This window comes from Marichromatium gracile (assembly GCF_004343155.1).
Lineage (GTDB): Bacteria > Pseudomonadota > Gammaproteobacteria > Chromatiales > Chromatiaceae > Marichromatium > Marichromatium gracile.
In genome coordinates this window covers 110,978-168,648 of record NZ_SMDC01000004.1, presented here as the reverse complement: position 1 = coordinate 168,648, position 57,671 = coordinate 110,978, and the positions used below count along the sequence as shown (strand labels likewise).

Genomic DNA, 57,671 nt, shown 5'->3' with positions numbered 1-57,671 from the left:
CCGCATGCGCGGGGAACACGGGGTGCGGGGTGCACCCCTGGTGGTTTATGGCGGTTCATCCCCGCATGCGCGGGGAACACATGAGTCGCAAACGCCTGTGCAACAAAGCATCGCGGTTCATCCCCGCATGCGCGGGGAACACTGTGTGTCTCTCGCTCCAGGTCTGCCAGCCTGCGGTTCATCCCCGCATGCGCGGGGAACACATCGTCAATGACGGTAGTCTGAAAGCCCATTACGGTTCATCCCCGCATGCGCGGGGAACACCTTGTGGGTTGTGCCTCGCCGGGTCAGCGAGGCGGTTCATCCCCGCATGCGCGGGGAACACCGGTGCTCGGCTATCAGCAGATCAGCCGCAATCGGTTCATCCCCGCATGCGCGGGGAACACACCGGCACACGCAACACCCCGACCGCACCGAACGGTTCATCCCCGCATGCGCGGGGAACACACGAGGCCAAGACGCGCCGCCGCCTGGCCGAGCGGTTCATCCCCGCATGCGCGGGGAACACCACACGACCGGGCCACGCCTCAGCCATTTTTTCGGTTCATCCCCGCATGCGCGGGGAACACCGGTGCTCGGCTATCAGCAGATCAGCCGCAATCGGTTCATCCCCGCATGCGCGGGGAACACACCGGCACACGCAACACCCCGACCGCACCGAACGGTTCATCCCCGCATGCGCGGGGAACACAGCCTGCGCGAGATTGCAGGGCGGCACGGCATCGGTTCATCCCCGCATGCGCGGGGAACACGCGTGCGCGAGCGGCGCGTGTGCGTGTGCGCGCGGTTCATCCCCGCATGCGCGGGGAACACGGCTGATCGAGAAGATCCCGGCTGATCGACAACGGTTCATCCCCGCATGCGCGGGGAACACTCGGAATGTGGTGTTGGTCATTGGTGGTGCTCCGGTTCATCCCCGCATGCGCGGGGAACACCACGCGGAAACAGGCCGCATGCTCGGGCGAGACGGTTCATCCCCGCATGCGCGGGGAACACAGCCTTCATGCTGAAATCGGGCCAAAGGATGTCGGTTCATCCCCGCATGCGCGGGGAACACTCATCGTAGTTCGCCAAGAATCGCTTGTACGACGGTTCATCCCCGCATGCGCGGGGAACACCTATGTCTACCCTATTCGATCGCCTTTCGCTGCGGTTCATCCCCGCATGCGCGGGGAACACCTGCCGACGCGAAGCCCGGTGAAGCGCTCGACCGGTTCATCCCCGCATGCGCGGGGAACACGCCGTCGTCGAGATTGTCCGATCCGTCCGCGCCGGTTCATCCCCGCATGCGCGGGGAACACCTCTCGCAGCCGCGCCACGTCCGCGTCCCGGCCGGTTCATCCCCGCATGCGCGGGGAACACCTGATCTGCTCTTCGCGCTCTGCGGCCCAGGCCGGTTCATCCCCGCATGCGCGGGGAACACCGCGAAGGCGAAGGCGCGGCGCGGAGAACTGCCGGTTCATCCCCGCATGCGCGGGGAACACGACGTCGACACCCCCCTCGAGTTCGACATGGCCGGTTCATCCCCGCATGCGCGGGGAACACCGCGCGTATCCCAAAGCAGTTCGCGAGCGCGCCGGTTCATCCCCGCATGCGCGGGGAACACGATATGCGTGGCTATGGACACGCGCCCGCGAGCGGTTCATCCCCGCATGCGCGGGGAACACCATCGCATTACATTCGCATCACTTCCGTATTACGGTTCATCCCCGCATGCGCGGGGAACACGCACGCAAGCTCTACACCAAGCCGCGCAAAGCCGGTTCATCCCCGCATGCGCGGGGAACACTCTTCGACCAGCGCAAGGCCAATCCGAAAAGTCCGGTTCATCCCCGCATGCGCGGGGAACACCGTAGACGCATCTGGAAACCGGAGCCAACGGACGGTTCATCCCCGCATGCGCGGGGAACACTGCGTTTTAAGCGTTACACCACCAGATAGCGCCGGTTCATCCCCGCATGCGCGGGGAACACCAACCGCGCCAGGCGCTCGGCAACCTTTTCGACGGTTCATCCCCGCATGCGCGGGGAACACCAGACATGGACGTTGACGCCGCTCAAGCACTGCGGTTCATCCCCGCATGCGCGGGGAACACCCGGCGCTTGGTCGACCGTTGGCGACGGCCTGCGGTTCATCCCCGCATGCGCGGGGAACACGACGATCAGGCAGACCAGACCGCCAGGACGCACGGTTCATCCCCGCATGCGCGGGGAACACGACTACGCGCCAGAGCAGAAGCGATGGATTACCGGTTCATCCCCGCATGCGCGGGGAACACCCACGCTCGAGCAGGAGTGCGCCGAACAAGGCCGGTTCATCCCCGCATGCGCGGGGAACACTCTACCAGATCACCAAGGATGAATGCCTCGACCGGTTCATCCCCGCATGCGCGGGGAACACCTCACGCGGACCAGCACGGGCGCGCGCATAGCCGGTTCATCCCCGCATGCGCGGGGAACACGACCGTGCGCGCGTATGGGCCAGGCACACAAACGGTTCATCCCCGCATGCGCGGGGAACACGCTTCGTGCATCTGTGTGGCCGGCGTCATGATCGGTTCATCCCCGCATGCGCGGGGAACACCCTGTTTCAGTGGTGCGTGATCGAGCCGGAGACGGTTCATCCCCGCATGCGCGGGGAACACGGGCAGTGCAGACTTGACGAAGCACAGTTGGCCGGTTCATCCCCGCATGCGCGGGGAACACAACCCGGGGCGCCCCAACACCGCGTTCGACGGCGGTTCATCCCCGCATGCGCGGGGAACACGGCGCGGCGCCATCGACGATGACCCGCCGGGACGGTTCATCCCCGCATGCGCGGGGAACACCGCGTCTCAAGCGATGCCTTGCTGCACAGACGCGGTTCATCCCCGCATGCGCGGGGAACACGCGCCGCTGATGGTGTCGCCGTCGGGCAGGCGCGGTTCATCCCCGCATGCGCGGGGAACACACCACGGTGACCTGGCAGGGGCCGGCGAAGGGCGGTTCATCCCCGCATGCGCGGGGAACACTGACGCGACCCCTGGCCCTCTTCGCCGACCGTGCGGTTCATCCCCGCATGCGCGGGGAACACCTGGGACCAGCAACGCGGCACGACGCTGCTGCTGGTTCATCCCCGCATGCGCGGGGAACACCCGATCTTGTCGACGAGCTGAAGCCCTAAAGACGGTTCATCCCCGCATGCGCGGGGAACACCTTGTATTCCTGGCCGGCGATGAACATAGTGGCGGTTCATCCCCGCATGCGCGGGGAACACTCTTCGCGTATTTGCATGATTCAGCGAAGAAAAATACGCGCCTCTAAATCTACCAGATTTTCGGGGTCTATCGAAGGGGTTGGTTTTTCGATCATCGTGAAGGGTCCGATGGGGGTGGGGGGAGGAAGCTGACGAGTCTGAGTCCGTCGAAATCGACGGGGATGCGCCGGTTCTCGCCGATGGTGCGGAAGTCGTAGCCGGACTCGGTGTTGGTGCTCCAGGCCATGACCGCGTTGCCGTCTTCGACGCCGGCGAGGAGCTGCTCCCAGATGAACTCGCGCAGTCGCTTGGAGGGGGTGCCGATATAGACGCCGGCGCGGATCTCCAGTAGCCACACCGCCAGCCGTCCGCGCAGCCGGGGTGGGATGTTCTCAGTGACGATGACCAGCATCACCGAGTCCTTCCGGGGTGGGGATGGCTGGAGGGATGTTTTCCGGCGCCGGTGGTGGTGGCGCGAGTTCGCCGGCGGCCAGGACGTCCTCGATCATCGGGATCAGCTTGCCGAGTAGCTTGGTCTGGCGGAAGACGTCGCGGCAGGCCAGCCTGACCTCGCGCTCGGGGTTTTGCGGGGCCTTGGCGGCGATCCGGAACGCGACCGGCACGACGGTCTCGAACTTGACGATGTCGGCGATATCGTAGACGAACGACAGCGGTTTGCCGGTATGGATGAAGCCGACCGCCGGGGCATAGCCGGCGGCCAGCACCGCGGCCTCGGTGATGCCGTAGAGACAGGCGGTGGCCGAGGAGAGACAGGTGTTGGGTAGGTCGCTGGTGTCCCAGTCCTTGGGGTCGTAGCGGCGCCCCTTCCAGCGCACGCCGTAACTCTTGGCCTGCTCGGCATAGATCTTCTTGACCCGGATACCCTCGATCCCGCGCAACTGGTCGACGCTGCGCCGCTGCGGCGGTTCCTCACCGAAGCGCAGCGCATACATGCGTCGCACGACGCGCAATCGCGCCTGGTCATCGAGCGCGAGCCGGGCCTGGTGGAGCAGGCGATCGGCGCGGGCGCCGCCCGGCTGGCCGGAGGCGTAGAGTCGGACCCCGGCCTCGCCGACCCATACCAGCAGTGTCCCGACCCGGGCGGCGAGCGCCGCTGCCCGGTGCGAGACGCGGGTGCCGGGTTCGAGCATGATGCAGGCGATGCTGCCGACCGGGATGTGGGTCCGCACGCCCTTGGTGTCGATGACGACGAAGGCGCCGTCGAGCACGTCGATCTCGCCGTATTCGATGAAGATCAGCGAGATGCGCTCTTTCATCGGGATGGGTTCGAGTGGTGGCAGCATGTGGTGCTCCGTGCGCGTGTTGGCCTGTTCCCTGGGTCTGCCGGTGCGCTCAGTCGATGCCGCTGGGCGCGCGCCGGACCAGCAGCAGTCCGCAGCCGAGCCCCTTGGCCGGGCCGACGCCGTTCTCCAGCAGTCCGACCAGCGCCGCCGGATCGGTCACCCTGAGAATGCCTTCGTAGCCGACGGTGGCGATCTTGCCGCCGCGCTGCTTGCGTCTGAAATGGCTCGGCGGGTGTGGTTGGACGACGGCGTGCTCGATCTCGGCGGCACCGGCGAGCTTGCGGATCAGCCACTGTTGCTGGTCGGTCTCGCGGGTGAGCGGGACGCGGCAGGTGTCGCGCCGCTTGCCCGGTTTGTCGGCATGGTGGGCATCGCGGATGGTCTTGACCGGGTTGGCGGTGAGCACGAAGGCGAGTCGCTGGCCGACGCTCGGTCGGGGGTCGAACGCGCGACTGGCGATCAGACGCAGATCCGCGTGGGGCTGGGGTGGTTGGCGCGACTGCACCAGCACCCGGGTCGGCTGCCCCGGCTGTTGCTGCTCGATCCGGAACAGAAAGCCCTGCCGGGGTTGCTCGGGGTCGCTCCGGGGTTCGTGCGGTTGCTCGGGGAAGAGCCGCCACAGTGCGCGGTGGATGGCGTAGCGATCGGGGGCCGCGCGCGGCGGGATCTCGGCTCGACTGAGGATCATGCCTCTCCCTCCTGTCGGTGCAGATAGACCACCCGATTGGCGAACTGACGCCGGCGCGGATCGTGAGGGACGTCGCGTATCGGGATGGTGCGCCCGTGCGCCAGCGGCTGCTCGGTGTAGACCGGGCCACCCGTGGGTGGAGATCCCTCGAGCGCGGCGAGCGCGTCCTCGGCCTCGATCACACCGTCGGTAACGAGCGGGTGGGCGAGCGGGCAAGAACGTCTGCCGAGCACCGGGGTGAACAGCGGTCGGCGCAGCGCGGCGGCGATGCGATCGAGGTCGAACGCGGCATCGGGTCGAGCGCCGATGGCGACGGTGAAGCTGGCGTCGAACAGGTACTCGCGGTGCGACTGGATGGGATGGCGGTTGGTCGAGCCGTCGACCTTCCGGGCATCGAGCACGGTGTGGTAGTCGCGCTCGCGGATTGCCGACTTGGGGCTCGACTCGCTCTCCTCGGGGCGTTGGGCCTTGCGGTCGGCGCGCACGCTGATCTCGATGCTCGCCGCGAGCGCGCTGATGCGCTCGGCGTCACCACGCGCGATCCCGAGACAGGCGCCGAGCAGCCCGACCAGGGCGCTGCGGGTGGGGAAGGCGTTGCTCGGGCGGTAGTCCTCGAAGGTGTGGGTGCCCCAGGACTGCATCGGGCCGTCGAGACGCAGGATGAGATATCTGGCCATCTGCGGTGTCCTCAGCTGTGGCCGTCCTCGCGCAGCCAGGTCTGGAGCGCGGGCAGGGTGTCGAGGTGCGGCGGGGTCTCGCCGGTGGCGGCGTCGAGGCTGAAGACGCGCGCCGTCTCATTGAGTCCATAGGCGCGGTTGAGTCGCCGCCAGTAGTCGAGCATGGTCTCTATCGACGGGCGCAGATAGCCGCCCTCGCGATCCTTGGCGACGGGGGTCTCGAAGGCGTTGGCCAGCGAGATCGGTTGGTCGGCGAGGCTGACCAGGGCGCAGTCGGCGATGTTGTGGGCGGCGAAGGACTGCTGCTTGGCCTCCGGCACCACGGTGGTCATCAGTTGCAGCACATGGGCGGCGATGGCGAGCGCGCGGGCGCGGCCCGCGGCGGTCTCGGGGGCGTCGATGGTGTCGAGCAGGCCGAGGTTGTACTGCAGTTGGCGCAGGTTGAGGCTGGCGTAGCGGTAGAAGACGCCCGCCGAGAACTGTTGCACGTTGAGGTGCCCGGCGCCGCTCTCGCCGGCGTCCTGGGTGAGGTCGTCGACGGCGGTGAACCAGTCGATGTCCTGCGGCTCGACGGTGTGGGTGGTGAGGGCGTGGGCGACGGCCAGGGCGCCGTCGACACCGTGGATCAGCTCGGAGTTGGCCATCCGCCCGGAGAGTGCGACATCGAGGTCGAGCTGGTGGCGCAGGCGCTGCTCGAGCTCCTTGACCGCCTGCTTGAGATGGGTGATGCGTGCCTTCTCCGTCGCCAGCGCGGCGGCCTCGCGCAGCAGGCCGCCGATGGCCTCGATCTCGTGGCTGGAGAAGGGGATGATCTGGGTCTCGATGTGACCGCTCTTGGCGCGCGCGTACCTCTGGATCTCGGCCTCCTTGGTCTTGCCCTCGAAGATCGCGGCGACATAGAGGGCGCACTGCTCGAAGGCCGCGGCGTCGATGCCAGAATCCGGGTCGAGGTCGGCGACCAACTGGTCGAGCAGACGGCGGGTGCGGGTCGAGCGGCTGAACGCCTGGCGGTAGGTGTCGCTGAAGCGGAAGGCGCGCTTGAGCGACTGGCTGGAGATGCGCACCCGGGTCTTGCCGCCGAAGATGGCCGTCTTCTGCTGCCCCATGTCGTCGCGGTTGAGACACGATGGGCTGTGCGAGATGAGGACGTGGAGGTTGACGAAGTTCGGGCGGCTCATGCGGCATCTCCTTGATCGAGCGAATAGAGGTTGAGATAGAAGTCTTCGACGAAGCGGCGCTTACACCGGTCGCCCCAGAACTGGGCGAGTCTGGCGACCTCCAGCCAGCCGACCGGAGCGTGACTGTGCAGGTGGATCAGCAGCCGGCGGAAGGCGATCAGGTCCTGTGGCGCGGTGTCGCGGGCCATCTGGATGATGCGCCGCTCGTGGATGTGCTCGGCGCAGCGTCGGGCGAGTGGTTGCTCGCTCTCGACCTCCCTGCACCAGGGCAGCAGGAAGGCCTGTCGCAGTTGTTGAGCCGTGGGCCGCGCGCCCGGGAACAGCCGGTAGAGCCCGGCGCAGTCACGCAGGGTGTCGGGGTGATCGACCCGGCGCAGTTCGGCCTGCAGTCCGTTGGGCAGGGCGGCGTGGCGCGCGTGGAGGTCGCGGAAGTCCTGCATTTGGTCGTCGTCTTGCGATTGGGTGTCCTTGGCCATCATTCCTCCCGAAGGTGCTTGAGGTCGCGTTCGAGGATGCGTCTGGACCAGGCGATGATCGGGATCAGCGCCGGGTTGTGGGCATAGGGATCGGTGAGTTGCGCGAACAGGGGGCGGCAGTCCCGCGCCAGCCGATCGATGTAGCGCAGCCGGGCGTTGCGCCAGTCGGTGAAGGTGGTCGGGTCGGCGAGGGTGTCGAGGATCATTGGCTCGGTGCGGCTGTAGAAGCGCTGCTCGGCGATCGAGGGCAGGGCGGGGTTGCCGAGTCCGGGCAGCTCCTTGTGGTGGCTGCCCTTCTTCTGCTTGCCCTGCGCGGCGAAGCGGAGCGCGTTCTGTAGTGCGCCCTTCGCCCGCAGCCCGAGCTCGACCAACTGGTGCAGCCGGGTGTCGACCGCGTTCCATCCGACGCCCAGGGTGATGAGCTCGTGTCGCCGCTCCAGCACCGACGCCTGCTTGTTGCGATAGCCGCCGACGAGCAGACGCAAGGGTGCCTCCTCCTCCAGCGCGCCGAACTGGGTGACGGTGAGCGGCGGGCGCGCGCCCTCGCCCTTGGCCGATTGCCGCGCGATCGCCAGCTCGCCCAGTCGGGTCCAGGCCGGCGCGGTGGTGGTGAAGGAGGTGAACCGCTGCTCCAGCTTGCCCGCCTTCGCGCGGGTCTCGACGGCGCCGTGCGGGTGCGGCCACAGCCCGTCGACGGTGAACTTGAACTTCTCCTTGCGGAAGCCGAGATAACGCGGCCCGGCGTCGATGCCGAGCAGGTCGCAGGGACCGGGTTCGGTCGCGACCAGCTCAACGTGCGCCGGTTGCCAGAGCAGCCCGCGCACCACCCCGATCAGGTTCCACTGGATGGTCGACTGCGCGGCAATCGGCTCGACCCAGGTCGGGCGATCGCGGGCGTGGTCCGGTTGCCAGCTGGGCAGCAGCCGCTGCAGCCGCGGCCGGGTGAGCACGTTGGACCAGACCTGGAGACGCAGATCGGCGGCATCGACCAGCACGGTGATCGGCGCCCCGCCGCGCAGGCTGCCCTGGAAGCCACCGCCGAAGCTGGGACAGTTGGAGGCCTGGTGGAACAGGGCGATGGCCGCGATCGGTGCGCTGAGCGCCCGAACCTCGCCGGGGGCGTTGAAGAAGGCGTGGTTGTTGCCCTCGGGCAGCCCGATCAACAGCTTCTGGATCGGCGTGACCTCCTTGGCGCTGACCCCACGGGTCTGCATGAAGGGCTGGGTCGGGTGGTCGAGCTGAAACCAGTCGAGGACCTCGGCAATGGCGTGCTCGAATGCGGCGGGGTCGAGCGGTTGGTCGAGCAGGTCGAACAGGGCCTCGTCGTCCTCGGGCGTGAACAGTGCCTGGGTCAGGCACACCAGCAGTTGCAGCGCGGCCAGCTCCAGGTCGTCGCGCGGCAGGCTCAGCCGCCACGCGCCCGGCTCGCAGAGGAGTTCGCGGTAGGTGAGGAGACGGAAGTCACCGGTGCCGTGGTGGTCGCGTACCGGGATCCAGGGGGATTGGAGCAGGTCCATGCGTCAACTCTCCGTGACAGTGTCCGGGGCGATCGCGGACGCTGGGTGTCGACGCCGCCATCTCCTGGCGCGCTCGGGCCATCGTCCTTGATCTCGCTTCTGACGCGACGGTAATCCCCCCGTGCTAAAAGGTCAACGAAGCGTTTAACTGTTTTATACAGGCTCAAGACGGAGACTTTGGGATCTGTCTCGCTCGCTGCGTTTGTCGTGTCGTCGACGAAGCGTTTATGGTGGGCCGGTTCCCTCGTCTGTGAGGGATGATCCGCGTTTCACTGTGTGAGCCGCGAAGTGCGCGGATGGGTTCCCCGCATCAGCGGGGATGGCGGGGTAACGGGCGCTCCCCGCGCCCGTTCTTCGCGTTGGGCTTCAGTCCAGGGGCTGGCGCGAGAGCCCGAGCCGGGTGTCGTAGATCAGCCCGCTCCGTGGGCAGCGCCAGCGGCCAGGGCCGATCGTCTCCATGTGGAGCGGGACCAGGCCGTGCTCGTCGCACGGGCAGTCGGCCAGCGTCGTTTTCTTCCAACTGCTCGGCGCCGGGCAGGTGTTCAGCAGTCGCGCTTCCTCCCACGCCGGATCGGTGGCGGCGGGCAGGGACTCGCCTTCGAGCGTGTGTCCGGCGCCATCGAGCAACAGCACGTCGACACCCAGTTCGCCGTCGCGGGTGAGGGCGCGGGCCGGCTCGTCGTTGTCGCGGAATTGGGTCTGGTTGAGCCGTGTCAGCTGGATCGCCTTGTCGTTCGCGGCACGCTGCGCGTCGCGCCAGCCACAGTGGCAGGCATAGATGGCGTCCGGTTCGTCGTCCTGGGGGCGGTCGTCATAGACCGTCTCGATCCAGTCGCGATAGGCCGCGGGAAAGCGTGCCTCGTGCTGTTCGCGGATCAGTCGCTCGGTGCGCCACAGCAGCCGGGCATCGCCGTAGATCAGTTGATGCAGCCCATAGTCTTCGGTGCCCTCGGGTGGCGCGAGCACGCTGCATCGAGGGGTCTCGAAACCTGTCGGTCTGGCGCGCTGGTGTCGATGCAGGCGACCGATGCGCTGGAACAGCAGGTCGACCGGGCAGAGTTGGGTGATCAGCCAATCGAGGTCGAGGTCGAGGCTCTGCTCGATCACCTGGGTGGCGACGAGGATGCGCCCGCCGTCCTCGGCGGCGTCGCGACCATAGCGCTCGAGCACCCGCTGCTCGATGTCCTGGCGATCGCGCCGACGCAACCGGGCGTGGAACAGATCGACCGGCACCGCGTCCCGATCGCGCAGTTGCTGCGCGAGCCACTGGGCATCGTCGACCAGATTCATCACCACCCCGACCCGAGCGCCCCGGCGCGCGGCCTCGATCAGCGCCTCGATCCCCGTCGCGTCGGGGCGCAGCCCGGGGTCGCGCCAGAGTTCGAGGGCGACGGTGCGGACAGGGGGCTGCTCGGTCGTCGGCAGGCTCTGCGGGGTCGTTCGGTCGTCGCGCCACAGCGCGGGATAGACGGCGGGCGTCGTCGTGGCCGTCGCGGGCGTGTCGCGCCAGGTGTCGAGCAGGCGCTCGCGGATTCGGCTCGGCAGTGTTGCCGAGAGCAGGATGGCGCTGCCGCCGGTGGCGCGCTGGCGGCGCAGCACCTCGTCGAGCAGCCCCTGCATGTAGGCGTCGTAGGCGTGGATCTCGTCGACGATCAGCACCGCGCGGTGCAGACCGAAGGCGCGGATGAAGTTGTGCCGCACCGGTAGCACAGAGAGTAGCACCTGGTCGATGGTGCAGACCCCGAGCTGACCGAGGAAGACCCGCTTGCGGCTGCTGGCGAGCCAGTGTGCGCACTGTACGCTGGCCGGAGGCTGGGTGTCGGCGGCGCTGTGCGTGCCGCGCTCGACGAGTGCGCGGAACCGGGCGTTGAGGTCTCTGTGGCCATGGGCGAGCACCAGGTTGGCGTCATCGAAGGCGTGACGGGCGAAGTCCACGCAGCGCCCGAGCATGGCGTTGGCGGTGGCCTGGGTGGGCAGGGCGAAGACGATGGTCTCGGCCTCGCCCGCGGCAAGGAGCTGCCAGGCTAGCGCCAGGGCCGCCTCGGTCTTGCCGCTGCCGGTCGGGGCTTCGATCAGCGTCAGGCCGGGGCGCGACGCGTGTGATGCGTCGATCAGGGTCTGTACGCCGCGCGGGCGCTCGCCGTCGCGCAGCAGGGCGGCGAGCCCCGGATAGGGCTGCGACTCGCCGAGCAGGCCGAGCCGGTGCAGGAGTCCGGTGTCGCGGATGTACTGGCGGCGGCATTGCCAATAGTCCGCGGCGGGCTCGCTCGGTGCGCGATAGGGGAAGTGGGCGCTGTCCGAGCCGATCCAGTCGCACAGGCTGCAGAAGCCGGCGAGCAGGGCGCGGGCGCTGTCATCACAGGGCGGCGGCGAGTCGTCCGCGGCGATGCCCTGTGGTTCGAGAAAGAGGCTGGCCGCTTGTGCCAGCCAGTCACGGCGGGCCGCGTGATCCTGGGCCTCGATGTCGGGGTCGGCGTAGCCGGCGAGGAGGGTCTTGGTGTCGTTGAGTCTGGGGTGTTCGTCGTAGAAGACCTCGCCGTGATGGCCGGTGACGGCGCCGAACCAGCCGCACCAGTGAGGGCAGCCACGGGGGCGGCGGCCCGGTACGGTCGGGGCGAGTTTGCGCCCGAGCGCATAGCCGACGAGTCCGTGGTCGAACCTGCCGCAGCCGCTGGCCGGGCGCGCGGTGAGCGTCGGCCAGCTCAGGGGGAGGACGTCGGGGGCCTTGCACTGGAAGCAGGCGTGGAGCTTGCCGAGATCGTGCAGGGCGATGAAGTAGAGCACCCAGGCGCGGCGGCGCGCCGGGTCGGGCTCTGCGGGGAAGATTGTGGCGAAGGCGGCCCGGGTGCGGGGTGAGGCCGCCCACAGCTCGGCGGCGACCGCACAGACGTCGAGCGCGTGATGGGCGAAGGGGTGCCAGGGCGGGTCGTGCTCGGCGGTGGTGTCGGCCTTGGCCCAGTAGTGGTCGAGTGTCGTCGTCTCCATGATGCTGCCTCCTCGCGTGGCCATGTGGGCGTGGCGTCGTTGCCGGTGCGTGCGATCATGGCGCAGGCGCGCGGCGCGGGCCAGGTGGGGTGTCGAGAGGCGGTGGAGGCGGAGGGCGAGATGGAGTGGCTGTCGATCCTGGTGCTGGTGAGCTGGGCCAATGGCGCGCCGGTGATGGCGCGGTTGGTGTTCGGGCGGCGGGGTTGTCGGGCGCTCGATGGCGGCGCGCGCTGGCGCGACGGGCGGGCGCTGCTCGGGCCGTCGAAGACCTGGCGCGGGGTGGGGACGGCGCTGGCGAGCACGCCCGTGGTGGCCTGGACGCTGGGGGTCTCGCCCCTGCTCGGGCTGGGGGTGGCCGCGGCGGCGATGACCGGGGATCTGGCGACGAGCTTTCTCAAGCGTCGGCTGGGGGACCGGTCGAGCGCGGCGCGACCGGGGCTCGATCAGTTCGCCGAGGCGCTGTTGCCGGCGCTGCTCGCGGTGGCGGTGCTCGGCGGTGGCTGGACGACGGTGGCGGCGGTGGTCGCGGGGTTCACCCTGATCGATCTGGCGCTGACCCCGCTGATCGCCCGGTTGTGGCGGCGCTGGCGACGCTGAACCGGGGGCTCAGTCGGGCTGGAGGACGTGGATGGTGATCTCGGGCGGGCAGTTGAGCCGGGCGTTGACCACCGAGGTGCCGGCACCGACCGAGGTGTAGCCGACGAGGGTGCCGTGGCGCCAGGGCCCGGCGGCGAGCCGGCGCGGGCAGCGGGCGTCCCAGATCAGCGGGATGCCGCCGGGCAGACAGATCTGGCCGCCGTGGGTGTGACCGCTGAGCATCGCGGCGAAGCCGGCGTGGGCGGCCTGGCGATAGATCTCGGGGGTGTGGGAGAGGAGGATCGCGGTCTCGTCCTCGGGGATCGCACCGGCGACCTTGTCGAGGTTGTGGAGCTGGTAGTAGTGGGCGTCGTCGACCCCGGCGAGGTGCAGTCGCGCGCCGTCGCGCTCGAGGGTGACGGTCTCGTTGAGCAGGAAGCGGATGCCCAGGCACTCGAGTTCGGGCACCAGACGCAGGCTGTCGTGGTTGCCGAGCACGGCGTAGACCGGGCCGCTGAGCGCCTCGCGGACCTCGCGCATGCCGTCGACCGTCGCGGTGATCGGGCCGAAGGTGCGGGCGCGGTAGTCGCCGGTGAGCACGCAGAGGTCGTAGTCGAGTCGGCGCACGGCGGCGGCGATGGCGTGGGTGTTCGCCGCGGCCATGTCGACGTGCAGATCGCTGAGCTGGAGGATGCGCAGCCCGGCGAAGGCCGGCGGCAGCCCGCGCAGCGCCAGCGGGTGCTCGACGATGCGGTGACGGCGGGCGTTGCGCCGGGCGCGGCCGTGGAGCCCGCTGAGGCGCAGACAGTGACGGATGACGCCGTGCACCGAGTACCAGTTCTCGGGATAGAAGAAGTGGGCGCCGGGGCGATTGAGCACGAACACCTCATGATCGCGCTCGAGCCCCAGGCGCTGGCGCAGATGGGTGCGCCCGAGCCGCGCGCGCAGCCCGTCGAGCGGCGTCCCGGCGGTGCTCGCCGGGGGTGGCTGGACGGTGCGGGGGGCGGTGCTTGGCATCGCGATCTCAGAAGGGGTTGAGATGGGCCTTGCGGGTGAAGTCCATGTAGCCGGCGCTCACCCCCTGGCGCCAGCCGGCGCCGAAGCGGATCGGCGCGAGCACGGTATCGCCCGATTGCAGATAGTTCACCCCGACCCCGCCGACGAAGTAGAGGCTGCCCTCGGCGCCGGGGTAGCGCTGGAACAGCGCGTCGGGGTTCGGCAGCCGATAGATCAGCACGAACACCTTGGCGGCGTTGGCGCCGACGTCGAGACCGATCGAGGGTCCCTGCCAGTAGACCGGGCGGGTGTAGCCGTCTTTCATGTACAGCCGTCCCTTGCCGTAGCGCACGCCGATGCCGAGCGCGGCGCCGACCTCCTCGCCGGTGATGTAGCCGTTGGGCTCGCCCTGTTCGCGAAAGACCTTGCGCACCACGGTGCCGAGGTTCTCGGCGCCGTCGCCGAAGAAGGTCTCGATGCTGTCGAGGATCTCCTGCTGGCGGTAGGTCTGCTCGGTGGCGGAGGCGAGCGCCGGGGCGAGGACGAGGAGCAGGCAGAGGACGAGTCGAAGGGGCAGGGCGGGCATGATGATCAACGGGCTCCCGTGGTGATGGTGTGGTCGATGCCCCTCCATTCTGGGTCAAGTCGCGCCGGATTGGTATGGCGCACGACGAACCCGCGGAATGAATCGGGTTTTGCTTGCCTTTTCTGGAAGTGCACTAATACTTGAGTGCGAAGGTAGGAAATTAGCCGTATCGTCCCGGCACGGAGGCCGACGGCTTGTGCCTGACCATCCTGTTTCTTTCAGTCATGCCCAGAGGATTCGCGCCATGAGCAACGACAATGTGACCTCCATCAGCCCGCTGACCGCCATCCTGGTGCTCGCCGCCGCGGTGGGCCCACTGGCGGCGCTGTCGATCGGCAGCAAGGTCGCCGACGAGGAGACCCTGGAGCGTGCCCGCGCCGGCCTGGAGAACGCCACCCCGACCGATCGTTTCGCCCATTACGACAGTCTGCGCAGCCCGTCCTATGCCTCGAACAAGTCGATCACCGACATCACCGAGGGCTCCGGGGTGTTCACCAAGCTGCAGGCGGCGATCGAGGCCGCCGGCGCCGAGGCGATGTTCTCCGAGGGTGGTCCCTACACGGTGTTCGCGCCGAGCAACGAGGCCTTCTCGCGCATCCCGCCCGATCAGCTCGAGGCGCTGCTCTCGGACAAGGAGCGGCTCAATCAGGTGATCGCCGCGCACGTGGTGCCGGGGCGGCTGAGTCCGACCGAGCTGATGCAACTCGAGAGCGCGCCGACGCTCTCGGGCGAGCGCGTCGCGATCAGCGTGCCGGGGATGATCAAGGTCGGCGAGGCCACCGTCTCGCAGTCGATCGCCGCGCGTAACGGCGTGGTGCACGTGATCGACCGCGTGCTGCTCTGACCCGTCCCGTCGCCGCCCGCCGCGTGGGCGGCGCTTCTCCCGAACCCGATGACGAGGCCGTGGCCATCTGGTCGCGGCCTCGTCGTTGCTGGTTCAGTCCTCGAGCCCCGCTTGCGTCGGCAGGGCGATACGACCGGCTTGCAACAGCGGCTCGATCTTCGCGCCCGGCAGGGGGCGGCTGTAGAGATAGCCCTGGGCGATGTGACAGCCGTGCTGGAGCAGGAAGTCGCGCTGCAGCCGGGTCTCCACGCCCTCGGCGATGCCCTCGAGACCGAGACTGTTGCCGAGCCCGATGATCGCCTTGACGATGGCGGCGGCCTGATCGTGACGGGCGCTCTCGGCGCCGATGTCGGCGAGGAAGGAGCGGTCGATCTTCAACGCGTTGACCGGCAGGCGGTTGAGATAGTTGAGCGAGGCGTAGCCGGTGCCGAAGTCGTCGATCGCAATCGAGAAACCACGCTCGCGCAACCCGGCGAGGATGTCGACGGCGCGGTCGATCGAACGCATGGTGGCGCTCTCGGTGATCTCGAACTCGAGCAGCTCGGGCGGGATGGCGAACGCGTCGACGATGCCGTCGATGGACTCGATGAGCGCCTCCTGGTAGAGCTCGTTGGCCGAGAGGTTGACCGCCATCGGCACCGGCGCGATCCCCGCCTCGCGCCAGCGTGCGAGCTGGCCGCAGGCCTGGCGCAGCACCAGCGGACCGATCTGCAGGATCAGTCCGGTCGCCTCGGCCACCGGGATGAAGCGTCCCGGCGGGATCCAGCCGTGGTGCGGATGGTTCCAGCGCACCAGCGCCTCGAGACTGAGGATGCGCCCGGTGCGCATGTCGACCCTGGGCTGGAAGTGCAGCGAGAGCTGCTCGCGCTCGAGCCCGTGACGCAGATCCTGTTCGAGCTGGAACTGCTGGTGCATCTGCTCGTTGAGCGCCGGGGTGAAGAAGCGGTAGGCGCCGCGTCCCTCGGCCTTGGCGGTGTGCAGTGCGGCGTCGGCGTGGCTGATCAGCGCATCGGTGCTGCGCGCGTCATCGGGGTGCAGGGCGATGCCGATCGAGGCGCTGATCAGCAGCGAGTGCCCGTCGATGACGAAGGGCATGGTCAGTGCCTGCTGGATGCGCTCGGCAAGCTCTCCCGAGGCCTGCACCGAGCGATTGCGGGTGGCCAGCCAGATGAAGTTGTCGCCGCCGAAGCGCGCGAGGGTGTCGTCGCTGCCGAGCACCCCGAGCAACCGCTGGGCGACCTCGCGCAGCACCTGATCGCCGAGGCGGTGGCCGAGCGAGTCGTTGACCTGCTTGAGGTTGTCGAGATCGAGCGAGAGCAGCGCGACCCCCAGCCGTCGTTTGGTGGCGATCTGCAGCGCCTGCTCGATGCGCTGGCGCATCAGTGCGCGGTTGGGCAGGCCGGTGAGCGGGTCGTAGTGCGAGACGAAGGCCAGCTGCTTCTCGTCGCTGATGTTGATCAGTCCGCCGTAGTGACGGCGCGCGCCGGGTTGTGCCGGATCGGCGCAGCACTCGGTGGTGGCGCGCACCCAGCGCAGCGTACCGTCGCGATGGCGCAGCCGCAGCTCGCAGGTGGAGCTGGCGCCGATGGGCAGCTCGAGGATGCGCGAGACGAACAGCTCCTGGTCGTCCTCGATCACCAGGAAGCGCCAGGTGCCGTGGGCGCGGACCTCCTCGACGCTGTAGCCGCTGAGCGTGGTGATCGACTCGGTGATCCACTCGAGCGAGGGGGTGTCGTCCGCCGCGCGCAGCACCGAGTAGGCGACGTCCGTCACCACCGAGGTGACCTGACGATAACGGGTCTCGCTGGCGCACAGCTCGCGCTGGGCGTGCTGGCGCACGCGCAGGTTGGAGAGGGTCTCGGCGACGAGCTGGAGCGTCTGCGCCTCGTCGTTGGTCCAGACCCGGTGCGCGAGACACTCGAGTTCGAGCAACGCCGGGCGCTGGTCGGTGTCGAGCAGCGGCGCGACGAGCAGCGCGCGGATGCCGCGGTGCTCGAGCAGCTGGCGCTCGAATTCGACCCCGAGCGCCTGGTGTTCGCGCGCGGGCAGGCTGACCGGGCGCCGTGCCTGGTGTTCGGGAACGAAGCCGGCGGGCAGTGGCGTGGGATGGTACTGCGCTGCGGCGGCGATGCCGGAGCTGCGCCACTGCTGGAGGCAGCGTGCGCGGGTGCCGCCCTCGGGGGCGTCCTCGAGGTGCGAGAGCAGACAGCGGTCGACCTCGAAGAAATGTCCGACACGATCGAGCGCCTGGGCGAGCGTGCAGGCGTCGGGCTGGTCGTGGCGGGATTCGGTGAACAGCGTCGAGAGTTCGGTGAGCAGTCCCTGGAGACGGAGCTGGCGGCGTAGCGCGCGCTGGGTCTGCTCGCGTTCGGTGACGTCGGTCACCAGGCCTTGGAAGTAGAGCACCTGCCCATCGGCGCCGCGCGCCACGCTGGTGTCCTCCTCGACCCAGTGCACCGAGCCGTCGGCCCAGATCACCCGATAGATCAGGTTGAAGGCCGCCTCGGTGGCGCTGAGATAGTCGCTGAAGCCCTGATCGACCCGGGCGCGGTCCTCGGGGTGGACCAGTTCGATGAACTGCAGCTCGCCGCTCTGCATGCGTTCGAGCGGATAGCCCCAGCGGCACACGTTGTGCGAGGCATAACTGATCGGCCAGCCGGGTTCGGGGCGCCAGCGAAAGGCTACCGTGGTGCTGGCGTCGACGACCTCGGCGGCGACCGCCAGCCGGGTGTTGGCGCTGATCAGCGCATCGCGCTGGGCGATCCGTTCGGTCTGGTCGATGATGCAGCAGACGCACTCGAAACGGTCGCTCTCGGGGATCGGCAGCCGGATCAGCACCAGGTCGGCGAGCAACGGGCAGGTCTCGCGGCCGCGCAGCGCGATCTCGCTGCAGCTGGCCTTGCCCTCGCGCAGCGCCCGCTGCAGCGCGCTCTGCAGGAAGGGCTGGTGTCTGGAGTGGGCGAGCAGCGTGAACAGCCGACGATCGAGCTTGAGCAGGTGCGAGGCCGCGCCGTTGTGATCGCCGATGCGCCCGTCCTCGGAGACCTGCAGCACCGGGATGGGCAGCTCGTAGTAAAAGCGCATGAAGCGGGTGCGCGCGATCTCGTTGAGGTGCTGGCTCTCGTGCAGTGCCTGCTGCTGGAGTTCGAGTTCGGCATGATAGATATGCAGCTCCTCGAGGAGCTGCTCGAGCCCGAGTCCGCCCTGATCGAGTTCGATCAACGCCGGGGTGAGGCGGCCATCGCGCAGGATCTGGCGGGCGCGCTCGCGCAACTGGCCGTGACTGGTGGTGGCGTCCTTGGGCGTCATCCGGGTCTCCGCGCGGTTGGGGCCTGGCGCGTGCGGGCACGGCGGCAGCGCCACCCTCTCCGTGAGGCCTCGTGGTGCCTGGGTTCGCGTGTTTCGACGGCCTCGGGGCGGCTTCGCCCCAGGAGCAGTAGCGCCATCTCTGTTGCTTCCTCCGCTGCCCGCTCGGGCGTGGCGACGATGGTGTCGCGGTCCTTCCCTGTTACCGGCCGTCTCGGCCCCAATGATCCGTCCAGCCGGCGTCGTGCCAGGGGTCGAGCACCATCACCGGTGTGTTCTTCCAGGCCAGCGCCCGCAGCCACGGCAATCGGCTGCGGGCCGCCAGCAGCGGCGGCAGCGGATGCAGGTCGCCGGCCTGTACTCGGTCGAGCGATATCGGTTCGTCGACGCGGACCCGGAGCGCTCCCGCGGGGTGGGCGAGGAGCAGCTGGCGCTGGTGTTGCGCGGGGCGCTCGTCCGTCGTCGAGGACAGTCGCAGCAGCTCGGCGATATGGGGCGCGCGGGTGCTGTCGGCCGGCTCCAGGGCGATCACCCGACGGCGCTCCAGGGCAAAGCCCAGCCGATTGGCATGAAACGATAACAGATCGATCCCCAGGGGCGTAGTCGTGCTCTGCGTTTTTTGGTTTTCCATGCGCTTAGGCCGACTCCTTCATGAAGTCGATGAACAAGCGCTCGAGATCGAGCACCGCCACCGTCCGTCCCTTGGCGGTGAACACCCCAGTGGTCACCCGAGCGAGCATCGAGGGCAGTGTCGGCGGTGGTTCGAGGATGTCGTGCCCGGCGATGTCGACGACATCGACCACGCGCTCGACCCGCAGTCCGCTGGTGATCTCACGTGCGCCGGCGAGCAGGATCGCCCCGCGCGTGGCCGGTGCCGGGGTGGGACGCCCGAGCAGGGTGGCGAGACAGAGCACCGAGGTGATCTCGCCGCGCACCGAGATCACCCCCTCGAGCGCCGGCGGGCAGCCGGGCACCGGGTGGATCGGCACCAACGGCAGGATCTCGGCGATGCGTGCGCCGGGCAGGGCGAAGCGCTGCTCGCCGAGCGCGAACACCACCAGCTTGACCAGGTCCTGCGACTCGCTCTCCGGCGCCGGGTCGTCCTCCCCGGGGCGGGCGGCGAGCAGCACGCCGAGCGGATCGTCGTCCTGGGTCACGGTCGCGGCTCCGTGGCGACGGTGGCGCACTCGATGCGATTGCGCCCGTGCCGCTTGGCCTGGTAGAGGGCGCGGTCGGCGGCCTCCTGCAGGGTGGTGGGGTCGGTGAAGTCGGGGAAGGCGGCGAGCCCGGCGCTGAAGGTGCTGTGGAACTGCTGGCCGCCCTCGCCGGCGAAGGTCACCGCAGCGAAGCTCTGGCGCAGCGCGTCGAGCACCTGCATCGCGCGCTCGGCGCTGGCGCCGATCATCACCACGGCGAACTCCTCGCCGCCATAGCGTCCGACCACGTCGGAGTCGCGCATGCGCAGGCGCAGGGTGCGCCCGAGGGCCATCAGTACCTGATCGCCGACGTTGTGGCCGTGGCTGTCGTTGACCTGCTTGAAGTGGTCGATATCGATCATCGCAAAGCTCAACGGGGTGTTGCCGCGCAGCGCCGCGGCCACCGCGATCTCGAGGAGCTGGAGGATGGTGTTGTGGTTGAACAGCCCGGTGAGGCTGTCGCGCACCATCAGCGAGCGCAGGGTGCGCATGCGCTCGGCACGCAGCCGGATCTCGGCGACCAGCCGCTTGGGCGCGATCGGCTTGGTGAGGAAGCCGTCGGCGCCGGCGGCGAGCGCGCGGAACTGGCGCTCGGCGTCGGTCTCGGAGGAGATGTAGATGATCGGCAGGCCGACGTGCGCCGGCACCTGGCGCAGCACCTGGGCAAGCTCGGGTCCCGAGCACAGCGGCATGTAGAGATCGACCAGCATCAGGTCGGCCTGGAAGGTCTCGAGCTGCTGGAGCACCAGCGCCGGATTGTTGAGCACCCGGGTGACCATGCCCGCGGCCTCGAGGATCAGCGCATGGTACTGCGCCAGGTCGGGGTCGTCGTCGACGATGAGGATATGGAAGGGTTCGACCGGGGTGGTGTCGGTGATCAGATCGAGGATCTCGACCATCTCCACCGTCTTCACCGGCTTGGTGCAGTAGGCGCTGCCGCCGGCCTGCACGGCGTGCAGCCGGGCGCCGAAGTCCTCGCGGTTGGAGATGAAGATGGTCGGCACCGGCTGACCGGTGAGCCGATTGATCTCGGCGAGCGCCTCGGGTCCGGCGTTGATCCCCTCGGGGAAGACCACGTCGAGGATCACCGCCGCCGGCGGCGTCTCGGCGACCGCCCGGTGGAGCCTGGCCAGCGAGGTGAAGGCGGTCACCCGGTAGCCGAAGCAGCCGAGCTGCATCGCCAGCTCGGCGACCACCTCGGGGTCGTCGTCGCAGACATAGATGGAGTGCTCGCCGCGACTGGTGGTGATGTCGCGACCGCTGCGTCGCGCCGGCAGCGCGACCTGGGCCGGCGGCTCCTGGGGCAGGCAGGGGCCGCGATCGATCTCGAGGTGTTCGAGCGCGTCGAGCTGGTGGGAGAGGGTGTCGAGCAGCTCCTCGCCGAGCGCCTCGTAGCCGTCGAGCACCTGGCTGAGGTGCTGCTCGGCGTCGCGCGCGGCGGCCATCACCTCGGGGAAGCCGAAGGTCGCCCCCGAGCCCTTGAGGGTGTGAAAGAGTCGGTGGATCTCCTGCAGGTTGAGCCGGTCCGGGGGCTGTGCGGGATCGAGCCGCGAGACGCGCTCGCGCAGCTCGCCGAGCCGCTTCGGCAGCTGGGTGATGAAGGAGGCACGCAGTCGCGCCTTGCGCGTCTGGAGGTCTGCTGATTGCTGCTGCGTCATGCGCGTGGTCGCGGGCTGCTGCGTTGCGGCGGCGGTAATCACAGCCGGGCGACTGCCTGCAGCAGGGCCTCTTCCAGGGTCTCGTCCTTGCAGAGGTGGGCGCTGATGCCGGGGCGTTGATCCGAGGTCGCGCGCAGGTCGTCGCCGCTGAGCAGGATGAAGGGGATCGATACGCCTAATTTACGGATCTCGCCCTCGAGTTCCAAGCCATCGAGCAGCGGCATGTGCAGATCCGAGATCACGCAGTCGAAGGGGCTGGTGGCGGCCGCGATGCGCTCGAGCGCGGCGAGCCCGTGCGCGACGATCTCGCAGCGGTGTCCGGCCTGCTCGAGGATGGCGGCGGTGAGTTCGCCGGTGAGGGTGTCGTCGTCGACGATCAGGATGTGCATGCGGTGGCGTCCTCGATGGTTCTTATGGTGGATGGCGCGCGAGGCTCATCCGATCAATCCTCGCAGGGTGTCGACCAGGCTCGACTGGGCGAAGTCGCCCTTGACGATATAGGCGTTGGCGCCGACCTCGATGCCGCGGCGTCGGTCGGCCTCGTCGGCGCGCGAGGTGACGATGACGATCGGGGTGGTGCGATAGTCGCTATTCTCGCGCAGCCGGGCGGTCAGGGAAAAGCCGTCGAGTCCCGGCATCTCGACATCGCTGACGACCGCGTCGAAGCGCTGTCGCTGCGCCTTGTCGAGCGCCTCGAGCCCGTCCTCGGCGAGGGTGACGCGATAGCCGCTGGACTCGAGCAGGTCGCGCTCGATCTCGCGGGTGTTGAGCGAGTCGTCGACCACCAGTACGTGGTGTGCCGAGGCCGGCGCGGTGGTCGCGTCGCGCGCCGGTGCGTCGGCCTCGAGCCGCGCGGCGGCGAGCAGCGCCGGGGCCTGGAGCACGCTCACCAGGGTCTCGTCGCCGGTGGTGACGAAACCGCCGACCAGCTCGCCGACCGGGGCGAGCGCGCGCATGTGCGCCGGCAGCGGCTTGATCACCATGTCGCGCTCGTCGACCAGACGATCGACGATCAGCCCGAGCTTGGCGCGCGCGGTGCCGATGACGATGATCAGCGGCGCCGGCGGTGAGGGCGCGCCGGTCTCGCGCTCGAGCCCCAGCAGCGCGCTCAGGGTGATGAGCGGCAGACAGGTGCCGTCGAGCGTCAGCGTCGGCTGTCCGGCGACCTGCAGGGTGGTGTCGAGCGCGACCCGGATCAGCCGCTCGACGTGCTGCGCGGTGAGCGCGAAGACGCGACCGCCGGCCTCGAACAGCAGCACCCGCATCAGCGCCAGCGACAGCGGCACCTTGAGCGTCAGCCGGGTGCCCTGGCCGGGCGTGTCGGTGACGGCGATGGTGCCGTGCAGCTCCTCGACCACGGTGCGCCTGACCACGTCCATGCCCACCCCGCGCCCCGAGACCTCGGTGACCAGCTCGCTGGTGCTGAAGCCGGGGCGGAAGATCAGCTCGGCGACCTGCGTCGGCTCCAGGGCGGCGGCCTGCTCCGGCTCGACCAGCCCCTGGCGCACCGCGCGCTCGAGGATGCGCGCGCGATCGAGTCCGCGCCCGTCGTCGCGGATGCCGATGGCCACCCCGGCGCCGTCCTTGCGCGCGCTGATCTCGATGCGTCCGAGCGCGGGCTTGCCGGCGCCACGGCGCGCCTCGGGCGACTCGATACCGTGATCGACGGCGTTGCTGAGCAGGTGCACCAGGGCATCGCCGAGACGCTCGACGATATGACGGTCGAGCTCGATCTCGCCGCCGCTGGCGTGACAGTCGACCTGCTTGCCGAGCGCCCGGCCCTGCTCGCGGGCGATCCGCGTGATCGGCTCGAACAGGGTTGCCAGCGGCAGCATGCGCAGCCCCAGGGCGCAATCGCCGAGCTCGCTGGTGAGCCGCTCCTGCTCCTGCACCAGATCGCGCAGCGCGCGGGTGAAGCGCTGTCGGCCGGCGACGTGCTCGGCCAGTGCCGGGTGGTCCTCGAGCAATCGTGCAAGCTCGACGTCGAGCGCGCGGGCCTCGAGCAGGCGCTGGCGATAGCGCCCCTGGGTGGCGATCAGCTCGCCCATCAAGCGGATCAGCCCATCGAGCTTGTCGAGTCCGACGCGCACCGTCTCGGTCGGGCGCAGGTCGAGTCGCGGCGGCGTGCGCGCATCGCCGGGTGGTGGCGCCGCGGCGGGCGTCGGCTCGGGGGCGGGTGCGGCATGCGTCTGCGCCGCCGCGGCGGTGGGCGCGGCGTGCTCGAGCAGCCGCGCGAGCAGCGCCGGGTCGGGGTGCGCGGGCAGCCGCTCGGGGGTGGTGGCGGCGGCCACCAGGTCGCCGATGGCGTCGTGGCATTCGAGCAGGGTCGCGGCCAGCTCCGGCGAGGGCGCCAGGCGCGCCTCGCGCAGCGCCCCGAGCACGTCCTCGAGGGCGTGTGCGATCTCGGCGATCACCCCCAGCTTGAGCATCCGCGCCGAGCCCTTGATGGTGTGGGCGGCGCGGAAGGCGGCGTCGAGGTCGTCGCGTCCGAGCGGCTCGTCGCGCGCCATCGCCGAGAGCTGGGCCTCGAGCTCGCCGAGATGGCCGTGCGACTCGGTGACGAAGCGTTGCAGGAAGCGTTGCAGGTCGATGGCCATGCCCGTGGCGTCCGTCTCAGTCCGTGCCCTGGGCGGCGAGCCGCGCCAGGTGGCGCTCGCAGATCAACCGCAGGTCGCGCCGCGACAGCGCGCTCGGCAGCAGTGGGCGCGGCGCGCCGGGCGGCGGCTCGGCGGTGAGCAGGTTGCGGGCGATGCGGTACTCGCGCGCGGCGGGCGCGGCGGCGCCCTCGTCGCGATGCAGCTCGGCGAGCTGATAGTGCGCCCGCCAGCACTCGGGCTGGACATAGATGACGCGGGCCAGTTGCGTGCTCGCCGCCTGCGTGCGGCCCTGGCGCCGGGCGCAGCGCGCGCTGACGAGCAGCGCCTCGAGCGACCAGGGATCGCTGGCCAGGGCCTGTTCGCAGCTCGCCTGCGCCGCGGCGATCGCCCCGGTCTCGAACTCGAGCAGCGCGCGCAGCTCCAGTGCCGCCACCGAGCGGCGTTCGAGCGGGATCATGGCCAACCGGGTCAGCGCCTCGGTGTAGCGCTCGGCGCGCGCCAGCGCCAGCGCCTCGGTATAGCAGCGCGCCGGGTCGAGCGGTGGCGGCGGGCGGCGCACCGGGCGGGACGGGGCGAGGGCGCGCGCGGGCGGCGCGAGCGGGTCGTTGCTGAAATAGAAGATGCCGCGATGGACGTGCTGGCGCAGCAGTCCGATGTCGTTGGCGAGGGTCTCGGCGACGCCGACGATGAGGAAGCCGCCGGGGTTGAGCAGCCGCGCCAGCTGCGCGAGCACCTGGGCGCGGGTCGGCGGATCGAAATAGATCGAGACGTTGCGGTAGAAGATCACGTCCTGTCCCTGCAGCCCCGGCGGGTAGTCGCGGGCGAGCAGGTTGAGCGCGAGGAAGTCGACGCGCGCGCGGATGGCGGCGGCGAGCTGGTGCTGGCCGTTGTCGAGCCGGGTGAAGTGGCGCGCGCGCAGTGCCGGGTCGAGGGCGCGGAAGGTGAAGGCGCCGTAGCGCCCGGCGCGGGCGCGCTCGAGCACCTCGGGGTCGAGGTCGCCGGCGCTGATGCGCACCGCGGCGGCGGCCTCGGCGCCGAGACGCTGCTCGAGGGCGATGGCGATCGAGTAGGGCTCCTCGCCGCTCGAACAGCCGGCCGAGAGGATGCGGATCGGCGTCTCCGGGGGCGCGCGGTCGCGCGCGCGCAGCGTCGGGATGAGGTGATCGGTGAGCAGCTCGAGGTGCTGCGCCTCGCGATAGAAGTAGGTCTCGTTGATCGTCAGCAGGCTGCCGAGCGCCATGAGTTCGGTCTCGTCGGCGCGCAGCCGGGCCAGATAGGCCGCGGGGCCGTCGCTCGCGGTGTGGGCGATGCGACGCGCCAGCGCCTCGCGCAGCGTCGTCTCGGAGGCGGCGTCGAAGTGCAGCCCGATCCGCTCCTTGATGAGCGTGCGCAGCGGGGAGAGATCGTTCACGACGGGGCGGGCGCGACGGCGCCGGTCAGGGCGCACAGGCGCGGCGGGATCTCGGCCAGGGTGAGGACCTCGGCGGCGGCGCCGGCGACGATCGCCTCGCGGTTCATGCCGAAGATCACCGAGCTGGCCTCGTCCTGGGCGATGGTCGGGGCCCCGGCGCGGCGCATCGCCAGCAGCCCGCGTGCGCCGTCGCGCCCCATCCCGGTGAGGATCACGCCGACGGCGCGCGCGCCGTAGTGCGCCGCCACCGACTCGAGCAGATGATCGCAGCTCGGGCGATAGATGTCGCCGGCGGCGCGCGGCGAGAGCTGGATGCGCTGCTCGTGGTCGACGCCGAGGTGCTGGCCGGGGTCGGCGATGTGGACCCGGCCCGGGCGCAGCGCCTCGCCGGGCTCGGCGACGGCCACCGGCAGCGGACAGAGCCCGTCGAGCCAGGCGGCCATCGCCTGGGCGAAGCCGTCGGCGATGTGCTGGGCGATGAGCAGCGGCGCGGGGAAGTCGGGCGGCAGCGCGGCGAGGATCTGGGCGAGCGCGTGGGGACCGCCGGTCGAGGCGGCGATGGCCACCACCCGGGCGCGGTGACGGTGCGGCTCGGGGGCCGTCGGGGCGAGGGCGGCGGGGGCCTGGGGGCGACGGATGTGGCGGATCACCGGTACCCCGGCGAGGGTGCGCAGCCGCTGCGCCAGGCGCGACGCGTCGCCGAGCGCCTCCTTGGGGAGGGCATCGAGCGCGCCGTAGGCCACCGCCGCCATGGCGTTGTCCGCGTCGGCCAGGTCCGAGACCACCAGGATCGGGGTGGCGCGCGTCGACATGATCTCGGCGATGGTCTCGAGCCCGCCCATCCCCGGCATCTGCAGGTCCATGGTGATGATGTCGGGCGCGAGCTCCTGGGTCAGACGCAGCGCCTCGCGGCCATTGCCGGTCTCGGCGCAGACCTCGAGACCGGCGGCGGCCTCGATCTGGGTGCGGATCAGCGCGCGCGCCAGCGGGCTGTCGTCGACCACCAGCACGCGGATCGGACGGGACGCGCTCATGCCGGATCCCGGGTGTCGGCGGCGGGGGCGGCGCCGAGCTCGAAGCGGTCGACGCGTTGGCCGAGATTGGTCGAGAGCTGGGTCATCTGCTGGGCGACCTGGGCGATGCGCTGCACCGACTGGGCGGTGTCGGCGCTGGCGGTGACGATCTCGCGCAGCGCCACCACCACCTGGTTGCTGGCGGTCTTCTGCTGCTGGGTCGAGAGGCTGATCTGTTGCGCCGAGCTGGTGGTCTCGCCGGCGGCCTCGACCAGCGAGCGGAGGATCTCGGAGCTGCGCGAGGAGGCTTCGAGACCCTCGGCGATGCCCTGGGAGCCTTTCTCGGAGTTGATCACCAGACGGTTGATGGCGTCCTGGATCTCGATGACCTTGTTGCTGATCTCGCTGGTCGAGTCGGTGACCGAGTCGGCCAGGCGGCGGATCTCGGCGGCGACCACGCCGAAGCGCTTGCCCGCCTCGCCCGCCGAGGAGGCCTCGAGCGCGGCGTTGAAGGCGATCAGCTTGGTCTGATCGGCGACGGTGTCGATGATCTCCATGACCTTGGAGATCTCCTTGGACTTGTGCCCGAGGGCGACGATCTCGGCGAGCGCGTGCTGGTTGTCGCGACGGATCTCCTCCATCTGCGCGGCCAGCTGCTGCATCGACTCGGCCCCCTGCAGGCTGTCGTCGTAGGTGCGCTTGGCGATCTCGGCCACCGAGCCGGAGTACTCGGCGATCTGGGTCGAGGAGGCCGACAGCTCCTCCATGGTCGAGGTGATCTCGGCGATCGAGGCCGACATCTCGCTGGAGGTCGCCGCCTGGCCCTCGACGGCGCCGGCGATCTCGCGCGCGGCCTCGTCGACGGCGCGCGCATCCTGCTCGACCTCGCCGACGAGACCGTGGAGATGACGGCGCATGCGCTCGCCGTCGTGACCGAGCGCGGCGAGCTCGTCGCGCCCGTCGATGGCGATCTCGTGGCTGAGGTCGCCGGCGGCGATCTGCTTGATGCCGCCGGCGAGCCGGCGGATGCGCCGCTCGAGTGCGCGCGCCGTGAGCAGCGTCAGCACCAGACTGAGGCCGGCGACCAGGGCCGCGACCAGCCAGGCCTCGCGGGTGCTGGCAGCGATCGCGGCGAGCGCCGCGCTGCGGTCGCGCACCAGCTCGATGACCCCGATCGGGGTGCCGGAGTAGTCGGTCACGGCGCTGGCGTAGACCGCCACCGGGGTGGTGCCGAGCCGGGCGTGGACGAGCTGCGGGGTGCCGGCGAGCGCCGCGCGCAGCCGCGAGTCGTCGAGCAGCGGCTGGGCGCCGAAGGTGCCGGCGAAGGTGCGCAGACCGTCGGCACGGGCCAGGTGCAGCGCGGCGTCGACGCCGTGATGCTGCTTGAAGTTGGCGAAGAAGTCGGCGCCGAAGGCCATGCCGAACTCCACCGAGCCGACATGACGCCCCTGCCACGCCACCGGGACGATGCCGCGCGCGCCGAGGTTGGCCACCCCGACCTCGAGCCCGCGCTGGGGCTCGCGCTCGCGGTTGGTGTCGACCACCGAGTGACGGAAGCCGGAGAGGTCGTCGCCGTAGCGCTCGGGCATGTGCAGGCGCAGCATCGAGGTCGCCGGCGGGGTGTGGAACTGGAACTGCACCACGCCATAGTCGGCGTGGAGCTTGCGATAGGCCGGTTCGAGCGCCGCGCGCAGCCAGGCGCGGTCGCCCGCGGCGAAGTGCGACTGGATATCGGGGAGGTTCGCCACCAGGGTGCTCATCGCCGCGGCCAGCCGGGTCTCGGCGGCGATCTCGGCCTGCAGACTGTCGGCATAGAGTGCGAGCTGCTCGCGCTCGGCCTGGGCGGTGAGACGGTCGATGTCGTGGAGGTTGTTGTAGGTGAGCGCCGCCACGGCCAGGGCGATGGCCAGCCCCATGCCCAGCAGGATATTGGCCCACAGCGGGAGATACTTGAACATCGCAGGCTTCCGTGGTGATCCGCGGGGCCGGCTGCCTCTCTGGGGCCGGCGTGATGGCGCCGCCACCGCGGGCGTGGGTCGACGCGTCAGCTGCGGATGCTAGCGCAGCCGCGCCCGGGGCGCGACCGCGCGGCGCGCTCAGGCGCTCAGTTGCAATGCCGGGGCGTCGAGCGCCTCGACCAGATGGGGGATCTGCGAGAGGGCGGGGGCGCCGTCCATCAGCAGCGCGATCGGCATCACCTCGAAGATCTCCTCGGGCGGCGTGCCGAACTCCAGCGCCGAGCGCGCGTGCAGACGGATGTGGTCGCGGCGCTGCTCGACCAGGGCGATGCCGAGCGCGATCAGCTCGCGCACATGGTGCTCGATCGGGCCGCGCCCGAGCACGTACTCGCGCCAGGAGTCCTCCCAGGACTCCCACATCTCGCCGCCGCCGCTGGGGCTGGCCTTGAGAAACAGCGCGATCTTGCGCACCTGGCTGAGTTCGCCGTCGCCGGCGCCGAGGCGTCTGGCCTCGCTGCCGTGGATGTCGATACAGCGCCGGCATTGCTTGGCCAGGGCGATGCCGAGGGTGATCAGCTCCTTGCTGGCGCGGTCGATGCGGCCCTTCTTGGTGCTCTCCTGGGAGAGCTCGCCGATGATCTCGAGGAACTCCTCGAGCCCGTACTCGCGGGCGCGACTGAGTGAGTGCTTGAAGGTATCGGGACTGCTCATGATCGATGGGTTCCTACTGCTGTCGGGGCCGGGTTGGAGAGGTCCGTCCGGCGTCGGACACCCGGTGCGGGCGAATGAGATGAAGCCAAGCGTGTGTGCCGAAACCGTGCGCCCGGTCACGATTGCGGACGCCGGCTCGCCGCTGGCGCGTCGACGTTGCGTCGTCGTCGCGCGAGCCTCCCCACGCTAGCCCAAGGCGCGGTCGCGGATCAATCGTCGCGCGCTCGAGCGTTGCGACGCCCTCGTACTTTCAATGGTTTGTGCGCGCCCCCATGATTCGGGGTCGGGTGTGTCGCAGAGCGCCTCGGCCGCCCCCGCCGGGTGCGCCCGGCGCGCCCGAAGAGATGTAAACGTGTCCGTCCATGCGGATCGTGGTCGCTGTCGTGGGGCGATCGGCGTTAGGATGCGACCAGCGGACAGCTGCCGACCGGGAGGCCCCTCCATGCACCGCACCAGCGGTATCCTGCTCCATCCGACCTCGTTGCCCAGTCCCTTCGGGATCGGCGACCTGGGGCCGGGTGCCTACCGATTCGTCGACTTTCTCGCCGCCGCCGGGCAGGGGCTGTGGCAGATGCTGCCGCTCGGCCCCACCGGCTATCACGACTCGCCCTATCAGTGCACCTCGGCGTTCGCCGGCAACCCGCTGCTGATCAGCCCGCAACGGCTGCTCGAGGCCGGTTGGCTCGACCCCGAGGACCTCGAACCGGCGCCGAGCTTCTCCGCCGACCGGGTCGAGTACGAGGCCGTCGGCGCCTGGAAGCGCGCGCTGCTCGAGCGCGCCCGCCGCGGCTTCGAGGCGCGCGCCTCGGCGGCGCAGCGCGCCGCCTACGCCGCCTTCTGCGAGAACCACTGCGACTGGCTCGAGGACTTCGCCCTCTACAACGGCCTCAAGGCCTTCCACGAGCAGCGTCCCTGGACCCAATGGGCGCGTGACTACGCGCTGCGCGACCCCGGCGCGCTGGCGCGCTGGGCGGCCGCGCACGGCGAGGTGCTGGCGCTGCAGCGCTTCGTCCAATTCTGCTTCTTCGAGCAGTGGCAGGCGCTGCGCGACTATGCCCGCGCGCGCGGGGTACGGTTGGTCGGCGACATCCCGATCTTCGTCGCGCACGACTCGAGCGAGGTGTGGACCCATCCGCACTGGTTCGAGCTCGACGCCGAGGGCGAGCCGACGGTGATCGCCGGGGTGCCGCCGGACTATTTCAGCGCCACCGGCCAGCGCTGGGGCAACCCGCTGTATCGCTGGTCGGCGCTGGCCGCCGACGACTACGCCTTCTGGGTGGCGCGGCTGCGTCAGGTGCTCGAGCTGGTCGACCTGGTACGCATCGATCACTTCCGGGGCTTTGCCGGTTACTGGGAGATCCCCGCCGATGAGCCGACCGCGGTCAACGGGCGCTGGGTCGCCGGGCCGGGGATGAAGCTCTTCGGCGTGCTCCAGGAGGCGCTCGGCGACGACCCGCCGCTGATTGCCGAGGACCTCGGGGTGATCACCGAGGACGTCGAGGCGCTGCGCGACGGGCTGGAGCTGCCGGGGATGGCGATCCTCCAGTTCGGCTTCGAGGACATCCCCGAGGGCTTCGGGCGGTCCTACTTCCTGCCCCATCACCACCGCCGCCGTCAGGCCGTCTACACCGGCACCCACGACAACAACACCCTGCGCGGCTGGTGGGACAGCCGTGACGAATCGGTGCGCCGCCACGCCCGGGTCTATCTCAACACCGACGGTCACGAGATCCACTGGGACTTCATCCGTTGCGCCCTCGGCTCGGTGGCGGAGATGGCGCTCTTCCCCATGCAGGACGTGCTCGGGCTCGGCGCCGAGGCGTGCATGAACCGCCCCGGCACCGCCGAGGGCAACTGGGAGTGGCGCTTCCGCGAGGAGATGCTCGAGACCGGTAGCGCCGAGCGGCTGCGCGCGCTCAGTCGTCTGTTCGGACGGTTGCCGCACCCCGAGGACTGAGCGCGACGCGCTCAGCGCGCCGGCGTGGCGCCGAGATAGGCGATCCAGCCGGCGTCGGGCTCGCCGCGCTCGACCGCGACGAAGTCGCCGTCGGGCTCGCCCTCGGCGTCCCAGCCCTGCCAGTAGACGCCGACCTCGCCGAAGCCGGCCTCGGCGAGCAGCTCGCGCAACTCGGGCAGGGTCCACAGCCGCCACTGATAGCTGAAGGCGCGCTCGAGCCGCGAGCCGTCGTCGAAGGCGAAGTGGATGTGACACTCCAGATCGCTGCTGATCGGGTCGAAGCGCGCCTGCTCCCAGATGTAGTCGAAGTCGCCCTGCTCGGGGTCGGCGACGCGGCGCTCCTCGCGGATCACCCGCGGGGCGTCGTAGCCGCCGTAGACATCGAGCAGGAAGACCCCGTCGGGGGCGAGCGCGCGGTGCACCGCGCGGAAGTAGTCGCCGAGCGACTCGCGGCTGCGCAGCAGCCAGTAGCTGAAGTTCATCGCCACCACCAGGTCGACCGGCGCGGTGGCGGCCTCACGGACATCGGCTTGGCGCAGCGCCAGTCGCGCGCGCGCCTCGGGCGCGAGCCCGGCGAGGGTGTGGGTCCGTGCCCAGTCGAGCACCGCGGCGTCGAGATCGATGCCGAGGGCCTGATTGTCGGGGCGGCGACGCACCCAGGCCGCAGAGATCGCGGCGCTGCCGCAGAAGTCCTCGCGCAGCCGTCGCGCCGGGCGACCGCGCAGATCGGTGACGAGCTGATCGAGCAGGTCGATCTCGGCCTCCGGGGCCTGGACGGCGAGTTCGTAGAGACGGTGACGGTCGGCGGTGCTGGCGCGGGTGTTGGGCATGGGGCAGGGTGGCCTGAGGGAAACGGGTGCCCCGATGATGCCCGCTGTGCGTTCGAGAAGAAATGGGTTGAAAGCCGTCGGGGTTTCGGTTAAAGTTCACGGCTCAAACGCGCCGCGGGCCTTCCTGTCGCCGTGTTTTCCGGAGAGGTGTCCGAGTGGTTTAAGGAGCACGCCTGGAAAGTGTGTATAGGTTAATAGCCTATCGTGGGTTCGAATCCCACCCTCTCCGCCAAATTGTCGGTAAAAACGCGCCTTCAGGCGCGTTTTTTATGCCCACTAACTAACCTGCCAAAGCAAAAACGCTTGTGGTGCACCGCATCTTACCGCCTGAGGCGCCCACAGTCGCGGCCGACCCACCCCGCAGAGGCTCGTCGAGCCAGACAAGCAGCATCTGGCGGCGATCCGCGCGCCCTTGACTAGCTCGCAGTCGAACAGTAACTCGCAGCCAATCCAAACCAAGGTCGTTGACGCAGGCGCGCAACAGGGCTATTTTCTCACCCGGGTGCCCACCCTACTTGCACACGAGTAAAAATAGGCCGCTTCGCTATCTGTCATTGAACATCTCTCTTTGTGAGCGTTGCTCTCGGGGACTTAAACGTGTGCGCCTAACCCGAGATCGGCGTGGTCATGAGGTATAGAGATGACAATGACGGTCAAAGCGCTGGCATATGCTGCACAGCAGTACCTGCAATCCAGCACCAAAACGCCCTTCAAGCGCGCGCACATCTACGAGTTGCTGGCTGCACTCTACGGTTTTCGCTCCTACGCGGCACTAACCGCTTCGTCCGTGTTCACGTCTGGCAACGACGAGTTCGACCGTATCCCGATGGAGCCGGCAATACTTCGCCAGCGCTACAGCGATCTGGGGTACCCAACCGCAACGACCGATCATGTCGTGTCCGAGTTGGTCTCGTTCGCGACCCAGCATCGATTGGGAGTCGTTCGTCTAAATGACCTGGTCAGGGATCTCCGCGACGGTCTCTACGACGGTTACGATTTCGGCGAGACTGATTTGCCTGCGCTCCCGGTGGACTGCTTAGTACGATCCGCCAACAGCGGGAGTGCTATTGCCCACTATGCGCTAGCCCTGATCTATGACCCCGGTGATGACAATGACGAGCTATTGGGGGCATCCTATTGGTACACCCAAGAGCAGAACGGTCGCGAACTTGAGGGCATGCAAAAAGCCTGGGCAGATGCCTATGCAGGTCGCATTGCCCTCAAGGAGAAGCATGCCTTCCACCTCCGTCAAGCGGCCCAGCTGGGTAGCGCCGAAGCGCTCCTTGATCTCGCGGACAAGTTCGGTGACCTTTCTTTCTTCGAGGGCGACCACGACGACCTCGACGAGGACCCGATGCGGGTGGCCGAGATCGCCGAGCGTCACGGGCGCAGAGCAGAGACGCATCATTGGCTGACAATCGCCGCCGAAGAGGGCAATACCGAGGCAATGTTCGAGCTGATCGAGCGCTTCGATCACCAAGACCACGAGCGTTGCTGGACCTGGATCTACCTGGCACGTCGACTGGGAACCGATTTCACCCGAAGCGACTACCGGCTGATCAACGAGGACGGATCATCCTGGGACGACGATGTTGGTGGTTCCGCCTTTGTCATCGGACGGGATGCCTTGACTCTTCCACCGCTCGATGAGCGGCGAGACACGGCAGCCTACAACGCTGCCGAGGAGATGTTTGCTCGACTCGAGTCGACCTGATGCGCGCCTCATATTGAGGTTCCCCTGATTTTCGCCCCCCCCAAGGGTTTGGTCTCATGCGACCGTCTGGTCGCGGCTCTGTCTCGCCTGCCAATGTTGCATGATCCCGACGGGGGAGCGATAGCCAAGTGTCGAGTGCAACCGCTCTCGATTGGATAATGCACCATGGCGCCTGCCGAGGACGCTGCGATCCGCCGCGGCTCAGGCCGCGCGTGCCTCGCGCGTCATCTCCGCCGGGCTCTGCCCGAAGTAGCGCTTGAACTCGCGGCTGAACTGCGAGGGGCTCTCGTAGCCGACCCTGTCGGCGGCCATGTAGGCCTTGATGCGCTCGTGCAGCATCAGTTCGCGCGCCTTGGTCAGGCGCACCTTCTTCAGGTACTGGATGGGGGTGTCGGAGGTGATCTCCTTGAACGCCCGGTGGAAGGCCGATGGACTCATGTGCACGCGCTCGGCGAGCTGTTCGACGTCGAGCTTATCGGCGTAGTGGCTCTGCATGATCCGCAGCACCTGGGCGACCTTGGAGAAGGTGCCGCTGTACATCGCCAGGGCGTGGAGCACCGGCGCCTGGGTGCCGCCGAGGGCGCGGAACAGCACCTCGCGCACCAGCCCCGGGCCGAGCAGCCGGGCCTCGGTCTCCGAGCCCAGCGCCTTGATCAGACGGGCGATGGCGTCGGCCATCTCGGCGTCCAGCGCGGCCGGCCCGATCCCCCGCGGCAGGCCGCGCTCGGCGGCCTTGCCGATCTCAGCCTGCAGGCCCATGCCGCTGATCAGCGCGTTCAACTGGCCGAGGTCGATATCGATGTAGAGCCCGAGCAGGGGCGTCTCGGGCGACCCGAAGGTCTCGCACTCGAAGGGCATGGTGACCGAGGTGAGCAGATAGTTGTCGGCGTCGTAGCGGAACGCCTCGCCACCGAGATAGCCGGTCTTGTGGCCCTGGATGACGACGCAGATGCCGGGGTCGTAGACCAGTGGGCGCCGCGGGATCGGCTGTGTCGACTTGAAGAAGCGCACCCCCTGGAGGGGCGACTCCATCACCCCGGTCTCCAGCGCCGGGAAGTGCTGCAGCAGTATCGAGTTCGATGACATGTCGTGCGCGCTCTGATTCGGGAGATGGATCTTTTAGACAGGATTGGCCCCGCCGGGGCAACTTGAAATCACCGCTCGGGTAGGAATAGGCAAGAGATCGAGAGGATCAGGTCTCTCAACCGAGGGCATCGAGCCCTATGTTCATCGTCAATGCAGCCGATGATGTGGCCCGCCGTGGCGACCGCTCTGGCAGGTGTGGACTGCTCGGCGGTGGCGCCGTTCTCTACCCCGTTCGCCCCGCCTGCACGAGCATCACGAGTCTGGCTCAACACAGGTGCGTTCGCCGACCCCGCCGTGCCGGGTCCGCGCGATCGCGCGCCCTCGGCGCCGAGTTCAAGTCATCGTCGCCGCTCGCCGAGACCGGCGGCACCTCCGCAACCCACTGACGAAGACAGGCCAAAGACCATGAAAACCGTTGGATACGCGGCCCATTCGGCCGATGCCACGCTCGTTCCCTATCACTTCGAGCGTCGCGCGCTGCGCCCGAACGATGTCGCCATCGACATCCAGTACTGCGGTGTCTGTCACTCCGACCTGCACACCGTCAACGGCGACTGGGGGCCGCAGCCCTATCCGCTGGTGCCGGGCCACGAGATCGTCGGCGTGGTCAGCGCCGTCGGTCCCGAGGTCGAGCGCTACCGGGTGGGTGACCGCGTCGCGGTCGGCTGCATGGTCGACAGTTGCCAGGACTGCGACCAGTGCCACAACCATGAGGAGCAGTACTGCCGCAACGGCATGACCCCGACCTATGGCGCGCCCGATCGCATCAGCGGCGAGATCACCCAGGGCGGCTACTCCAAGCACATCGTGGTGCGCGAGGCGTTCGTGCTGCGCATCCCCGACAGTCTGGATCTCGCCAGGGCCGCGCCCATCCTCTGCGCCGGTATCACCACCTTCTCGCCGCTGCGCACCTGGCAGGTGGGCGAGGGCACGCGTGTCGGCGTGATCGGGCTCGGCGGACTCGGCCACATGGCGGTCAAGCTCGCCGCGGCGATGGGCGCCGAGGTCACGGTGATCAGCCGCTCGAGCAGGAAGGAGGCGGAAGCGAAGGCCAGCGGCGCCCGTGGCCTCCTCGCCTCCACCGACCGGCAGGCGATGCAGGCGGCCGCCAACGCCTTCGATCTCATCATCGACACCGTGCCGGTGAAGCACGACCTGAATGTCTACACGCCGCTGCTCGACGTCGACGGCTCGCTGGTGATCGTCGGCCAGATCGGGCCGCTGGAGGCGCCGATGACCACCCCGCTGGTGTTCGGTCGCCGGCGCGTCGCCGGGTCGCTGATCGGCGGCATCGCCGAGACCCAGGAGGTGCTGGACTTCTGCGCCGAGCACCAGATCTATCCCGAGTGCGAGATGATCCGCATCGAGCAGATCAACGATGCCTTCGCGCGTCTGGCCGAGGGCGAGTTCGCCCATCGCATCGTCATCGACATGGCCTCGCTCAGCGTCGATGGGCCCGCGCCGGGCGCGGCGGTCTGAACGAACGATCAGCGCAAGGGCGCCGAGGTCGGGCGAGGTCGGGCCTTCGTCTGGCCGGGCGTGACGCGGGGCGCCTCGCGACCGAGGCGCCCCGCGCGCCCTCTCGCCGGGACGCCAGGCCCCGTGTCGGCACCACCCCCCCATCCCCCGATGCCGTTTGACAGAGGACGGGCGCGCGCCCCGTCCTCTTCGCGCGCGCCGAGTGGCCCCGGTCGTCGACCTCGCCTCCGGCGGCGGACTGGAGCGCGAGGCGAGCAAGCGCGCCGCCCCGAGCCCGCGGAGAGGCCGCCGCGCCTGCTCGCGGTCTGGGGCCGCGCCGCGTGCGGTGCGCGATCGAGCGGGCCTCAGTCGCGCGGCGCGCGCAGCAGTCGGCCATCGGTGCGCGCGGCGCGCGGGATGCGTCGCTGCGGCGTCAGCGAGCGTGCCAACAGGCGGCTGGCGCAGACCCGCGCCGGGTGTCCCTCGGCCTCGCCGATCAGCAGCCGGGCGCGGCGCAGTGCGACCGGGTACGCGGTGCCGAGTTCGGGGCGGTCGCGCCGGATGATCCGCGCCAGCACCGCGAGCCGCGCCTCGGTGCGGCTGGTCTCGGTCTCGGCGCGCCGCTCGTCGTCGCAGTAGACGCGCGGGCTGAAGCCGACCGCCCCGGCGCTGGCCAGGCGCAGCCACAGCTCCCGCTCCTCTGCAGAATGCAGTCCACCGTCGAATCCCTTCGCATTCTGCAATGCATCGCCTCTGGCCACTACCGTCGAGGTGCCGACCAGGTTCTCGGCGAACAGCAGCGCCGTCGGGTGGGAGAGCCGTCGGAAGCTGTCGCCGCCCTCGAGCAGCAGCCGCAACCCCGGCCAGAGGCTGAAGCAGTCGCCGCGGTCCTCGCCGTCGGCGCCGACATGGCGGTAGTTGGTGAAGCTCATCACCAGCTCGGGGTCGCGCCGGTGGAGGGCGAGCTGCGCGGCGAGCTTGCCCGGGTACCAGCGATCCCCTACGTCGAGGAAGGCGATCAGCGCGCCGCGCGCCGCGGCGATGGCGTGATTGCGCGCCCGCGCCGCGCCCAGCCCGCCGAGCCGGATCGGGTGCAGCCAGCGCGCGCGTCTGGCGTACGCGCACAGCCAGTCCCAGGTGCCGTCCTCGGAGCCGTCGTCGACGACCAGCACCTCGAAGGCGTCGAGCTGCTGGGCGAGGACGCTGTCGATCGTGCGCGGCAGCTGCTCGAGACAGTCGCGGGCGGGGATGACGATCGAGACCTGGATGGGCTGGGTCGACATGGCGCGTCCTCTGGCATTGATGTTGCTCAAGGCGCAGCAGTTCGCATGCCAAACGGAAACATCACCATCATGAAGACGATCGCCTATCTCATCCCCGCCTTCCCGGTCCTCTCCGAGACCTTCATCGGCACCGAGATCCGCGCCATGGAGTCGCTCGGTCACCGGGTGGTGCCGATCGCCTTCCGCCGTCATCCGGGACCGGCCCAGGCCAGCGATCAGCGTCTGGCGGTGCGCACCTGGTATCTCTCCGATCTCGGTCCGGCCGATGCCGCCGAGGCGCTCGGCGGCATCCGCCCGAGCCTGTTGCGCGGGCTCGGCTTCGCGTTGCGCCAGCGCGGGCTGCCGCGCGCCGCGCTGCTCTACGGCGCCGCGCGGGTGGCGGCGGTGATGCGCTACGAGGGCTGTACCCACATCCATGCCCATTTCGCCCAGGCCACCACCGCCACGGCGATCGTCGCCGCCCGCTGGCTCGGCATCGGGGTGTCCTTCGTGGGGCACGGCTCCGACGTCTACGCCACCCCCGCCGACCTCGCGCTCAAGCTCGATCGGGCGGACTTCGCGGTGGCCGTGTGCGAGGACATGCGCCGCGACTTCACCGCGCTGGCGCCGCGTGCGCGCGTCGGGGTGGTCTATTGCGGGGTCGATGCGCGCACCTTCGCGCCGGTGGTGAGCGGCGCCGCGGAGGCCGATCGGCTGCTGTTCATCGGTCGGTTGTGCGAGACCAAGGGGGTGGCGGATCTGCTCGAGGCGCTGGCGCTGGTCCCGGCGGCGCACCGCCCCCGGCTCGATCTGGTCGGCGACGGCCCGCTGCGCGCGGCGCTGCGGGCGCGTTGTACCCGGCTCGGGCTGGACGACTGGGTGGAGTTCCTCGGCGCGCGTCCGGCCGAGTGGCTGGCGCGTCACGGCCCCGGCTACCGGGCGCTGGTCGCGCCCTTCCGCATCGCCGCCAACGGCGCCCGCGACACCGACCCGGTGGTGGTCAAGGAGGCGATGGCGATGGCGCTGCCGGTGATCACCACCACGCTGATGGGCTGCAAGGAGATGGTGACCGAGGAGAGCGGCTGGCGGGTGGCGCCGGGCGATCGCGCCGCGCTCGCCCGCGCCATCGAGACGGTGGCGACCACGGCGCCGCTGCGTCTGGCGGCGATGGGGCAGGTGGGGCGCCGACGGTTGCTGGAGCTGTTCACCGCCGAGCGTCAGGCCCGGGCGCTCTCGGCGCTGGTCGAGGAGGTGTGAGAGGGTCGCCGCGCGCGCCCCGGCCTCCGGGCGCCGCTCTACGGGCTCGCGCTGGCCGCGACGCCGTCCTGAGGCGTGTTGCAGGATGCAGCGCCCGCTGCGTTGCACGCTGCAACGCCGGGGCGGGCGAGCGGCGCGGGATCGCGCCGGCGCGTGCGGATGCGGGATGGCACGCGATCTGCTCACGGTCGGTCATCCTCTGCTCATCGGTCCCGACCATGCCCATCGAGTTGCTCGACCGCATACGACCTGCCCGCCGGCGACTGGCGCCCGCGCGCGCTGACGGTGCTCAGCCGCACCCCACCACTCAAGCCGTACCGAATCGAGTGCCGCTCGACGGACCGCGCGGTCGATCATCTGCCCGTGGAGAAATCCCGATGACCACCATCGTTCATGTCGTGCAGCACCTGCGTCCCGGTGGGGTGGAGAGCATGGTGCTGGAGCTGGCGCGTCACGGCGCCGCCACCGAGCGCCATCTGGTGATGAGCCTGGAGGGCGAGGGCGTGGCGGCGGTCGCCGCCTGGCCACGGCTGCAGACCGATGTCGATCGGCTGCGCTTCCTCGCCAAGCCGCCGGGCTGGACGCCGGGGCTGGTCCCGCGTCTGGCGCGGCTGTTGCGCGCCGAGGGCGCGGTGGCGGTGCACACCTATCATCGCGGCCCGCTGATCTACGGCGGTCTGGCCGCGCGCCTGGCCGGGGTGCGCCATCTGGTGCACACCGAGCACGAGGCCCGGCACCTGGAGTCGTTGCCGCAGCGTTGGCTGCAGTGGACGACGCTGGCGCTGACCCGACCCCGGCTGGTCGCCGATGCCGAGCACGTCGCCACGCGCATCCGCGCGCGACTGCCGGGGTGGCGGCCACGGGTGATCCTCAACGGCGTCGATACCGATCACTTCATCCCCGGCGATCGCGCCGTGGCGCGCGCGCAGCTCGACCTGCCGCGCGAGGTGCGGTTGATCGGCTGCGCCGCGCCGCTGCACCCGGTCAACGGCCAGCGGTTGCTGATCGAGGCGCTGCTCGGACTCGACGCCGACACCCATCTGGCGCTCGCCGGCAGCGGCCCGGAGGAGGGCGCGTTGCGCCGCCTGGTCGCCCGGCAGGGGTTGGCGAAACGCGTGCATTTCATCGGGCGGCTGGACGCCATGCCGACCTTCTACCAGGCGCTCGACCTGTTCTGCCTGCCCGCGCTCGCCGAGGGGTTGCCGCTGGCGCCGCTGGAGGCCCAGGCCTGCGGCATCCCGGTGGTGGTGAGCGCCGTCGGCGGCGTCCCCGAGACCGCCTGTCCCGACACCGCCCGGGTGGTGCCGGCCGGGGATGTCGCGATCCTCAGCGTGGCGCTGGCGGTGCAGCTCGCGGCCATCGCGCGCGCCGTGCCGTTCGACCCACGCCCCTATGTCCTCGCCCGCGCCGAGGTGCGGGCGATGGCCGCCGCCTATGCCGCCCTCCGTCACCCCGTTGCGAGCTGAGTCCCGATGCGGACCAGCCCGCTCGCGCTGCTCACCCTGACTGCCGAGACTCCCTTCGCTGCCGGGCTGGATCGGTCGTCTGGCGTCGATGGTCGGAGCGGCGCTGTTTTTGGTACTGTTCCTCGCACCCTGTGTATTCCGCGGCGCCGTCGGCGTGGTGCACCGGGGTGGCGGGCGTCCTGTGCTATCGGCGCGGTCACGCGCGCCGCCTCGGGGCGCGTGGCCGAGCGCCGGAGCCGGCTTGTGCGCCGGCGCGGGTGCCTACAGATGTTCTGACGGGGGTCTCTCGCGCCCCGACCGCCCTGGACGAAGAGGAGGGGCGCCGATGGGCGATGGTGTCGAGGACGAGGCGGTGGTGGTCATCGGGGACGCTCTCGACGGTCTCGGGGTTGGCCGGGCGCGGCCATTGCGGATCGAGTCGCATCCTGCACTGCGGCCTGCAGCGGTGCGGCGCGCACCGGCCCACTTCGCCGCCGGTGTGGCCGCGACGCTGGAGCGGCTGCGCGGGGCCGGCGCGGTGGCTCGGCGGCGTGCTCGGTGACCGCTGCAACCCGTCGCTGGCCGCGGGGCCGGTGCGCGAGACCGATCGCCTGGCACGGTGGTTGCCAAGGTTGAGCAGACGCCTGCGCAAGGCGATCTGGAAATGCCATCTGCTCACCCTGAACGTCTGCCCCCGGAGCCAGAACACCATGCTGCTCTCCCACCACCGTCGCTTCGTCTATTTCCACATCCCCAAGACCGGCGGCAGTTCACTGACCTCGGTGTTTCGCGACGACCTCGACACTCGGGCCTCGCTCGCCGGGCTCGATGCGCGCGCCCCGGGCTGGCAGGACCGTTGTCACTTCGACGGTCGCCAGCACAGCACCTATCGCGACAACGCCCGGCTGCTGGCCAGATATCCCGACTACTTCCGCTTCGCCTTCGTGCGCAACCCCTGGGATCTGGCGCTGTCGTGGTACACCGCGCTGGCCCGCGCCTCCCCCGACGAGACCCTGGGTTCGACGCACCTCTCCGGCCCCGGCTTCAAGCAGTTCCTGCGTCGCGCGCTGCGCCCGCGCGCGCCCGGAGACTGGCTCGCCTGGGCCAGCCAGGCGCCCGTTCATCGCTTCATGATCGGTCGCTCCCAGAGCGACTATCTGACCGATCGAGCAGGGCGGTTGCAGATCGACTTCCTCGCCCGCTTCGAGCACTACCAGGAGGATCTGACCGCACTGTGCGACCATCTCGGTCTTGCGCCCCCGGCGCCCGAGCACTTCAACCGTTCCCGGCATGGCCGGCTCGACTATCGGGAGTTCTATGACACACACAGCCGCGACTGGATCGCGCGCCGCTTCCGGCGCGACATCGAACTCTTCGGTTACCGCTTCTGAGCGCACCCGGCGCCGTGGCCGCGCGGCGCTGCTGTTGCTGACCCTGTTCGTGGCGCCGCTGGCCGCATCGGCCACGGAGCTGAGCTTCGGCATCGTGCCGCAGCAATCGGCAAGCACCCTGGCGCGCGCCTGGGTGCCGCTGCTCGAGGCGCTCGGCGCGCGCGCCGGGGTGGCGCTGCGCTTCGAGACCGCCGCCGACATCCCCACCTTCGAGCGCCGTCTGGCGCAGGGCGAGTACGATCTCGCCTACATGAACCCCTATCACTACACGGTCTTCGCCCGCGACCCCGGCTATCGCGCACTCGCCCGCGCCGAGGGACGGCTGCGCGGGGTGCTGGTGGTACGCGCCGACAGCCCGCTGCGCGAGGTCGGGTCGCTGCAGGGCGCGACCCTGGCCTTCCCGGCCCCGGCGGCCTTTGCCGCCAGCGTGCTGATCCGCGCCGAGCTGGCCCAGCGCGGCATCGCCTTCACCCCGCGCTATGTCGCCTCGCACGATTCGGTCTACCGTACCGTGAGCGTCGGGCTCTATCCCGCCGGCGGCGGGGTGGTACGCACGCTCGAGGCGCTCGACCCGCCGCGCCGCGCCGAGCTGCGCGTGCTGATGACCACCCAGGGCTATACCCGTCACGCCTTCGCCAGCCATCCGCGGGTCGCACCCGAGGTGGTCGCGCGGGTGCGCGAGGCGATGCTCGGGCTCGCCGCCGACGCCGAGGGGCGGGCGCTGATCGAGACGCTGGGGATGCCCCGGCTGGTGGCCGCCGAGGACGGTGACTGGGACGACGTGCGCGCCCTCGGTATCGACCTGCTCGACGACCTGCGCGCCGAGGCCCCGTGAGCTTCCGTCTCAAGACCATCCTCGGCATCGCGCTGATCGAGGCGGCGCTGCTGGCGCTGCTGGTGTTCAGCGCGCTGAGCTGGCTGCGCGAGTCGAACGAGGCGCAGCTGGTCCAGCGCGCGACCACCGCCGCCAGCCTGGTGGCGACCAATGCCACCGACGCGGTGCTGGCCACCGACCTGGCCCGGCTCGAGAGCCTGCTCGACGAGGTGCTGACCAACGCCGACATCGTCTATGCGCGGGTGCGCGACCGCGATGGCCTGATCCTCGCCGAGGCCGGTGCGGCGCGCGCGCTGGCGCGCCGCTTCGTCGCCGACCAGGACCCCTCGCACGCCGCCGACGGGGTGTTCGACACCCGCGCCGAGATCCATGCCGGCGGGGCCTATTTCGGTCGTGTCGAGCTGGGCGTCTCGGTCGAGCCCTTCCTCGCGCTGCTCAGCTCGGCACGCTCCGGGGCGATCGGGATCGCGCTGCTCGAGATGGCGCTGGTGGCGCTGTTCTCGCTGCTGCTCGGCACCTATCTCAGCCGTCAGCTGCTGCGCCTGCGCGATGCCTCCAACCGCATCGCCCGCGAGGGTCCGGGGGTGCGCATCCCCCAGCACGGCAACGACGAGATCGGCGAGGCGATCCGCGCCTTCAACCTGATGTCGGCGCGCCTGGCCGACAGCTATGCCGATCTCAACGAGGCGCTCGCCGCCGCCCGTCAGCTCGCCGAGCGCATCCGTCGCAGCGAGGCGCAGAAGAGCGCGCTGCTCGACGCCGCGCTCGACGCCATCGTCACCATCGACCTCGATGGCCGGGTGGTCGACTTCAACGCCTCGGCCGAGCAGATCTTCGGCTATCTGCGCGAGGACGTCGGTGGCCAGTTGCTCGAACAGTTGATCGTCCCCGAGCGCTATCGCGCCGCCCACCGTCGCGGCATGGCGCGGTTTCGCGCCGAGGGCAAGGGGCGGGTGGTCGGCCAGCGTCTGGAGATGGAGGCGCTGCACCGCGACGGTCACGAGTTCCCGATCGAGATCGCCATCACCGAGGTCGAGGCCGATGAGACGGTCTATTTCACCGCCTTCATCCGCGACATCAGCGCGCGGCGCCGCGCCGAGGAGGAGCTGCGTCTCGCCGCCCAGGCCTTCGAGGCCCAGGAGGCGATCTTCATCACCGACGCCGAGAGTCGCATCCTGCGCGTCAACCGCGCCTTCACCGCGATCACCGGCTATGCCCCGCACGAGGCCATCGGCGAGACGCCGCGACTGCTCAAGTCCGGGCGCCAGTCGCAGCGCTTCTACCGGGAGATGTGGGCGCGGTTGCAGCGCGACGGTCACTGGGAGGGCGAGATCGAGAACCGCCGCCGCAACGGCGAGATCTTCCCCGAATGGCTGAGCATCACCACGGTGCGCGACCCGGACGGCCGGGTGACCAACTATGTCGCCAACTTCATCGACATCAGCGAGCGCAAGCGCACCGAGGCGGCGCTGATCGAGGAGCGCGCCCGCGCCGAACAGGCCAGCGAGGCCAAGTCGCGCTTTCTCGCCACCATGAGCCACGAGATCCGCACCCCGCTCAACGCCATCCTCAACATGAACGAGCTGCTGCTCGAGAGCGGTCTCGACCCCGAGCAGGCGGCCCATGCGCGGGTGGCCGGCGAGGCCGGGCACAGTCTGCTGTCGGTGGTCGACAGCATCCTCGACTTCTCCAAGATCGAGGCCGGACGGATGGAGACCCGGCCCGAGCCCTGCGCCCTCGAACCCCTGCTCGAAGGGGTGCTCGGGCTGTTCGCCGCGCGCGCCTTCGCCAAGGGCGTGGAGCTGCTGCTGACCCTCGACCCGCAACTGCCGGTGCGGGGCGAACTCGACCCCGGCCAGTTGCGCCAGATCCTGCTCAACCTGCTCGGCAACGCGCTCAAGTTCACCGAGCACGGCGCCATCGAGCTGTGCGCCGGGGTGGTGGGCGAGGGCGCCGAGCAGCGACTCTCGATCGAGGTGCGCGACACCGGTATCGGCATCGCCCGCGAGCGTCTGTCGGAGCTGTTCAACGAGTTCGTCCAGGTCGACGACTCGCGCCGCCGACGCTTTGGCGGCACCGGGCTGGGGCTGGCGATCTGTCGCGGGCTGGCGCGGATCATGGGCGGCGAGATCGGCTGCGCGAGCGAGCCCGGCGTCGGCTCCCGCTTCTGGGTGCGCCTCCCGCTGCGCGCGCGCGCCCCGGCCGACGATCGGCGGGCGCGTCTGGCGCGCCGGGCCGCGGGCTGGCGGGTGCAGGTGTGGGCCGCCAGCGCGCCGCTCGCCGAGGGGCTGGCGCGCCAGCTCCGGCTGCTCGGCCTGGAGACGGTGATCGTCGGCGAGGAGCGCTGGTTCGCCGAGGCCGCCGCCGTGCCCGCGCGGCTGTGGCTGGCGGCCCCGCCGGGCGCGGGGAGGGCGGCGCGCGAGATCCCGATCCATCGCGACCGGACGAGCGCGCCGACGTCCGAGGCCGCCACCCTGCCGTTGATGCCGCGCGCACTGTGTTGGCAGCTCGGCATGGCGCTCGGCGCCCCCGAACTCTTCCCCGCGCCCGACTCGCCCCGCCCCGAGCCGGCGGCGCCGACGCCGACGGCAACGGCCGCCACCGGCCCGATCCTGCTGGTCGAGGACAGCGAGGCCAACCGTCTGGTGGCGCTGGCGATCCTCGAGCGCGCCGGCTACCGGGTCGAGACCGCCGCCGACGGTCATCAGGCGCTCGCCGCGCTGCGCGCGCGCCCCTATGCGCTGGTGCTGATGGACGTCTCGATGCCGGGGATGGACGGGCTGGAGGCGACCCGGGCGATCCGCGCGCTGCCCGGCGAGCGCGCCCGCGTGCCGATCGTGGCGATGACCGCCAACGCCTTCAGCGAGGATCGCGAGCGCTGTCTGGCCGCCGGCATGGACGACTATCTGAGCAAGCCGGTGGTGCGCGCCGAGCTGTTCGCCGCCCTCGCGCGCTGGCTCGGTGGCGAGCGCCCCGAGGATGCGCCGGTCGGCGCATCGGCCGGGGAGCGCGCGGCGCCGGCGCAGGCGGTCGGGGTGCTCGATCTCGGGGTGATCGACGAACTCGCCGAGGAGATGGGCGAGGACTTCCTCGTCGGCATGCTGCAGACCTTCGAGATCGAGACCCGGCGCCGGGTGGCGTGCATCGAACAGGCCTGGGAGGCCGGCGAGATCGCCCAGCTCGAACACGAGGCCCACACCCTCAAGGGCGCCTCCGGCACCTTCGGCGCGCGCGCGCTGCAGGCGCTCGCCTTCGACTGCGAGCAGGCCGCCCGCGCCGCCGACCGCGACCGTCTGGCGCCGTTGATCGCGCGGCTGCGCGGCTGCGCCGAGCAGGCGCTGGAGGCGCTCGTGCAATGCTTCGCGAAGGGCGGGGACGGCCCGCGCGGTCCTGCTCGGGACTGAGCTCGCCCTCGGCCTCGACGGCGCCGCGCGACGAGCGCGCCCTGGTGCTGCTCGAACCGTCGGACGGCGCGGCGGATGAAGCCGCCGCGCACGATCCCTATATCTGAGGCTCGACCATCGGAGTGGCGACCGCTCCCGCGCGGGGCGGTCGCCGACGCGCCAACGGACCAGGACGCCCGCCATGGAGCAGACACCCCCCAGCATCCTGATCGTCGAGGACAGTCAGGTCCTGCGCGAGGTCTACAGCGGCTACCTCGCCACCGAACCCTATCGCGTCGCGGCCGTCGAGACCGGCGCCGAGGCGCTCGCCGCGCTGGCCCGGCACCCGCCGCACGCGATGCTGCTCGACCTGCGCCTGCCCGACATGGACGGCATGGAGATCCTCCGTCACGTCGGCGCGCAACGGCTGCCGACGGCGGTGGTGATCATCACCGGACACGGCTCGGTCGACCTTGCCGTCGACGCCATGCGCGAGGGCGCCTTCGACTTCATCGAGAAGCCCTTCAACGCCCGGCGCCTGCGCGTCACCCTGCGCAACGCGCTCGAGCGCCAGCGTCTCTCCAGCCTGCTCGACTCCATCCAGGAGACCTTCGACCGCGACCGCTACCACGGCTTCATCGGCGCCTCGCTGGCGATGCAGGCCGTCTACCGGGTGATCGACAGCGCCGCAGCGAGCAAGGCCACCATCTTCATCACCGGCGAGAGCGGCACCGGCAAGGAGGTCTGCGCCGAGGCCATCCACCGCCAGGGACCGCGCCGCGAGGCGCCCTTCGTCGCCCTCAACTGCGGCGCCATCCCGCACGACCTGATGGAGTCGGAGATCTTCGGTCACGTGCGCGGCGCCTTCACCGGCGCGGCGCGCGACCGCGTCGGCGCCGCCGGACAGGCCGACGGCGGTACCCTGTTTCTCGACGAGATCGGCGAGATGGACCTCGATCTGCAGACCAAGCTGCTGCGCTTCGTCCAGACCGGCAGCTTCCAGCGCGTCGGCTCCACCCGCCAGGAGGCGGTCGACGTGCGCTTCGTCTGCGCCACCAACCGCGACCCGCTCAAGGAGGTCGCCGCCGGGCGCTTCCGCGAGGACCTCTACTACCGTCTCCACGTCATCCCCATCGAACTGCCGCCGCTGCGCGCCCGCCAGGACGACATCCTGCTGCTCGCCGAACACTTCCTCCAGGGCTTCGCCGCCGAGGAGGGCAAGGCGTTCCAACGCTTCGCCCCGGCCACCGCGGCGCTGCTGCGCGACTACCACTGGCCGGGCAACGTCCGCCAGCTGCAGAACGTCATCCGCAACGTCGTCGTGCTCCACCAGGGCGAGACGGTCGACCCCGAGATGCTGCCGCCGCCGCTCTCCGAACACCTCATCACCCCGCCGCGCGCCACCCCCACCGAACCCGCCCAACCGGCGCCCGCCGCAGCCCCCACCACCACGCCCGACCCCGGCATCCAACCCCTGTGGCGCGTCGAACGCGAGGCCATCGAACGCGCCATCGCCCACTGCGACGGCAACATCCCCCGCGCCGCCGCCCTCCTCGAAGTCAACCCCTCGACGCTGTATCGGAAGCGGCAGGCTTGGCAGAGTGGGGAAGGGTAGTCGTCCGAACCCTTTGGAACCATTGATCGCTCAGAGAACGCTTCCGTACGGGAACGGGCTTTTTAGATAGAAGCAGTCGGTTTCTGCCTTGCGCACAAGAGTCATCAAAACTTGCGTTTACATGAAAGTGAGTTCCCCCCTCCCGAACTTCGTCCCCCAAGGATTGACGTAGACTGACGATCAATGCTTGGAAAGCAGGATGCAGAAGATCCCGAAGCGGGTATACACGCTGGAGTTCAAGGAGCAGGCGGTCAAACGATTGCAGTCGGGGCGCAGCATCGCCTCGGTGGCGCTATGGACCTGGTGGAGCAGACGGTACGCAACTGGGTGCGGCTTGCGTCGGCTGTGTGCGCTGCTGGGCGTGAGCGTGAGCGGCTATCGGGCCTGGCAGCGCGGCGGCCAGCGCCAATGGCTGAGTGACGCGCAGTTAACGCTGCTGCTGCAGACCCTTCACGCCGAGACCAGTGGCGCCTACAGCAGTCCACGGATGGTCCGGGCGCTGCGCGCTCGTGGCCTGAGCGCGAGTAAGGCGCGCGTGGAGCGGCTGATGCGTGCGCACGGCCTACGCGGCCGTCATCGGCGTCGCGATCGCGTCACGACCGACTCGAGCCACCGCCTTCCCGTCGCCGAGAATCTGCTCGCCCGGGACTTCCGGCCCAGCGCCCCGAACCAAAGTATGGAGCGCCGATATCACCTATCTCTGGACTGACGAGGGCTGGCTCTATCTGGCCGTCGTCCTCGACCTGTTCAACCGCGATGTCGTCGGCTGGTCGATGCGTGCACGCATCGACGCCGAGCTGGTCATCAGCGCCCTCGACATGGCCCATGCCCGGCGCCGGCCGCCACCGGGGCTGCTGCACCACTCCGATCGGGGCAGCCAATACGCCAGCCACGCCTTCCAGCAACGCCTGCGTCGCTACGCCATGCGTTGCTCGATGAGCCGGCGCGGCAACTGCTGGAACAACGCCCCGACCGAGAGCTGGTTCAACAGCTTCAAGCACGAGCGCGTCTTCGGCGAGCGCTTCCCGACCCGCGAGGCGATGCGCGCAACGGCCTTCGAGTACATCGAGGTCTTCTACAACCGCAAGCGACTGCACTCGACGCTCGGCTATCGCTTACCCGTCGAGTTCATGCAACAGTGGGAGGCGAACCAGCGCCGCGACCAAGCGGTCGCATGAGACCAACCCCTTGGGGGAGGAAAAAACAGGGGAACCTCACACCCACTGAACCTTCTCCGGAAGCTCTCCCAGCCACTTGGTTGCCTCTGTAACCCATTCCTCAGTGAGCGGATCGATGGGTTTGGGTGGCGCATTCCCGATATGGATGGATATCGCGTCTGGACTAGGACTAAGTCCTGCACGAATCTCCCTGATGATGGAGGCATGCTTCAAGATTGCGCCGACTGTCCCGCTATTGGACTGTCGTCTGTCTTCTAGCTCTTTGCTCAATTCGCGAGCCAGTTCTTGGGCTTTCCAGTGGAGACGTGCGTCGAATTCACTATTCTGAGATAAAGCAAACCTTTCGATCGTGTCCACCGAAAACTCCCGAGCCGGCGCTAGAGACAGTAAGAGCAGCAGTAGACTGCGGCTCAGCGAACTTAGGTCCTCACTCTCGGGCAAGGTATAGACGCGACCGGGAATCGGCTCAGACCATTGATGTCGCTGAACATTATTTAAGAAATCATTCAGGCGTAGCATGTACTCCTGACTTGCATAGTGCTGCCGGATCAGCAGGAGCAGAACTTGCTGCGCATCACGATAAGCTCGTGCCGACTCGAGCGACTCTTCATCATCGACGTAGCCTCGCAACAGGAACAAGACGACCTGCATAGCAGGCTCTTCCCTTTTTCCATCCTTGCTCGCTTCGAGCAACAACAAGATCAGCAAGTGCCGAAGATCTTCCCAGAATCGCTTTACCAGGATTCCGCAAATGTTCGTCGGGGCGTCAAGGCTCGGTTCTGTTTCCACCAGCGATACATGATATTGCGCCCAGATCTCAGCCCACCCCGCATCGAGTGCTGATACTGTCAAGGTTGGTGGAAGGTAACCATCCAGGAAGGTATTCTGGTAACGGTGGCTTGTCTGGGCAAACCAGTTGAAGAAAGAGCCGAGGACAAGACGAGCGGCCTGAGTGTCGCCGCGCACGACAGCCGCAAATACCATCTCTGCGGTTTGTTGGATGCGCTCCATCGAGAATCTCGCCTCGAGCGTCGCGTGCTTCCAGGCGGCCTCGACGGACGTGATGGGCTCAGGCGCGTCTCGCAGTCGAATAAGCTCCCATCCGCCAACCCACTGGCGAAGCGCCTTGCCGTAGATCCCGGCACGCGGAGCCCGCAACTGTGCCTCATGCGCGGCATCATGCGAGATGGACCCTTGGTCCTCAACTTTACTCAGCCACCACAAGCCGAGGAGAAAGATCAATCGTCCGTGAAGACGGAGCAGATCGTTCGGAATCTCTAACGGCTCTCGCTCGACTTCCCTGGCCAGCCGATGAGTCACGTGGCAGGCGAGCTCAAACCCACGCGGGTTGGATTCGAGCATTCCGATCACGCATTCGAGCCAGGGCGAATAGTCAGAGACCCAGGTCTGATAAAGAGAAAGACTGCCGAATCCGGCTGGAACCTTCATGCAAGCTACATTCGCAGCTGCACCATTTTCATCGACGAAACGACCTGCATCCAACAGCGCAGTATGGACATGGGTAAGCGCAAGCAACCTCTCCTGAGTACCGTCTTCGCGGCCGGCCGCTGTCTCGTTCTTGAGGTCTGAAACCAATTCCTGAAGCAGTTTGCCCGTGTTGTAAGTCTGAACAGAGCCGGGCGAGGAACGGAACATGAACGCTCGGCGGATGAGCAAGCGCGCCAACCAGTCAGGTTGTGGACCATTCTTGACGACAAGCAGGGTAACGTTGCCACTCTTCATGTCTCCCGGCTCGACCCTTAATTCCAGATCAGCCGCTCTTGCATCGGCGTCATGGGAGAGGTCGCCTTGCCAGTGAGTGCGTGCCTGAGCCAACCATCGACTCAATCCGGCGGCGAACAACCGCATTCGGACGTCGGATAATTGGCTACGCCTGCGTAACCGTCGAGTGACGCACGGTGTTCCGTCTGTACCGTAAGGCATCAGATCGATAGACGGCCCTTGGTCTGCGCCAGAGTCAAGGCGTTGATAGCTGGGCCGGCCTGGTAAGAGTCCTAGCTGCTGCGCATCCCACATGATGTGCTTATTCAGGTATTGTCTTACCTCGCGAGGCAACGCGATATGCACTGCATATTGCTCGAAGGCACGCAGTCGGTTGTCATCGTGCAAGAAGCTGATGGTGGAGTAGAGAAAACAGCCGGTCAGGCAGACGTTGATCGTAAACCAACAGAGGCTTGCGATCATCCCCCAAGCGGCCCCTTGCGGGGCCAGCGTGAAGGCGACGAGATACTGGAGACCCAAAGCACCGATGAGTCCGAGAGCGCTGAGTCCTGCAGGTAGTGCCGCCGTGGAATACAGATAGATCTGCAGGTCAACCTTTGAAGACTGCCGTCTTTGCAGCAAGATCGCGACAAAGGCGATGATGATGGGATAGACGACGGCGGTAATGGTTGCCTGAATCGTCCAGACGACATCGAAATAGGGCTTGACGCCCTTGCTAAACTCACTGCTGAGAAAGCTTGGCTGATGGCCGGTGATGATGAGAACAGCGAACACGCAGAGCAAGGCGAGGAGCGTCGATAGTTCAAGGATTGCGAGTACAAACCAGACGGGATGCTCGGTTGCGGAATGCAGAATCCGGGGGGCGAAGCCGTGACAACAAGCGCGTCGCTCAGGATTGGTCTGGCTCCATTCTCTGATCCATTGATCGACGTGCGACGAGAGTGTGTCGAATGGGCCCCGCCGAAGCGCGAATATTAAGCGCGATATCAATCGAGGTTTGACCTGTTCCCTGGAAATAGATGGCATAACTATCAAGCCCCCTGAGATTGTAAGCCCGTTTATTGAATAGCTCCGGGCGTTTCTGCGCCCACTCCTTGAGTGCTTGAATCGGTGCGATGTGCCCGAGTGCTTTCTGGGGGATGTGCTGGTTGTAGACCTGGACATAGCGGGTGATGGTCTGCTCCAGACTCAGGGCGGAGTCGAAGCGTGTGGTGGCCAGCACCTCGGCGATGCGTCCGTTGAAGCGCTCGACTACGACTACAGCCGCATATCTTCACGGCGGCCCAACCCCGCGCGCTCGATACTGACAGGCCCTGGCGCGCATCTGATATCGTCGTCGCCAACCCGACCAGGCGATGATGTCCTCAGGCGGGGCGCGTTCGCGTCATTGAGGCTCTCCCGGAATTTCGTCCCCCCAAGGATTGACATCGTCCGACAGCCTCCATAAACGCAACAAGCCGCGCCTCGTCCAATGCGCCGGCGGTGCGCACACCGGTGCAGATGTCGAGGCCGAAGGGCTGGACCTGGGCGATTGCCTGACGCACGTTCTCGGGGTTCAGGCCGCCCGCCAGGAACACGGGGGTGTGGGATCTCTTGACGATCTCGGCGCTCAGCGACCAGTCATGGGTGCGGCCTGTTCCGCCGAGTTCCTTGACCCGCAGCGATGGGTTCCCGGAGTCGAGCAGGATGGCATCGACCTCGCGGCTGAGGGTCTGCGCCTCTTCGACCGACGCCGCGCCCTTGACGTGGACGACCTGGATCAGCGACACGCCGGGGAGCGCCCGGCGGATCGTCTGGTGCGCGCCGCATGGCAGCCGGTCGCACAATTGCAGCGTATTGACGCCGCAGCGCCTCTGCTGGGCGATGATCTCGGCCGGATCGGTGCGGCTGGTGAGGAGGACGGTGGCGATCGGCGGCGGGATTCGCGCGGCGATCTCGGCGATCTCCGCCTCGGAGATGACGCCGGGCCCGCTGGGCATCTCCGAAACCAGCCCGAGCGCCGATGCGCCGCAGCGGATCGCCAGTGCGGCCTCTTCGCTGGAGCTGATGCAGCAGATCTTGACGCGTTGCATGCGTGCCTCCCGTTTTCACTCATCGAGGTCGCTGGTAAGACGGCGACAACAGTGTGACGAGTCGAGCGGCGGGGCTCAATCCATCACCGCCACCGCCTTGACCTGCGCATGCACCTGCTGGCCGGGATGGAGGCGGAGGCGTTCCCAGGAGTGGCGGGTGATGCGGGCGAGCAGGCGGCTCTCGGGGGTGGTGCCGACGGCGAGGCCGACGAGGACCTGGGACGCGCTGAGCGGGTGCATCTCGACGATGTGCGCGGGCAGGACGTTGAGGATGCTGGAGGTGCCGGGGTCGTCGAGGGCGATGCTGACGTCGCGGGCGTGGATGCGTACGCGCACGGTCTCGTCCACCGCGCGGTCGAGCCGTTCGAGCATCAGCGAGGCGCCGGGGATGGCGACGCGGGTGAGGCCGTAGCGCGCATCATGGGCGCGCACCCGCCCGCTGAGCAGGGCGCTGGCGGTCTCCTCGCGCACCAGCGGCAGGTCGAGACGGGTGAGCATCTGCGGCGCCGGGCCGGCGGCGCGCAGCCGCCCGGCCTCGATCAGCAGGATGTGATCGGCCAGCCGCGCGACCTCGTCGGGGTCGTGGCTGACGTAGAGGATCGGGATCTGCAGGTGATCGTGGAGACGTTCGAGATAGGGCAGGATGTCGCGCTTGCTGGTGTGGTCGAGCGCGGCCAGCGGCTCGTCCATCAGCAATAGCCGGGGGCTGGTGAGCAGGGCGCGGGCGATCGCCACGCGCTGACGCTCGCCGCCGGAGAGCCCCGCCGGGTCGCGCCCGAGCAGCGGGGCGATGCCGAGCAGCTCGACCACCTCGTCGAAGTCGACGCAGCGCGCGCGCGCCGGGATGCGGCGGCGTCCGTAGTCGAGGTTGGCGCGCACCGAGCGGTGCGGGAACAGGCTCGGCTCCTGGAAGACGTAGCCGATCGGGCGGCGATGGGTGGGCAGGAAGCGCTCGTTGGCGTCGTCCTGCCAGCAGGCCTCGGCGAGTCGGCAGTGACCGGCGGCGCGCTCCAGCCCGGCGACGCAGCGCAGTACCGTGGTCTTGCCGCAGCCGGAGCGCCCGAACAGGGCGCTGACGCCGCGCGCCGGGACGCGACAGGCAAGATCGAGGCTGAAGTCGCCGCGATCGAGACGGAAGGCGAGGTCGAGCACGTCAGCCATGACCGATCCGCCGCATGCGTTGGCCGAGCAGGTTCATCATCAGCACCACCAGGAAGGAGAACAGCACCATGCCGCCGGCGAGCCAGTGCGCCTGGGCCCACTCCAGCGACTCGACGTGGTCGTAGATCGCCACCGAGAGCACCTTGGTCTCGCCGGGGATGTTGCCGCCGATCATCAGGATCACCCCGAACTCGCCGACGGTGTGGGCGAAGGCGAGCACCGCGCCGGTGAGCAGCCCGGGCAGCGCCAGCGGCAGGGCAACGTCGAAGAAGCGTGCCAGCGGCGAGGCACGCAGGGTGGCGGCGACCTCCAGCGGGCGCTGGCCGATCGCCTCGAAGGCGTTGTGCACCGGCTGCACCATGAAGGGCAGCGAGTAGAGCACCGAGCCGACCACCAGCCCGGCGAAGGTGAAGGGCAGGGTGCCGAGCCCGAGCCGCTCGGTGAGCGCGCCGATCGGGCCGTGCGGGCCGAGCAGCAGCAACAGATAGAAGCCGAGCACCGTCGGCGGCAGCACCAGCGGCAGCGCCACCAGGGTGGCGACGATCTGCTTGAAGCGCGAGCGCGTCTGCGACAGCCACCAGGCCAGCGGGGTGCCCACCACCAGCAGCACGGCGGTGGTGAGGGTGGCGAGCTTGAGGGTCAGCCAGACCGGGGTGAGATCGAGTGACACGGCGGTGCTCCGGGCGGGGATGGGGCGGAGGCGGTGAGGCCCGGCGCGCGCCGGGCCTCGTCACGCTCAGTCGGTGGCGTAGCCGTAGCGGGTGATCACCGCGCGCGCCGCCTCACCCTGGAGGTAGTCGAGCAGCGCCTGGGCGGCGGGGTTGGCCTCGGCGCCCTCGAGCAGCACCGCGTCCTGACGGATCGGGCTGTAGTGCGACTGCTCCACCTCCCAGCGCGAGCCGCTGGGGTCGAGGGCGATCTGCGCCAGGGCGACGAAGCCGAGTTCGGCGTTGCCGGTGGCGACGAACTGGTAGGTCTGGGCGATGTTGTCGCCGCGCACCAGCTTGGGCGCGAGGGTCTCGGCCAGCCCCAGCGACTCCAGCACCTCCATCGCCGCGGCGCCATAGGGCGCGGTCTTGGGATTGGCGATCGCCAGGCGGTCGAACGCGCCCGATTCGAGCAGTGCCGCGCCGTCCGTGATCAGCGCGGGGTCGGTGCTCCACAGCGCCAGCTCACCGATGGCGTAGGTGAAGGGCGCGCTGGCGCGGCCCTCATCGACGAGCAGCGCCGGGCGGCGCTGGTCGGCGGCGAGGAAGACGTCGAAGGGCGCGCCGTTGACGATCTGGGTATAGAGCTTGCCGGTCGAGCCGTAGCTGATCCGGGTGCTGTGTCCGGTGGCTTGCTCGAATGCGGTGGCGATCTCCTTCATCGCCGCGGTGAAGTTGGCCGCGACCGCGACCCGGACCTCCTCGGCCTGGACCAGGGTGGTGGAGCCGAGCAGCAGCACGGCGGCGGTGAGTGAGCGCAATGGGGTCGACATCCTTCGATACTCCTTGTCGCTGACGGGGATGGGTGGCGTGGTGGGTCTCAGTCGCTGACCGCGAGGATGATGTGCGGGGCCTTGATCAGCGCGCAGGCACGCTTGCCCTCGGCCAGTTCGAGTTGATGCGCGCTCTCGGCGGTGATCATCGCGGTGACCCGTGCGCCGCCGTCGAGCGCGAGCACCACCTCGGTGTTCACCGGCCCCTCGATCATCCGCTCGACGGTGCCGCACAGACGGTTGCGCGCCGAGGTGCGCAGCCCGCCGTCCTCGGTGGTGATGAGCACGAAGGAGGCCTTGACCAGGGCGTAGGCCTCGCGCCCGGGTTCGAGGCCGAGCGCCTCGACGCTCTCGTTGGTGACGATCGCCACCAGCGGCGTGCCCTTGAGGTCGAGTACCACCTCGGCGTTGACCGCCCCGCGACGCACCGCGGTGACCACGCCGTGCAGATGATTCCTTGCGCTGACCTTCATGTTGATGACTCCTAACAGACGATGGAAATGGTCGAAGTCGCGCACGCCCTCGCCGAGTCGTTCGAGAAAGCGCCGGTGCTCGCGCTCGGCGGTCTCGAACACCGTGATCAGCCGTCGCCCCTCGGCGGTGAGCTCGGTGCCGCCGCCGTGGCGTCCGCCGGTGCGACGTTGCACCAGGGGCGCGGCCGAGAGGTTGTTCATCGCGTCGACCGCGTCCCAGGCCTGTTTGTAGGAGATGCCCAGGGCGCGCGCCGCCTGCGAGATCGAGCCGGTCTCGTCGATGCGGCGCAGCAGTGCGATGCGCTCGTGCCCGGCGAAGCGGCTGGTGTCGAGATCGAGCCGTAGGGCGCCCGAGGTCTTGAGTCGGGCGTGGGTCTCTGCGGCATGGGGCATGATCGCGGCCTCTGTTGACTCGGTGACAAGGGTTATATCGAGGGCGATATAACGACGGGCCTAGCCAAGCAATACCGATGCCAAAAAAGGAAGTCCCCGTGATCCGGATGCTTAGGAAGCGACGGGTGGCGAACGGCGGGTGGCGGTGCACCGCATCGAGGCATCTTCGGTCGCCCCTGCACCAGGATGGGAGGTCCCCCCGACCCCGTGCGCGGCGAGGAAGTCGATCAGGGCACCGACATGACGCTCGATGTGCTCGACCGAATCATGCCCGGCGCCGGGCACCTCGTACAGCCGCGCCCGACCGGTGGGGGCACGTTCGAGGATGCGTCGGGCGTCGCGCGGCGACACGCTGGTGTCGGCGGTGCCGTGGACCAGCAGCAGCGGACAGCCGATGCGCGCGGCGGTGTGCAGCGGGGCGATCTCGGCGAAGCGGTGGCCGATGCGCCACTCGACGTGCCGGGTGGCCAGCCGCGCCAGCCAGCGCGGCAGGCGCAGCGTGCGCAGATAGCCCTCGGTGACCTCGGCCGGGTCGGCGAAGGCGGCGATGCTGATCACCGCGTCGGGCAGCGGGTTGTCGGCGGCGTAGAACAGGGTCGCGCCGGCCCCCACCGAGTGCCCGAGCAGGGCGAGACGGCGACAGCGCGTGGGATGGACGCGGCGCAACCAGTCGACCGCCGCCTCCAGGTCCTCGGCGAAGCGCGGCAGCGAGGAGAAGGTGTCGCCATCGCTGTTGCCGTGGCTGCGCGCGTCGAACAACAGCACGTTGAGCCCGGCGCGGCGGAAGGGCGCGGCCAGCGGCAGCATCAACTCGGCGCTGCTGCCCCAGCCGTGGAGCACCACCAGGGTCGCCTCGGCGTCGGGCGCGGGCAGCAGCCAGGCGAACAGCCGGCGACCGCGCCGGGTGGGGATGACGCAGGTCTCGAAGTCGAGCCCGAGCGCCGCCGGGTCGTGGCGGGCGCGTCGACGCGGGGCGCGGAAACCGAGCTGCACGGCGAGCGCGAGCAGGCCGAGCAGGGTCGCGGGGAGCAGCAGAAGGGTGAGCAGGATCATCGTCGGGGGCGGGTGAGGGGTGAGGGGTGAGGGGTGAGGGGTGAGGGCGGGGCGTCGCGCCCCGCCGCGCGCCCGGGCTGCCCCGGGCGCCCGTTGCCTCAGGGCAGGCTGATGCGGGTCATCACCCCGTCCTTCAACCGCCAGTGCTTGAGCCCGGCGGCGGTGTGGATCAGCACCAGCACGAAGATCGCCAGCGCGCCCAGCCCGTGATAGAAAAACAGCGTCTTGGCAAGCTCCGGGTTCTCGGCCAGCGGCAGCTCGATGCTGAGACCGAAGAACTCCAGCGGGTAGCCGGCGCTGACCACGGCGACGGCGCCGCCGATGGTGATGGCGAGCAGACCGAGATAGAGCAGCACGTGCAGCGCGCCGCCGACGAACTGCTCACCCTTGCCGAGCGGCGGCTCGTAGGCCGGGGCCGGCGAGCGGCGACGCAGCACCAGACGCAGCAGGGTCAGCAGCAGCACGGTGGCGCCGACGCTCTTGTGGATGGTCACCAGGGTGGCGGCGAAGTCCTCGCCGAAGAGATTGGCGATGCCCTCGTAGCCGAGCGCCCAGAACAGGGTGCCGGAGCAGAGCAGGCCGAGCACCAGCAGGGCGACCAGCCAGTGCAGCAGGCGTTGGGTGAAGGTGTAACGCGGTTGGGCCAAGGGTTGTTACCTCGCGATCGGGATGCTGGGTCTGTCGTGGTGACGACAGGGTCGGGAGCTGGCCGGGGCTCGGGGGCGCGCGTCGCCGCCCGACGGCGGTGCGCGACGCGGGCGCATACGTGTCCCTGAGCCGGTTGCGCCGGTCGGCTCCGGGCTAGTTATACCAACCCGCGTCGGGCCCTGACCAGCCGTCTCGGCGGGCGCCGGGAGCGCCCAGAACGGGGCCTTGGACGCAACGACCGATGTCCTTGCCAGCGCCGCCGCGGGTGTGTTCAGCGCGGCATCTCGGCTCGCAGCGCGCGCTGTTCGAGCAGCGCGCCGTCCTCG

General features: G+C 69.3%; 44 protein-coding genes, 1 tRNA gene, 2 pseudogenes and 1 CRISPR repeat array (2 of these 48 running past the window's edge). Of the genes and pseudogenes, 14 read left to right on the top strand and 33 right to left on the bottom strand.

Translation table 11 applies throughout. The features are described from left to right. Positions 1–3,255: direct repeats of the CRISPR family, unit length 29 nt; unit sequence CGGTTCATCCCCGCATGCGCGGGGAACAC; it reaches 925 nt to the left of the window's first position. 91 nt (positions 3,256–3,346) lie between these two features. The 8 genes from cas2e to cas3 all read right to left on the bottom strand — a co-directional run bounded on the left by cas2e (position 3,347) and on the right by cas3 (position 12,059). Continuing rightward, positions 3,347–3,646, bottom strand: coding sequence for a type I-E CRISPR-associated endoribonuclease Cas2e (cas2e, locus tag EDC29_RS08345; RefSeq protein ID WP_132229393.1), 300 nt, complete (start codon positions 3,644–3,646; stop codon positions 3,347–3,349). Then, on the bottom strand, positions 3,627–4,538 hold the full coding sequence (gene cas1e, locus EDC29_RS08340) for a type I-E CRISPR-associated endonuclease Cas1e (protein WP_123143114.1): 912 nt from the start codon (positions 4,536–4,538) through the stop codon (positions 3,627–3,629). Before cas1e ends, cas2e begins: the two co-directional genes overlap by 20 nt. 49 nt (positions 4,539–4,587) lie before the next feature. Further along, positions 4,588–5,226 carry a type I-E CRISPR-associated protein Cas6/Cse3/CasE gene (gene cas6e / locus EDC29_RS08335; RefSeq protein WP_123140990.1) on the bottom strand — a complete coding sequence of 213 codons (639 nt, stop codon included), beginning with the start codon at positions 5,224–5,226 and terminating at the stop codon, positions 4,588–4,590. Then, positions 5,223–5,903 carry a type I-E CRISPR-associated protein Cas5/CasD gene (cas5e, locus tag EDC29_RS08330; protein ID WP_123140989.1) on the bottom strand — a complete coding sequence of 227 codons (681 nt, stop codon included), beginning with the start codon at positions 5,901–5,903 and terminating at the stop codon, positions 5,223–5,225. Before cas5e ends, cas6e begins: the two co-directional genes overlap by 4 nt. Before the next feature lie 11 nt (positions 5,904–5,914). Beyond that, positions 5,915–7,081, bottom strand: coding sequence for a type I-E CRISPR-associated protein Cas7/Cse4/CasC (gene cas7e, locus EDC29_RS08325; RefSeq protein ID WP_132229391.1), 1,167 nt, complete (start codon positions 7,079–7,081; stop codon positions 5,915–5,917). Next, positions 7,078–7,521, bottom strand: a complete 444-nt coding sequence (locus tag EDC29_RS08320) for a CRISPR-associated protein Cse2 (RefSeq protein ID WP_132229389.1) — start codon at positions 7,519–7,521, stop codon at positions 7,078–7,080. The genes cas7e and EDC29_RS08320 overlap by 4 nt, the downstream gene beginning before the upstream one ends. A gap of 35 nt (positions 7,522–7,556) precedes the next feature. Further along, complete coding sequence (gene casA, locus EDC29_RS08315) at positions 7,557–9,074, bottom strand: type I-E CRISPR-associated protein Cse1/CasA (protein ID WP_132229387.1); 1,518 nt, start codon at positions 9,072–9,074, stop codon at positions 7,557–7,559. Between the two features lie 366 nt (positions 9,075–9,440). Next, on the bottom strand, positions 9,441–12,059 hold the full coding sequence (gene cas3, locus EDC29_RS08310; protein WP_165913466.1) for a CRISPR-associated helicase/endonuclease Cas3: 2,619 nt from the start codon (positions 12,057–12,059) through the stop codon (positions 9,441–9,443). Positions 12,060–12,116: 57 nt separating this feature from the next. On the opposite strand from cas3, the gene EDC29_RS08305 reads away from it, so the two are divergent. After that, positions 12,117–12,656, top strand: coding sequence for a cytidylyltransferase family protein (locus EDC29_RS08305; RefSeq protein ID WP_223806142.1), 540 nt, complete (start codon positions 12,117–12,119; stop codon positions 12,654–12,656). A 9-nt stretch (positions 12,657–12,665) separates the two neighbouring features. Here the strand turns inward: EDC29_RS08305 and EDC29_RS08300 are convergent, their stop codons facing one another. Continuing rightward, positions 12,666–13,652, bottom strand: coding sequence for a metallophosphoesterase (locus EDC29_RS08300; protein WP_200189399.1), 987 nt, complete (start codon positions 13,650–13,652; stop codon positions 12,666–12,668). Between the two features lie 7 nt (positions 13,653–13,659). Beyond that, on the bottom strand, positions 13,660–14,217 hold the full coding sequence (locus EDC29_RS08295; protein ID WP_223806141.1) for a DUF1134 domain-containing protein: 558 nt from the start codon (positions 14,215–14,217) through the stop codon (positions 13,660–13,662). A gap of 244 nt (positions 14,218–14,461) precedes the next feature. Between EDC29_RS08295 and EDC29_RS08290 the strand changes: the two genes are divergently transcribed. Next, the gene (locus EDC29_RS08290) at positions 14,462–15,061 is read left to right on the top strand and encodes a fasciclin domain-containing protein (protein ID WP_132229383.1); all 600 of its coding nucleotides are present in this window, start codon (positions 14,462–14,464) and stop codon (positions 15,059–15,061) included. Positions 15,062–15,154: 93 nt separating this feature from the next. On the opposite strand, the gene EDC29_RS08285 is transcribed toward EDC29_RS08290, so the two are convergent. The 10 genes from EDC29_RS08285 to EDC29_RS08240 all read right to left on the bottom strand — a co-directional run bounded on the left by EDC29_RS08285 (position 15,155) and on the right by EDC29_RS08240 (position 28,911). Continuing rightward, the gene (locus EDC29_RS08285) at positions 15,155–18,370 is read right to left on the bottom strand and encodes an EAL domain-containing protein (protein WP_123140983.1); all 3,216 of its coding nucleotides are present in this window, start codon (positions 18,368–18,370) and stop codon (positions 15,155–15,157) included. A gap of 199 nt (positions 18,371–18,569) precedes the next feature. Next, positions 18,570–18,998, bottom strand: a complete 429-nt coding sequence (locus EDC29_RS08280; RefSeq protein ID WP_132229381.1) for a hypothetical protein — start codon at positions 18,996–18,998, stop codon at positions 18,570–18,572. Between the two features lie 4 nt (positions 18,999–19,002). Beyond that, on the bottom strand, positions 19,003–19,524 hold the full coding sequence (locus EDC29_RS08275) for a chemotaxis protein CheW (protein WP_165913465.1): 522 nt from the start codon (positions 19,522–19,524) through the stop codon (positions 19,003–19,005). Then, positions 19,521–21,221 (bottom strand): GGDEF domain-containing protein, encoded by a 1,701-nt coding sequence (locus EDC29_RS08270; RefSeq protein WP_123140980.1) that lies wholly within the window; start codon positions 21,219–21,221, stop codon positions 19,521–19,523. The genes EDC29_RS08275 and EDC29_RS08270 overlap by 4 nt, the downstream gene beginning before the upstream one ends. Positions 21,222–21,259: 38 nt before the next feature. Beyond that, entirely contained in the window at positions 21,260–21,610 is a 351-nt protein-coding gene (locus EDC29_RS08265; protein WP_123140979.1) for a response regulator, read from the bottom strand. A 45-nt stretch (positions 21,611–21,655) separates the two neighbouring features. Then, positions 21,656–23,818, bottom strand: a complete 2,163-nt coding sequence (locus tag EDC29_RS08260) for a hybrid sensor histidine kinase/response regulator (protein WP_132229379.1) — start codon at positions 23,816–23,818, stop codon at positions 21,656–21,658. A 16-nt stretch (positions 23,819–23,834) separates the two neighbouring features. Continuing rightward, entirely contained in the window at positions 23,835–25,229 is a 1,395-nt protein-coding gene (locus EDC29_RS08255; protein WP_165913464.1) for a CheR family methyltransferase, read from the bottom strand. Beyond that, entirely contained in the window at positions 25,226–26,263 is a 1,038-nt protein-coding gene (gene cheB / locus EDC29_RS08250) for a chemotaxis-specific protein-glutamate methyltransferase CheB (protein ID WP_132229375.1), read from the bottom strand. Before cheB ends, EDC29_RS08255 begins: the two co-directional genes overlap by 4 nt. Continuing rightward, positions 26,260–28,200 (bottom strand): methyl-accepting chemotaxis protein, encoded by a 1,941-nt coding sequence (locus EDC29_RS08245; RefSeq protein ID WP_132229373.1) that lies wholly within the window; start codon positions 28,198–28,200, stop codon positions 26,260–26,262. The genes cheB and EDC29_RS08245 overlap by 4 nt, the downstream gene beginning before the upstream one ends. A 138-nt stretch (positions 28,201–28,338) precedes the next feature. Next, entirely contained in the window at positions 28,339–28,911 is a 573-nt protein-coding gene (locus EDC29_RS08240; protein WP_123140974.1) for a carboxymuconolactone decarboxylase family protein, read from the bottom strand. A gap of 442 nt (positions 28,912–29,353) precedes the next feature. On the opposite strand from EDC29_RS08240, the gene malQ reads away from it, so the two are divergent. Further along, positions 29,354–30,868: a 4-alpha-glucanotransferase gene (gene malQ / locus EDC29_RS08235; RefSeq protein WP_132229371.1), complete on the top strand. Its 1,515-nt coding sequence runs from the start codon at positions 29,354–29,356 to the stop codon at positions 30,866–30,868. An 11-nt stretch (positions 30,869–30,879) separates the two neighbouring features. Here the strand turns inward: malQ and EDC29_RS08230 are convergent, their stop codons facing one another. Then, positions 30,880–31,698, bottom strand: coding sequence for a class I SAM-dependent methyltransferase (locus EDC29_RS08230; RefSeq protein WP_123143232.1), 819 nt, complete (start codon positions 31,696–31,698; stop codon positions 30,880–30,882). Between the two features lie 141 nt (positions 31,699–31,839). On the opposite strand from EDC29_RS08230, the gene EDC29_RS08225 reads away from it, so the two are divergent. Together EDC29_RS08225 and EDC29_RS08220 are read left to right on the top strand one after the other, a co-directional pair. Further along, a tRNA-Ser gene (locus EDC29_RS08225) sits at positions 31,840–31,930 on the top strand. Positions 31,931–32,338: 408 nt separating this feature from the next. Beyond that, the gene (locus EDC29_RS08220) at positions 32,339–33,412 is read left to right on the top strand and encodes a hypothetical protein (RefSeq protein WP_200189417.1); all 1,074 of its coding nucleotides are present in this window, start codon (positions 32,339–32,341) and stop codon (positions 33,410–33,412) included. 201 nt (positions 33,413–33,613) lie between these two features. On the opposite strand, the gene EDC29_RS08215 is transcribed toward EDC29_RS08220, so the two are convergent. Further along, a complete protein-coding gene (locus EDC29_RS08215; RefSeq protein ID WP_123143233.1) occupies positions 33,614–34,498 on the bottom strand; it encodes an AraC family transcriptional regulator in 885 nt (294 codons plus the stop codon). A 405-nt stretch (positions 34,499–34,903) separates the two neighbouring features. On the opposite strand from EDC29_RS08215, the gene EDC29_RS08210 reads away from it, so the two are divergent. Then, positions 34,904–35,977, top strand: coding sequence for an NAD(P)-dependent alcohol dehydrogenase (locus EDC29_RS08210; RefSeq protein WP_123143234.1), 1,074 nt, complete (start codon positions 34,904–34,906; stop codon positions 35,975–35,977). 344 nt (positions 35,978–36,321) lie between these two features. On the opposite strand, the gene EDC29_RS08205 is transcribed toward EDC29_RS08210, so the two are convergent. Then, entirely contained in the window at positions 36,322–37,239 is a 918-nt protein-coding gene (locus EDC29_RS08205; protein WP_165913463.1) for a glycosyltransferase family 2 protein, read from the bottom strand. A 45-nt stretch (positions 37,240–37,284) separates the two neighbouring features. On the opposite strand from EDC29_RS08205, the gene EDC29_RS08200 reads away from it, so the two are divergent. The 8 genes and pseudogenes from EDC29_RS08200 to EDC29_RS08170 all read left to right on the top strand — a co-directional run bounded on the left by EDC29_RS08200 (position 37,285) and on the right by EDC29_RS08170 (position 48,322). Beyond that, a complete protein-coding gene (locus EDC29_RS08200) occupies positions 37,285–38,475 on the top strand; it encodes a glycosyltransferase family 4 protein (protein WP_132229367.1) in 1,191 nt (396 codons plus the stop codon). A gap of 377 nt (positions 38,476–38,852) precedes the next feature. After that, entirely contained in the window at positions 38,853–39,941 is a 1,089-nt protein-coding gene (locus EDC29_RS08195; RefSeq protein WP_132229365.1) for a glycosyltransferase, read from the top strand. Between the two features lie 325 nt (positions 39,942–40,266). After that, positions 40,267–40,482 (top strand): hypothetical protein, encoded by a 216-nt coding sequence (locus EDC29_RS17280; RefSeq protein ID WP_165913462.1) that lies wholly within the window; start codon positions 40,267–40,269, stop codon positions 40,480–40,482. A 70-nt stretch (positions 40,483–40,552) separates the two neighbouring features. Then, positions 40,553–41,311, top strand: coding sequence for a sulfotransferase family 2 domain-containing protein (locus EDC29_RS08190; RefSeq protein ID WP_165913461.1), 759 nt, complete (start codon positions 40,553–40,555; stop codon positions 41,309–41,311). 34 nt (positions 41,312–41,345) lie between these two features. Then, positions 41,346–42,146, top strand: a complete 801-nt coding sequence (locus EDC29_RS08185; protein WP_132229361.1) for a phosphate/phosphite/phosphonate ABC transporter substrate-binding protein — start codon at positions 41,346–41,348, stop codon at positions 42,144–42,146. Beyond that, the gene (locus EDC29_RS08180; protein WP_132229359.1) at positions 42,143–45,550 is read left to right on the top strand and encodes a PAS domain S-box protein; all 3,408 of its coding nucleotides are present in this window, start codon (positions 42,143–42,145) and stop codon (positions 45,548–45,550) included. Before EDC29_RS08185 ends, EDC29_RS08180 begins: the two co-directional genes overlap by 4 nt. A 181-nt stretch (positions 45,551–45,731) precedes the next feature. Beyond that, positions 45,732–47,144, top strand: coding sequence for a sigma-54-dependent transcriptional regulator (locus EDC29_RS08175; RefSeq protein WP_132229357.1), 1,413 nt, complete (start codon positions 45,732–45,734; stop codon positions 47,142–47,144). Between the two features lie 199 nt (positions 47,145–47,343). Further along, positions 47,344–48,322 (top strand): annotated as a pseudogene (locus EDC29_RS08170) (IS3 family transposase). Between the two features lie 36 nt (positions 48,323–48,358). On the opposite strand, the gene EDC29_RS08165 reads toward EDC29_RS08170, so the two are convergent. From EDC29_RS08165 to EDC29_RS08120, 10 genes and pseudogenes are all read right to left on the bottom strand, one after another. After that, positions 48,359–50,848, bottom strand: a complete 2,490-nt coding sequence (locus EDC29_RS08165; RefSeq protein ID WP_132229355.1) for a hypothetical protein — start codon at positions 50,846–50,848, stop codon at positions 48,359–48,361. A 247-nt stretch (positions 50,849–51,095) separates the two neighbouring features. After that, positions 51,096–51,320 (bottom strand): annotated as a pseudogene (locus EDC29_RS17670) (integrase core domain-containing protein); the annotation flags it as partial. 109 nt (positions 51,321–51,429) lie between these two features. After that, complete coding sequence (locus tag EDC29_RS08155; protein ID WP_132229353.1) at positions 51,430–52,137, bottom strand: phosphoribosylanthranilate isomerase; 708 nt, start codon at positions 52,135–52,137, stop codon at positions 51,430–51,432. A gap of 75 nt (positions 52,138–52,212) precedes the next feature. Then, complete coding sequence (gene modC, locus EDC29_RS08150) at positions 52,213–53,298, bottom strand: molybdenum ABC transporter ATP-binding protein (RefSeq protein WP_132229351.1); 1,086 nt, start codon at positions 53,296–53,298, stop codon at positions 52,213–52,215. After that, positions 53,291–53,968, bottom strand: a complete 678-nt coding sequence (gene modB / locus EDC29_RS08145; protein ID WP_123143297.1) for a molybdate ABC transporter permease subunit — start codon at positions 53,966–53,968, stop codon at positions 53,291–53,293. Before modB ends, modC begins: the two co-directional genes overlap by 8 nt. A gap of 66 nt (positions 53,969–54,034) precedes the next feature. Next, positions 54,035–54,778, bottom strand: a complete 744-nt coding sequence (gene modA / locus EDC29_RS08140) for a molybdate ABC transporter substrate-binding protein (protein ID WP_132229349.1) — start codon at positions 54,776–54,778, stop codon at positions 54,035–54,037. Positions 54,779–54,825: 47 nt separating this feature from the next. Next, on the bottom strand, positions 54,826–55,644 hold the full coding sequence (locus EDC29_RS08135; protein WP_123141738.1) for a TOBE domain-containing protein: 819 nt from the start codon (positions 55,642–55,644) through the stop codon (positions 54,826–54,828). Positions 55,645–55,755: 111 nt separating this feature from the next. Continuing rightward, on the bottom strand, positions 55,756–56,697 hold the full coding sequence (locus tag EDC29_RS08130; protein WP_242466074.1) for an alpha/beta hydrolase: 942 nt from the start codon (positions 56,695–56,697) through the stop codon (positions 55,756–55,758). A 98-nt stretch (positions 56,698–56,795) separates the two neighbouring features. Continuing rightward, entirely contained in the window at positions 56,796–57,344 is a 549-nt protein-coding gene (locus tag EDC29_RS08125; RefSeq protein WP_123141739.1) for a cytochrome b, read from the bottom strand. A 272-nt stretch (positions 57,345–57,616) separates the two neighbouring features. After that, positions 57,617–57,671, bottom strand: the final stretch of a protein-coding gene (locus EDC29_RS08120) for a hypothetical protein (protein WP_123141740.1). Its footprint extends 329 nt past the window's final position; only the last 55 of its 384 coding nucleotides appear in the window; the start codon falls outside the window, past its right edge; it ends in the stop codon at positions 57,617–57,619.

Excerpts from the sequence above, each read along its gene's own strand:
- cas2e (WP_132229393.1), bottom strand. The coding sequence starts at position 3,646 with ATGCTGGTCATCGTCACTGAGAACATCCCACCCCGGCTGCGCGGACGG.
- cas1e (WP_123143114.1), bottom strand. The coding sequence starts at position 4,538 with ATGCTGCCACCACTCGAACCCATCCCGATGAAAGAGCGCATCTCGCTG.
- cas6e (WP_123140990.1), bottom strand. The coding sequence starts at position 5,226 with ATGATCCTCAGTCGAGCCGAGATCCCGCCGCGCGCGGCCCCCGATCGC.
- cas5e (WP_123140989.1), bottom strand. The coding sequence starts at position 5,903 with ATGGCCAGATATCTCATCCTGCGTCTCGACGGCCCGATGCAGTCCTGG.
- cas7e (WP_132229391.1), bottom strand. The coding sequence starts at position 7,081 with ATGAGCCGCCCGAACTTCGTCAACCTCCACGTCCTCATCTCGCACAGC.
- EDC29_RS08320 (WP_132229389.1), bottom strand. The coding sequence starts at position 7,521 with ATGCAGGACTTCCGCGACCTCCACGCGCGCCACGCCGCCCTGCCCAAC.
- casA (WP_132229387.1), bottom strand. The coding sequence starts at position 9,074 with ATGGACCTGCTCCAATCCCCCTGGATCCCGGTACGCGACCACCACGGC.
- cas3 (WP_165913466.1), bottom strand. The coding sequence starts at position 12,059 with ATGGAGACGACGACACTCGACCACTACTGGGCCAAGGCCGACACCACC.
- EDC29_RS08305 (WP_223806142.1), top strand. The coding sequence starts at position 12,117 with ATGGCGCAGGCGCGCGGCGCGGGCCAGGTGGGGTGTCGAGAGGCGGTG.
- EDC29_RS08300 (WP_200189399.1), bottom strand. The coding sequence starts at position 13,652 with ATGCCAAGCACCGCCCCCCGCACCGTCCAGCCACCCCCGGCGAGCACC.
- EDC29_RS08295 (WP_223806141.1), bottom strand. The coding sequence starts at position 14,217 with ATGCCCGCCCTGCCCCTTCGACTCGTCCTCTGCCTGCTCCTCGTCCTC.
- EDC29_RS08290 (WP_132229383.1), top strand. The coding sequence starts at position 14,462 with ATGAGCAACGACAATGTGACCTCCATCAGCCCGCTGACCGCCATCCTG.
- EDC29_RS08285 (WP_123140983.1), bottom strand. The coding sequence starts at position 18,370 with ATGACGCCCAAGGACGCCACCACCAGTCACGGCCAGTTGCGCGAGCGC.
- EDC29_RS08280 (WP_132229381.1), bottom strand. The coding sequence starts at position 18,998 with ATGGAAAACCAAAAAACGCAGAGCACGACTACGCCCCTGGGGATCGAT.
- EDC29_RS08270 (WP_123140980.1), bottom strand. The coding sequence starts at position 21,221 with ATGACGCAGCAGCAATCAGCAGACCTCCAGACGCGCAAGGCGCGACTG.
- EDC29_RS08265 (WP_123140979.1), bottom strand. The coding sequence starts at position 21,610 with ATGCACATCCTGATCGTCGACGACGACACCCTCACCGGCGAACTCACC.
- EDC29_RS08260 (WP_132229379.1), bottom strand. The coding sequence starts at position 23,818 with ATGGCCATCGACCTGCAACGCTTCCTGCAACGCTTCGTCACCGAGTCG.
- cheB (WP_132229375.1), bottom strand. The coding sequence starts at position 26,263 with ATGAGCGCGTCCCGTCCGATCCGCGTGCTGGTGGTCGACGACAGCCCG.
- EDC29_RS08245 (WP_132229373.1), bottom strand. The coding sequence starts at position 28,200 with ATGTTCAAGTATCTCCCGCTGTGGGCCAATATCCTGCTGGGCATGGGG.
- EDC29_RS08240 (WP_123140974.1), bottom strand. The coding sequence starts at position 28,911 with ATGAGCAGTCCCGATACCTTCAAGCACTCACTCAGTCGCGCCCGCGAG.
- malQ (WP_132229371.1), top strand. The coding sequence starts at position 29,354 with ATGCACCGCACCAGCGGTATCCTGCTCCATCCGACCTCGTTGCCCAGT.
- EDC29_RS08230 (WP_123143232.1), bottom strand. The coding sequence starts at position 31,698 with ATGCCCAACACCCGCGCCAGCACCGCCGACCGTCACCGTCTCTACGAA.
- EDC29_RS08220 (WP_200189417.1), top strand. The coding sequence starts at position 32,339 with ATGACAATGACGGTCAAAGCGCTGGCATATGCTGCACAGCAGTACCTG.
- EDC29_RS08215 (WP_123143233.1), bottom strand. The coding sequence starts at position 34,498 with ATGTCATCGAACTCGATACTGCTGCAGCACTTCCCGGCGCTGGAGACC.
- EDC29_RS08210 (WP_123143234.1), top strand. The coding sequence starts at position 34,904 with ATGAAAACCGTTGGATACGCGGCCCATTCGGCCGATGCCACGCTCGTT.
- EDC29_RS08205 (WP_165913463.1), bottom strand. The coding sequence starts at position 37,239 with ATGTCGACCCAGCCCATCCAGGTCTCGATCGTCATCCCCGCCCGCGAC.
- EDC29_RS08200 (WP_132229367.1), top strand. The coding sequence starts at position 37,285 with ATGCCAAACGGAAACATCACCATCATGAAGACGATCGCCTATCTCATC.
- EDC29_RS08195 (WP_132229365.1), top strand. The coding sequence starts at position 38,853 with ATGACCACCATCGTTCATGTCGTGCAGCACCTGCGTCCCGGTGGGGTG.
- EDC29_RS17280 (WP_165913462.1), top strand. The coding sequence starts at position 40,267 with ATGGGCGATGGTGTCGAGGACGAGGCGGTGGTGGTCATCGGGGACGCT.
- EDC29_RS08175 (WP_132229357.1), top strand. The coding sequence starts at position 45,732 with ATGGAGCAGACACCCCCCAGCATCCTGATCGTCGAGGACAGTCAGGTC.
- EDC29_RS08155 (WP_132229353.1), bottom strand. The coding sequence starts at position 52,137 with ATGCAACGCGTCAAGATCTGCTGCATCAGCTCCAGCGAAGAGGCCGCA.
- modC (WP_132229351.1), bottom strand. The coding sequence starts at position 53,298 with ATGGCTGACGTGCTCGACCTCGCCTTCCGTCTCGATCGCGGCGACTTC.
- modA (WP_132229349.1), bottom strand. The coding sequence starts at position 54,778 with ATGTCGACCCCATTGCGCTCACTCACCGCCGCCGTGCTGCTGCTCGGC.
- EDC29_RS08135 (WP_123141738.1), bottom strand. The coding sequence starts at position 55,644 with ATGCCCCATGCCGCAGAGACCCACGCCCGACTCAAGACCTCGGGCGCC.
- EDC29_RS08130 (WP_242466074.1), bottom strand. The coding sequence starts at position 56,697 with ATGATCCTGCTCACCCTTCTGCTGCTCCCCGCGACCCTGCTCGGCCTG.